Origin of the sequence: Pseudarthrobacter enclensis, assembly GCF_001457025.1 — a bacterium.
GTDB lineage: Bacteria > Actinomycetota > Actinomycetes > Actinomycetales > Micrococcaceae > Arthrobacter > Arthrobacter enclensis.
Genome location: NZ_KQ758600.1, coordinates 688,371 through 744,718 on the forward strand (window position 1 = coordinate 688,371; position 56,348 = coordinate 744,718).

The window sequence follows — 56,348 nt, forward strand, 5'->3', positions numbered from 1 at the left end:
ATCAAGGCCGGCGGAAACTCGCCGCGGCGCAGCCCGAAGACCGCCAGCGTGGCGAAGAATATGACGAATGCTTCCAGCAGGAGCACGGTGGAGGCGAACATCACCTTGGTGGAGCGTCGCTTTTTCGGCATGCCCGGGCGCCATTCGCGCTGGGCCTTGGTCAGCCGTGCCATTCTCAGGCCTCCGTCTTTCCCAGAAGGATGCGGGCTTCGGCAACGAGGGTGATGGAACCGGTGACCAGGACGCCGCCGGAGAGGTCGTCGTTGGCTTCTGCCCGTTCCACCGCCCATTCGAGGGCGTCGTCGAGTTTCTCTGCCACGTGGACGTTGTCCTCGCCGAAGCCCAGGTCGATGGCCAGTTCGGCCAGTTCGGCGGCGGGGACTGCCCGCGGGGAGTTGGACTGGGTGAAGCAGTACTCCTCCGCCACATCACCGAGTGATTCCTTCAGTTCCCGGAGGATCTCCTCGGCGTCCTTCTCCTTCAGGACGCCGACCACGGGAACGAGCCGGCTGAAGGTGAATGCTTCCTGCAGCGCCGCGGCCGACGCCTTGATGCCGTCGGGGTTGTGGGCGGCATCGACGATGATCGTGGGCGCTGTCCGGACCACTTCCAGCCGTCCCGGCGAGGTGACGGCGGCGAAGCCTTCCTGGAGGACGTCGAAGGGCAGTTCCTTGCCGCCGAAGAATGCCTCCAGCGCTGCCACGGCAACGGCGGCGTTCTGCGCCTGGTGGGCGCCGTGAAGGGGCACCAGGAGGTCGGGGTAGCGCCCGGCGGTTCCCTGGATGGTGACCATCTGGCCGCCTACGGCCACGGTGCGGGACTCGACGCCGAACTCCACGCCTTCAAAGCGGAACGGCACGCCGACGTCCTTGGCCTTGTCCAGCAGGACCTGCGCGGCGTCAAGCGGCTGCGCCGCGCTGACCAGGAAACCGCCGGGCTTGATGATGCCGGCCTTTTCAAACGCGATGTCGGCGGTGGTGTCGCCGAGCAGGTCGGTGTGGTCCAGCGATATCGGGGTGACCACGGAGACCTGCCCGTCGCCGACGTTGGTGGCGTCGGTGATGCCGCCCAGTCCCACTTCGATGATGGCGACGTTGACGGGCTGGTCCGCGAAGATGGCGAAGCCCAGGATGGTCACGCACTCGAAGTACGTCAGCCGCGGCTGGCCGTCGGCTTCGAGCTCGGCGTCGACGATCTGCAGGTAGGGGCGGATCTCGTCCCAGATGCGGACGAACGTCTCATCGGACACGGGGTGCCCGTCGATGCTGATCCGCTCCGTGACCTTGGACAGGTGCGGGCTGGTGTAGCGGCCCGTGCTCAGCCCGTGGGCCCGGAGGACGGATTCGATCATCCGCGACGTCGAGGTCTTGCCGTTGGTTCCGGTTACGTGGATGATCGGGTACGCCTTGTTGGGCTCCCCGAGGACATCCATGGCGCGGAACAGCGGAGCAAGCCGCGGTTCCATCTTGTTTTCCGGCGCCCGGCCCAGCAGCTCGGCGTAGACGCTTTCCACGGAAAATTCGTCGGTCACGGCTCAGGCCTCCACTTTTTCGACGACGACGGCGGGTTCGGCGACATCCGCCGGTGCAGCCACGAGGTCCACGGTGAGCGTCTCCCCCTTGACCAGTTCGGCGTTGGCCAGCAGGGCGTCCACCACGTTCTGGGCGGCGGACACGGAGGTTCGGATCCGGTCGCTGACATTGAGCCCGGCGTCCTTGCGGGCCTGCTGGATGGCGCGGACCATGTCCCGGGCCAGGCCTTCGGCCTCCAGCTCCGGGGTGACCTCGGTGTTCAGGACCACGAAGCCGCCGCTCGGCAGGACTGCGACAGCAGACGACGCAGAGGAGGCGGCAGCACCGCCGTCGGCCTCTGCCACCACCGTCTCGAGGGTGTATTCCTGCGGTTCAAGCTGCAGGCCCCCGGCAGTGACCACACCGTTGCCATCCACGGACCAGTCACCGGACTTGGATCCCTTGATGGCCACCTGCACGTTCTTGCCCAGGCGCGGACCGGCCGCGCGGGCGTTGACCACCAGCTTCTGCTGGATGCCGAATTCCTCCGGGGATGCCGTGGCGGCGTCGAGCAGCCGGACGGACCTGATGTTCAGTTCGTCGGCGATGACTGCGGCGAAGCCGTCCAGCGCGTCGGCGCCGGGAGCCACCACGCTGAGTTCCTGCAGGGGCAGGCGGACCCGGAGGTTGGCGGCCTTGCGGAGTGAGGAGCCGGTGGAGCAGATCTGCTGCACCCGGTCCATGGCCTCAACGAGCCCGGGATCGGCGGGGAACAGGTCAGCGTCAGGCCAGTCGGCAAGGTGCACGGAGCGCCCGCCGGTCAGGCCGCGCCAGATTTCCTCGGTGACCAGCGGCAGCAGGGAGGCTGCCGCGCGGGACACCGTCTCCAGTGCCGTGTACAGCGCGTCGAACGCGTCCCGGTCCTCATCGAAGAAGCGCTGGCGGCTGCGGCGCACATACCAGTTGGTCAGCATGTCCAGGTAGCTGCGCAGGGCATCGCAGGCACCTGAAATGTCATACGCGTCCAGCCGCTCCGTCATGGTGCGCACCAGTTCGCCGGTGTTGGCCAGCAGGTACTGGTCCAGGGTGTCCTCGTAGCCGTCGTAGCGGAGCGTCGCCTCGTAGCCGTCCCCGCCGTTTGCCGCGTTGGTGTACAGCGCGAAGAAGCTGTAGACGTTCCACAGGGGCAGGATGACTTGGCGTACGCCGTCACGGATGCCCTGCTCGGTGACGATCAGGTTTCCGCCACGCAGGATCGGGCTGGACATCAGGAACCAGCGCATGGCGTCGGAGCCGTCGCGGTCCAGGACCTCGGAGACGTCCGGGTAGTTGCGCAGGCTCTTGGACATCTTCTGCCCGTCGGAGCCCAGCACGATGCCGTGGCTGATGACGTTGCGGAACGCCGGCCGGTCGAACAGGGCCGTGGAGAGTATGTGCAGCATGTAGAACCAGCCGCGGGTTTGGCCGATGTATTCGACGATGAAGTCGGCCGGGTTGTGGGTGTCGAACCAGGCTTCGTTCTCGAACGGATAATGGACCTGTCCGTAGGGCATGGAGCCGGAGTCGAACCAGACGTCCAGGACGTCCTCGACGCGCCGCATCACGGACTGGCCCTCTTCAGGGGTGCGGGGATCGTCCGGGTTGGGCCGGGTGAGCTCGTCGATGAACGGGCGGTGCAGGTCCACCTGGCCGTCCTTGTTCAGGGGCAGCCGGCCGAAGTCCGCTTCGATCTCGGCGAGGGAGCCGTAGACGTCGGTGCGCGGGTATTCGGGGTCGCTGGACTGCCACACGGGAATGGGGCTTCCCCAGAACCGGTTGCGGCTGATGGACCAGTCGCGGGCGTTCTCCAGCCACTTGCCGAACTGGCCGTCCTTGACGTTGCCGGGGATCCAGTTGATGTCCTGGTTCAGTTCCGACATGCGGTCCTTGAACTTAGTGACCTCCACGTACCAGGAGGACACCGCGCGGTAGATCAGCGGGTTGCGGCAGCGCCAGCAGTGCGGGTAGCTGTGCTCGTAGCTGGCCTGCTTGACCAGCCGGCCCTGGGCGCGGAGCACCTGGGTGATGGGCTTGTTGGCTTCAAAGACCTGCAGGCCGGCGATGTCATGGAGGTCGCCGTGCTTGAACAGCGGGAGGAATTTTGCCCCCTCGTCCACCGACAGCACCACGGGGATGCCCGCTTCCTCGCAGACCTTCTGGTCGTCCTCGCCGTAGGCGGGAGCCTGGTGGACGATGCCGGTGCCGTCAGTGGTGGTGACGTAGTCGGCCACCAGGAAACGCCAGGCGTTGTCCATGCCGTACTTCTCGTTGTCGCTGAAGTCGTCCCACAGGCGCTGGTACTGCAGGCCCTCCAGCTCGGCGCCGGTGTGGGTGGACACCACGGCGGCTTCGGCGGCTTCGAAACCGTCGTAGCCCAGGTCCTTGGCGTAGCTGCCCAGCAGGTCTGCTGCCAGCAGGAAGCTGCCGGAGACCGGCGCATCCGCCGAGGCTGCCTTGATGCCGTTGGGGCCGGCGGGGACCACGGCGTAGGTGATGTCGGGTCCGACGGCGAGCGCGGCGTTGGTGGGCAGCGTCCAGGGCGTCGTGGTCCAGGCCAGGGCCTGCACGCCGGCCAGCTGCCGGGACAGCTCCGACTCGCCGGCAAGGATGGGGAAGGTCACCGTGACGGTCTGGTCCTGGCGGTTCTTGTAGACGTCGTCGTCCATGCGCAGCTCATGGTTGGACAGCGGCGTCTCGTCCTTCCAGCAGTACGGCAGCACGCGGTAACCGTTGTAGGTCAGGCCCTTTTCGTGCAGCTGCTTGAAGGCCCAGAGGACCGACTCCATGTATTCGACGTTGAGCGTCTTGTAGTCGTTGTCGAAGTCCACCCAGCGGGCCTGGCGGGTGACGTAGGCGCGCCATTCGTCGGCGTACTTCATGACGGAGGCCCGGCAGGCGTCGTTGAACTTGTCGATGCCCATGGCTTCGATCTGGGTCTTGTCGGTCATGCCGAGCTGCTTCATGGCCTCGAGTTCGGCGGGGAGGCCGTGGGTGTCCCAGCCGAAGCGCCGTTCCACGCGCTTGCCGCGCTGGGTCTGGTAGCGGCCCACCAGGTCCTTGGCGTAGCCGGTCAGGAGGTGGCCGTAGTGCGGCAGGCCGTTGGCGAAGGGCGGTCCGTCGTAGAAGACGAATTCGTTGCTGCCGGGCTCGCCGCCAGGCAGGTCGGCGCTGCGCTGGTCGATGCTGGCCTGGAAGGTGCCGTCCTGGTCCCAGTACTTCAGGATGCGCTCTTCGATCTCCGGAAACCGGACGGAGGCGGAAACGCCTGCGCGGCCGTCGGACGGGGCGCCGCTGGTGGAGGCTGAGGCCTTGGGGTAATACGTCATTCTCGACATCCTGGGTTGAGCTTGGCGAACTGCCGGCAGCTGCCGGACACTTTCCGGGATGCGAGGACGGCCGGCGATGCTGTCCAAGGACTGCACGCTTACCGCGGTACCACCTCACTTACCGGCGCTGAGCGTTCCGGATGGAACGGCACTGCACCGGCCTCTCATTACTGCTGTGACGGGCTTACCCGTCCGGTTCTACTGGCGCTGCCCGCCGGGTGCGGCAGGTTGCGTGTTCTTCCGGAAGCTCGCCGGTGATTGCCGGGTCGTAGCCGTTTACGAGTCTACTATCGCGTGCGCCTGCATTTCCATTCCCGGGACCGGTTCCGGCCGGAGGCGCGGCAGCCGTTCGGGACTGCGCCCGCATTGCCTAGACTCACTTCCATGACTGCTTCCGGCCGTCGGGCCCCCGTGCGCCTTCGGATGGCGTGCACGTGGTTGTCGCTCCTGGCCGCCGCGCCGGTGCTGGTGCTGTCCTTTTTCCGCGCCGTCGGGCTGGAATGGCCGGTCCTGGTGGTCCAGCTGCTGGCCTTTACACCGTGGCTGGCGGTCCCGGCGGCGCTGGCACTGTTCCTGTCGTTTCCCGCCGGCCGGGGATGGCTGCGGCTGCTGGCCGCGGCGTTGCTGGCGTGCCAGCTGTTCTGGCTGTTTCCCTTGGACGCCGCCCGCCCGTCCCCGCCTGCCGCGGCAGCGCCGGCGGTTTCCGCAGCCGGGCAGCAGCAGGCCACGGTGGACCTGAACGTGATGAGCGTCAATTCGCAGTTTGGCCGCGCCGACGCTGCCGCGATCGTCGACCTGGTGAAGGACCGGAGGATCGCCGTCCTGGCCATCCAGGAACACACCCAGGCCCTTCAGGACCGCCTGGCGGACGAGGGCCTGGCAGCGGCCCTTCCCTACCGGATCAGCCGGCCCGCGGATGACGGCGCCGGCAGCGCAGTGTATTCAAGCCGGCCGATCGAACCGGTGGGCGTACTGCCGGACACCCCGTTCCTGATGCCGACGGTCAGGCTCGTGGCCGGCGGCGGGGCAGGCGGACCGCGCGCCGTGCTCGAGGTGACCAGCGTGCACACGCTGCCTCCGGTTGATACCAGGGTGGGCCAATGGCGCAGCGACCTTGAGGCGGTGGCCCGGTTGGCGGACCGGCCCGGCCACCGGCTGCTGATGGGTGATTTCAATGCCACCTACGACCATATGGAATTCCGCCGGCTGCTGTGCGCCGGAGAAGGAGGACTGGTGGATGTGGGCGCCGCGTCCGGTTCCCGGCTGCTCCCCACCTGGCCCATGGACGGCCAGCCCTTGCCGGGGATAGCCATCGACCACCTGGTGACCAGCCCCGGGGTGGGCAGCACCGGCTATGGCGTGGAGCGGATTCCCGGGACGGACCATGCGGCTGTCGTGGCCACCCTCGCTGTCCCGGCCGCCTGACTGCCGCGCGGGGCCGCGGCCCCGGGCTGCGAAGGCCTGCTGCGGCGTCAGCCTTTCCTGATGAGCTTGTGGTTGGCTGCCTGGGCAACGGGCCGGATGACGATCTCGTCCAGGTTGACGTGGTGCGGCACGCTCACGGCGTAACGTACGACGTCGGCCACGTCGCCCGCCGTGAGCGGCTTTTCCACGCCTTCGTAGACCTTGTCCGCTGCCTGCGCGTCACCGAGCCGGTTGAGGGCGAATTCCTCCGTCTGCACCAGGCCCGGCGCCACCTCGATCACGCGGAGGTTGTTTTCCACTTCCTCAAGGCGCAGCGCGTTGGTCATGGCATGCTGGGCGAACTTCGCGGCGTTGTAGCCGGCGCCGCCCTCATATGCGGCGATGGCGGCCGTTGAGGTCAGGTTGAGCACCGTTCCTTCGCCGTTGGCGCGCAGCATGGGGAGGAAGGCGCGGGTCAGCTTCATGGTGCCCAGGACGTTGACCCGGTACATCCATTCCCAGTCGTCGGTGTCGGCGTCGCCCAGCCTGTCCGCTCCGCGGGCGCCGCCGGCGATGTTGACCAGCGTTCCGATGCCGCCGGCAGCGGTGACCGTGTCCAGGAGCCGGGACACGTCGTCGTCCTCCGTGATGTCCGCGGGGATGGCGGTGGCGCCCGTCTCCGCGGCCAGCGCCTCGAGCCGGTCTGCACGGCGGGCCACGGCAAACACCGTCCATCCCTCCGCCCGCAGGGCACGGACGGTCGCTTCGCCAATCCCGCTGCTCGCGCCGGTCACCAGGGCTGCCTTGTTGTACTGCGAATCCTCAGTCATGGCACCACCCTAACGTCAGCGCTCCGCACCGTGCCGGGCGGCCGTCCCTTAGTGTCATGCGGCCGGCCACGGGGCCCAGGTTCCGCGGGACCGAACAGAGCATGAAAGAATTGCCTAATGGCTGAAGACACGCAGGGTACAGACACGCCCACCACCACCCCCATCAACGTTCCGGACAAGCCGGCCCTCGAAGGCCTCGAAGCAGCGCTCACGCAGCGGTGGCTGTCCGAAGGAACCTACCGGTTCAACCCGGACACCACCCGGGAGCAGGTCTACTCGATCGACACTCCCCCGCCGACGGCGTCCGGCTCGCTGCACGTGGGCCACATGTTCTCGTTCACCCAGACCGACGTGCAGGCGCGCTACATGCGCATGACCGGCAAGAACGTCTTCTACCCGATGGGCTGGGACGACAACGGCCTGCCCACCGAACGCCGGGTGCAGAACTACTACGGTGTCCGTTGCGATCCGGCCATCCCCTACAACGCGGATTACCGGCCCCCGGCGCAGCCGGCCAAGAACCAGCGCGACTTCGACGTGGTGTCCCGGCAGAACTTCATTGAACTCTGCGAGGAACTGCCCGTCGAGGACGAACAGGTCTTCGAGAACCTGTTCCAGACGTTGGGCCTGTCCGTCGACTGGAACCTGACCTACCGGACCATCGACGACACCTCCCGCGCAGTGTCCCAGCGTGCCTTCCTGGCCAACCTCGCCGCGGGCGACGCGTACATGGCCGAGGCACCGACGTTGTGGGATGTGACGTTCCGCACCGCCGTGGCCCAGGCCGAACTGGAGGACCGCGAGGTTCCCGGCGCCTACTACCGGTACCCGTTCTTCACGGAGGACGGCGGGAAGGTCTTCATCGAGACCACCCGTCCGGAGCTCCTGGCCGCCTGCGCGGCGCTGGTGGCAAACCCCGACGACGAACGGTACCAGCCGCTGTTCGGCAAGACGGTGCGTTCGCCCCTGTTCGACGTCGAGCTTGAGGTCAAGGCCCACCCCCTGGCCAAGGCCGACAAGGGCTCCGGCATTGCGATGGTGTGCACCTTCGGTGACCTGACCGACGTGACCTGGTGGCGGGAACTGCAGCTGCCCACCCGGGCCATCATGGGCCGTGACGGCAGGATCATTGCCGACACCCCCGAATGGATCACTACCGGGGCGGGCAAGGAAGCCTACGCCGCCATCGCCGGGAAGACCGCCTTCTCGGCCAAGGAAGCCGTGGTGGAACTCCTGGACGCCGCAGGCCTGCTGGACGGCGAGCCGAAGAAGATCACCCACCCGGTGAACTTCTTTGAAAAGGGCGACAAGCCCCTCGAAGTGGTCACCTCACGCCAGTGGTACATCCGCAACGGCGGCCGGGACGAGGACCGCCGCGAACGGCTGATCAGCCGCGGACAGGAGATCGACTTCCACCCGTCCTTCATGCGGTCACGCTACGAAAACTGGATCGCCGGCCTCAACGGCGACTGGCTGGTCTCCCGGCAGCGCTTCTTCGGCGTGCCGATCCCCGTCTGGTACCCGCTCGACGCCCAGGGCAACCCGGACTACGACAACCCAATCCTGCCGTCCGACGACATGCTCCCGGTTGACCCCGCAGCGGACGCCGCCCCCGGGTACGGGGAATCCCAGCGTGACCAGCCCAACGGTTTCACCGGCGACGCCGATGTGCTGGACACGTGGGCAACGTCGTCGCTGACCCCGCAGATCGTCGGTGGCTGGAGCCGGGATGAGGACCTGTTCGGCAAGGTCTTCCCGTTCGACCTGCGCCCGCAGGGCCACGACATCATCCGCACCTGGCTGTTTTCCTCGGCGGTCCGCGCGGACGCGCTGCAGGGCACGGCTCCGTGGAAGCATGCGGCGATCTCCGGCTGGATCCTCGACCCGGACCGGAAGAAGATGTCCAAGTCCAAGGGCAACGTGGTGGTTCCCACCGATGTCCTGAACGAGTACGGCTCGGACGCTGTCCGTTACTGGGCCGCTTCTGCGCGCCTGGGCGCAGACACTGCCTACGAAATCGCGCAGATGAAGATCGGCCGCCGGCTGGCCATCAAGCTCCTGAACGCCTCGAAGTTTGTGCTCAACCTAGGTGCCACCGAGAATTCGGTGGTGTCCGGCGACCTGTCGGTGCTGACCAACCAGCTTGACCGTGCCCTGCTGGCCCAGCTGGCCGAGGTTGTGGCGCAGTCCACCAAGGCGTTCGACAACTACGACTACGCCCGTGCCCTGCAGCTGACCGAGACGTTCTTCTGGCAGTTCACGGACGATTACGTCGAGCTGATCAAGGACCGCGCCTATGGTGCGGCGGGCGAGGCGGAGCAGGCGTCTGTCCTGGCTGCCCTGGCCACCACGCTGGATACGCTGCTGCGCCTGTTCGCGCCGTTCCTGCCGTTCGCCACGGAGGAGGTGTGGAGCTGGTGGCGTGCCGGTTCCGTGCACCGGGCCGAGTGGCCGGCCGGGGTGGCCGTGGACGGTGACACCACCATGCTGGCCACCGTGGGCACCGCCCTGAGCGGGGTTCGCAAGGCAAAGTCCGAGGCCAAGGTCAAGCAGCGCACCGAGGTCCTGTCCGCGACCATCACCGCTCCCGAGTCCCTGACGGTGCAGTTGAAGGCCGGCCTGTCCGACCTCAAGGCCGCGTCCAATGCCCGGGAGATCACCTTGGTGGTGGGGGACGGTGAGCTCAGCGTCACCGATGTTGCCTTGGCAGCTCCTGAGGAGCCCGCGGCAGTCTAAAGCCGGTTGCCCCGGTTTCCGGGCAAAGGGGAAGCCCCATCAGCGTTTTGCCGTTGGTGGGGCTTCGACTTTTTCGGCCATCCGGTGACGTCTTGATGGTCTGGCAGGATCCGTGGACTTGCAGGTCTTCCTACCGCGTCACCGGTAGCTTGTTTTCGGCTTTGCCAAAGGCTGCGTCGAATACATTTCACTGAATCTTTGGTTCCTGCGTCCCTCTTCTTTCGAAGTGGGTAAGAACTATTGTTGTCCTGCCCGCAGTGCAGCACAAGGGCCCCGGAAGAACTACATGGCAGTAGTTTCTCCGGGGCCCCGGGGCCGTGCGGCGGGATGTGGTCAGTCGAATTCCGGCTGTTCCGTCCGGCTGCGCTTCAGCTCGAAGAAGTGCGGGTAGGCGGCGATCGCCGTGGTGGCGTCCCAGAGCCGGCCGGCTTCCTCCCCGCGCGGGATGCGGGTCAGGACCGGGCCGAAGAAGGCCGTACCGTTGAATGCGACCACCGGGGTTCCCACGTCCTGGCCGACCAGCGAAATGCCTTCTTCATGGCTGGCCCGGAGGCGTTCGTCGTAGGCGTCGGTGTCGGCGGCGGCTGCCAGGGTTGCCGGGAGCCCGCAGTCGGCGAGGGCCTTGGTGATCACGACCGAGCGGTCCTTTTCGCCGCCCTCGTGGATCAGGGTGCCCATGGCATCGTACAGTTCCTTGACCACGGCGTCGCCGTGCTCCTGCTGGGCGGCGATGATGACGCGGACCATTCCCCACGCGTTGTCCATGGACTTGCGGTAATCGGGGTCGAGTTCGCGGCCCTCGTTCAGGACGGCGAGGCTCATGACGTGCCAGACGGTGTCAATGTCCCGGACGCCCTCGACCTCGCCGATCCAGCGTGAGGTGATCCAGGCGAACGGGCAGAGCGGATCAAACCAGAAGTCGGCCCGGTTCTTGGCGGTTTCAGTCATGGTTCATCCTTCAGCTGGGGCGTCGGTGCGCGCTGCGGCAACGGGTACCGCGGCGGCGGTGGGGCGTGGTGGTGTTCAGGCAGACTTACGCCGCTTGGTGACGTGCGGGATCATGGTGGGTTCGGCGCCACGGAGGACCACGGCATCGGTGATCACCACGCTGGCCACGTCCTCGCGGCTGGGGAGGTCGAACATGACCGGCAGCAGCACTTCCTCGAGGATGGCGCGCAGGCCGCGGGCGCCGGTGCCGCGTTCCAGGGCCTGGTCCGCGATGGCTTCCAGGGCTCCGTCGTCGAAGACGAGTTCCACGCCGTCGATCTGGAACATCTTCTGGTACTGCTTCACCAGCGCGTTCTTGGGTGTGGAGAGGATCTGGATCAGGGCGTCCCGGTCCAGGTTGGACACGGTGGTGATAACCGGGAGGCGTCCGATGAACTCCGGGATCAGGCCGAACTTCAGCAGGTCCTCCGGCATGACTTCGCCGTAGGAATCGACTTTCTTGCTGGCCTCGTTAAGCGGCGCACCGAAGCCGATGCCCTTCCGGCCGGACCGGGAACCGATGATTTCCTCGAGGCCGGCGAACGCCCCCGCAACGATGAACAGCACGTTGGTGGTGTCGATCTGGATGAATTCCTGGTGCGGGTGCTTGCGTCCGCCCTGCGGCGGCACGGACGCGACCGTCCCCTCGAGGATCTTCAGCAGCGCCTGCTGGACGCCTTCGCCGGAAACATCGCGGGTGATGGAGGGGTTTTCGCTCTTCCGCGAGATCTTGTCGATCTCGTCGATGTAGATGATGCCCTGCTCGGCCTTCTTGACGTCGTAGTCCGCGGCCTGGATGAGCTTGAGCAGGATGTTCTCCACGTCCTCGCCCACGTATCCGGCCTCGGTGAGGGCGGTGGCGTCCGCTACCGCGAAAGGAACGTTGAGGCGGCGTGCGAGGGTCTGCGCCAGGTAGGTCTTTCCGCAGCCGGTGGGCCCGATGAGCAAGATGTTCGACTTGGCGATTTCCACGTCGTCGTGGTGGCCGCCGTCGCCGAGGTTGCCCGATTTGGGTGCGTGCCCGGCCTGGATGCGCTTGTAGTGGTTGTAGACGGCGACGGCGAGGGACCGTTTGGCAGGTTCCTGGCCGATGACATATTCCTGCAGGAAGTCGAAGATCTCCCGAGGCTTGGGCAGTTCGAAGCTTCCGAGGTCGGCGACTTCCGCGAGTTCCTCTTCGATGATCTCGTTGCACAGTTCGATGCATTCATCGCAGATGTAGACACCGGGCCCGGCTATGAGCTTGCGCACCTGCTTCTGGCTCTTTCCGCAGAAAGAGCACTTCAGCAGATCCGTGCTCTCGCCAATCCGAGCCATATGTGAACCCCTTAGTATCCTGCTGCCTGGCAGCTTGCACCGTTGCTGGAATCTTCACCGGACCGTTCGGGCCGGTTTGTGACAACTTCCACTCTAGGTCACATTGGCTCCCAAGGGTGGAAGGAAAAGGCCGGCAGGGCCAAAATGAACTGGCCCTGCCGGCCTCGAGGTACTGCTACCTGGTGATGGCCTGCGGCTTGATCTTCCGGGAATCCAGGACCTGGTCGATGAGCCCGTAGGCGTGGGCCTCTTCCGCGGTGAGGATCTTGTCCCGCTCGATGTCGTTGTTGACCTGCTCGGACGTCCGTCCGGAGTGGTGGGCCAGGGTGTCCTCAAGCCACGACCGCATCCGCATGACCTCGGCGGCCTGGATCTCCAGGTCGGAGGCCTGGCCGCCCTGGCCGCCGGAGAGGGCCGGCTGGTGGATCAGGACGCGTGCGTTGGGCAGTGCCAGCCGCTTGCCGGGGGTACCGGCAGCCAGCAGGACGGCCGCCGCGCTGGCCGCCTGGCCCAGGCACACGGTCTGGATCTCCGGGCGGATGTACTGCATGGTGTCGTAGATGGCGGTCATCGCGGTGAACGAGCCGCCGGGCGAGTTGATGTAGAGCGTGATGTCACGGTCCGGGTCGGTGGACTCGAGCACCAGCAGCTGGGCCATGATGTCGTCAGCGGAGGCGTCATCAACCTGGACGCCCAGGAAGATGATGCGGTCCTCGAACAGCTTGGTGTACGGATCCTGGCGCTTGAAGCCGTAGGGTGTGCGTTCCTCGAACTGCGGCAGGACGTAGCGGCTGGACGGAAGATTACCGGCGGACCACCCGAAGTTGTAGTTCATTGTCATTGCTCCTGATCGAAAAGGGTTCTGGTTGCCGGGGATATTAGTTCTCGGAAGCCGACGGGCCGGAGCCGTTGGACGTTCCGCCGCCGCCGGAGACGGAGCCCGCGTGGGCGGCGATCTTGTCGAAGAAGCCGTACTCCAGGGCTTCGGTGGCCGTGAACCACTTGTCGCGGTCGTTGTCCTTGAGGATGGTTTCCACGGTCTGGCCGGTCTGTTCGGCGGTCAACTCCGCCATGACCTTCTTCATGTGCAGGATCAGCTCGGCCTGGATCTTGATGTCCGAGGCGGTGCCGCCGATGCCGCCGGAAGGCTGGTGCATCAGGACGCGGGCGTTCGGGGTGGCATAGCGCTTGCCCTTGGTGCCGGAGGAGAGCAGGAACTGCCCCATGGACGCAGCGAGGCCGGTTGCCACGGTGACCACGTCGTTGGGGATGAACTGCATGGTGTCGTAGATGGCCATGCCTGCCGTCACGGACCCGCCGGGCGAGTTGATGTAGAGGTAGATGTCCTTTTCAGGGTTCTCAGCGGAGAGGAGGAGCAGCTGCGAGCAGATGGCGTTCGCATTGTCGTCACGCACCTCCGAGCCGAGCCAGATGATGCGCTCCTTCAGGAGTCGGTTGTAAATGTAGTTGTCCTGGGCTGCAGGATCGACGGTCGCCATCCGGGGGGCCTCTTGGTGCTGTGACATGGTTACTTACCTCTCGCTGGTGACGGTGACATCACTGAAAATCACTACTTGGACACTAACCGGTTTCACCGACATTTTGTTCGCGTCCCAGCGGCTGTTCGCTGACGGCGCACGATGGCCGGGCCGCGGCCCCACGGGGGTGTTTCAACGCGAACGGCCCCCGGATCGGTGGATCCGGGGGCCGTGTGCGCATTTGGCTGCAGGCTAGGCCTTGGCCTCTGCCTTCTCGTCGCCGGCGGCGGCCTCAGCGTCGGCTTCGACTGCCTCGGCGTCGGCGGCCTCTGCCTCAGCGGCGGGGGCTTCCTCTTCGCCGCCGGGGCGCACGAAGTCGCTCAGGTCGACAGCGTTGCCTTCGGTGTCGGTCACGGTGGCCTGGCCCAGGACGACGGCCAGTGCCTTGCGGCGGCGGACCTCGGAGACCATCATGGGCACCTGGCCGCTCTGGTCGATGATTTGGGCGAACTGGTTGGGGTCCATGCCGTACTGGCTGGCGGTGGAGACGATGTAGTCGATCAGCTCGTTCTGGCTGACGTTGACTTCTTCCTTCTCGGCGATGGCGTCGAGGATGATCTCGTTCTGGAAGGCGCGGGCCGTGTTGGCGCGGACTTCCTCACGGTGCTCCTCGGTGTCGTGCTCGCCGTCGCCGTGGCCGTTGCCCTCCTTGAAGTGGGCTTCGAGCTGCTCTTCGACGACGCTGTCCGGAACCGGAACCTCGACGAGCTCAACGAGCTTGTCCAGCACCTTGTCGCGTGCTTCAACGCCCTGCTCCACGATCTTGGAGTCGGCGGCCTGCTTGGCGAGGTCCTCGCGGAGCTCGGCCAGGGTGTCGAACTCGGAGGCCAGCTGGGCGAAGTCGTCGTTGGCCTCAGGCAGCTCGCGCTCCTTGACGGCCTTGACCACAACCTTCACCTGTGCTTCTTCACCGGCGTGGTCGCCGCCCACCAGGGTGGTGTTGAAGATGGCGTCCTCGTCGGCGCTGAGGCCGGTGACAGCCTCGTCCATGCCTTCGAGCATGGTGCCGGCGCCCACCTGGTAGGACAGGCCGGCAGCGGAGTCAACCTCTTCGCCGTCGATGGTGGCGGTGATGTCGATGGTCAGGAAATCGCCGTCGGCAGCCGGGCGGTCAACGGACTTGAGCGTGCCGAAGCGGCCGCGCAGTTCGTCCAGGGCCTTGTCCACGTCTGCTTCGGAGGACTCTGCCGCTGCAACCTCGACCTTGATGCCGGCGTAGTCGGGCAGCTCGATCTCGGGGCGGACGTCAACCTCGGCAGCGAACTTCAGGCCGCCGTCGGTGGCGGAGGGGTCCGGAACCTCGGTGATCTCGACCTCGGGACGGCTCAGCGGGCGGATGCCGGATTCGACGACGGCAGCCTGGTACCAGCCGTTGAGGCCGTCGTTGATGGCGGTCTCCAGGACATAGCCACGGCCGACGCGCTGGTCGATGATCCGGGACGGCACCTTGCCCTTGCGGAACCCAGGAACCTGGATCTGAGAGGCAACAGTCTTGTATGCCGAGTCGATGCTGGGCTTCAGTTCCTCAAAGGGAACCTCAACATTGAGCTTGACCCGCGTGGGGGTGAGGTTCTCGACAGCGCTCTTCACGGTCTAAGTACTCCTGGGTTTGTGGGATGGGTTTCTGCACAACGCAACGTTCCTGCCCGATCCGACCGGCCGGGCCGCAGAGTCGGGGTGACAGGATTTGAACCTGCGACTTCCTGCTCCCAAAGCAGGCGCTCTAGCCAAGCTGAGCTACACCCCGTAAGTGCACAGGCAAGTCTACGGTGATACGCGTCGCGATTGCACATTTGACACGTAGGCCATGGATTAGGTTTAGTTATATCCGGCTTGGACAGCCAGCCCGAAGAAAGCGCTCCGGAACATCGGTGCAGGATCTTCTCTCGGGGACGTAGCTTAATGGTAAAGCCTCAGTCTTCCAAACTGATTACGCGGGTTCGATTCCCGTCGTCCCCTCCACCGCAAAGGGACCCCGTCACGGGGGTCCCTTTGCTTGTTAAGCCCTCAACGTCCACCGGCGTGCGGTTCCGCCCCTACTCCCGCTGGCAGAAGGGGCACCAGTACAGGTTCCGGCCGGCCAGCTCCGCGGTCAGCACCAGGGTGCGGCAGACCCGGCACGGCAATCCTTGCCGCTTGTACACATAGTGGGCGTCCTCCCCTGCCGGGAAGCTGCCGCTCCTGGCCGGAACCTCCAGGCCGGCCTTGGCCGCTTTGGCGGCCGTGCTGCCGCCGAACTTCCAGTACTTGGGCGGGGTGGTGATGATCCTTCCGTCGGCAACGCCGTCGCCCATGACGCTGACGACGTCGCGCCACAGGTTCCTTGCCGCGGGTTCCGGCACATCCGTCCCCGGCAGCCAGGGGTCGAGGCGGCGGCGGAACAGGACCTCGGCCCGGTAGACGTTCCCGACGCCGGCAATCACCTTCTGGTCCATGAGCAGCGCGGCCACGGGGGTCTTGCGGCTGCGCAGGTTCCGGGCGAAGCGGCCCGCGTCGCCGCGCAGGTTGCGCAGCGGGTCGGGACCCAGCCGGGCCAGCACGGCGTCGGCTTCCGCCGCGGTGATGGTTTCGCAGGTGGTGGCCCCGCGGAGGTCCGCCCACCCGTGGCGGCCGGTCAGGCGCACCCTGACCGCGCCCACGGGCGGAGGGGGCCCGGCATAGGAGGTATCGGCGTCGCCCTCCGCGAAAGCTTCCTTCTCCCCCACCCGGCGCGGCGCTCCGATGCTGGAGGAACCGGTGAAGGTGCTGTCACCGCCGAAGCTCCAGGCGCCGTACAGGCCAAGATGCACGTGCAGCACCAGGGCATTGTCGAAGTGGAGGAACAGGTGCTTGCCGTGGGCCTCGGCTGACGCCATGGTGTGCCCGTCCAGCAGCGCCGCCCCCGCAGCGAACCTGCCCTGCGGACTGGAGACCGCAAGCTGCTCACCGGTGAATACGTCGCCGAACTGGCGGGCCAGGCGGCGGACGGAATGGCCTTCAGGCACTACTCGATGACCTCACCGGTGGTTTCGTAGGCGGCGATCTTGCCGATCCGGCGGACGTGCCGTTCATCATTGCTGAACGGTTCGGCCAGGAACGCCTCGATGAGCCCGGTGGCTTCCTCCACCGAGTGCTGGCGTCCGCCCACCGCCACGACGTTGGCGTCGTTGTGCTCACGCGCCAGGGTGGCGGTGGAAAGGTTCCAGGCGAGGGCGGCCCGGACTCCCTTGACCTTGTTGGCGGCAATCTGTTCGCCGTTGCCCGATCCGCCCAGGACAATGCCCAGGGCGTGGACGCCCGCCTGCTGGTCGGCCACGACAGCGAGGGCGGCGTTGATGCAGAAGGACGGGTAGTCGTCCTGGGCGTCGTAGACCTTGGGACCGTGGTCCACTACCTCGTAGCCCTTGGCGGTGAGGTGGGATACCAGGTGGGCGCTGAGCTCCATTCCGGCGTGGTCGGTGGCGATGTGGACCCGCGGGAAGGAAGGGGAAGAAGTCACGTGCAGATTCCGTTCGTCGTGGCGGCGTTGGCGGCCGGCAAGGTGGGCGCCGGCGCGGGGAAACAACACGGACAAGGATACTAGGACCCGGGCGGCTGGCCGCCTGATGACGGGCCGCCGCCCTTGCGTGCCCGGGCGGCCACGCGGGTGAGGACCTCGGCGAGGCGCACGGCGGTCGCCTGGCTGCCGCCGCTGACGGCCAGGCTCCTGCCGTCGGTTTTGCTGACGACGACGGCGGGCCCGCTCCCCACCAGCATCGCCTCGGTGCCGCCGTGGTGCCGGTAGCCCCAGCCGCCATAGTCCGCGGCCCTTACCTCCGCGGCGCTGGCGGCCCTGATGGTGCCGGCGGGTACATCCATCACCGGCACGACGCCTGCCAGCAGCACCTTCAATCCCTGCCGGTCGGCTGTGACCCTGGCTATCAGGAAGGCTGCCCCCACCATGGCCAGCAGGACCAGGAGGCCGCCCAGCCACGGCAGGGCGATGGCCAGCAGGGCGGCGGGAAGGAGCGAGGCGATGCCGATCATGACAAAGACCGAGCTGCGGGCGTGCACCCACAGCCGGATGGTGTCGCCGGGCAGATCGGGGTCGGTTTCGCTGGTGACGGCGTGCTGCAGTGCCTTGTCGTCCTCCACGGACCAGTGCTGGTCGGCCTTGTAGACGAACGCCAGGGTGACGCCCAGGGAGACCGCCGCACCGCTGCCCAGGGCGAGGACCGTCAGGTCGACGTGCGAGTCACGGGCATCCGCCACGCCCGCCTGGCCCACCAGCCCGGCGGCCAGGACTGCGGTCACGAACAGGCTCACGAACAGTCCCAGGCCCATCATGATGCGTCGCATCAGCGTCGGCCGGCTCAAAGGCAACGCCTGGGAGAGGACCAGCCAGCCCGCGGCGAGGATCATGGCCGAGCCGCCGCCCACGTAGGCGCCGAACGGGGCGAAGGCCGCTCCGCCGTCGTGCGTCCAGAAAACGGCGAGCGGCTCGGGAAGGTCGCGCCGGAGCAGGAAGGCGCAGAACGCGAAGGCGCCGGCGAGGACCACCGGGAAGCCGACGGCGAACCGCAGCGCCCTGGCGTCCACCGAGTCCAGAAACTTTGCCATGGATTAACGCTACCCCTGCCGGGCGGCGCCCGGCCGGGGGAAGCCGTGCCGGTGTGAGCCGTGCAACATGCCACCGTCCCGGCAGTGCAAGAATGGTCAGGAGCCGGGCTGGGCACCGCCAGCCACGGCAGCAGTCCCTTTCTCTGGAGGTAATCCTTGCCAGGCATGAACCTGACGCGCGCCGAAGCGCGTGACCGCGCTGAACTGATCACCGTTGACTCCTATGAGGTCAGCCTGGACCTGACCCGCGGAAGCGAGGTGTTCGGCAGCACCACCACCGTGCGCTTCAGCGCAGTGCCCGGCGCGGACACCTTCATTGACGCGGTGACCCGCACCGTGCACAGCGTGACGCTCAACGGCCGCAGCCTGGACCCCGCAACGGTTTCCGACGGAGTGCGGATCCAGCTGCCGGACCTGGCTGGGCAGAATGAGCTGACGGTCGTTGCCGATGCCCCCTACATGAACACCGGCGAAGGCCTGCACCGCTTCGTCGACCCCGTGGACAACGAGGTGTACCTGTACACGCAGTTCGAGGTCCCCGATTCCCGCCGGATGTTCGCCGTCTTCGAGCAACCGGACCTGAAGGCCACGTTCGCGTTCACCATCACGGCGCCGTCGCATTGGGACGTCATTTCCAACTCCCCCACTCCCGTGCCCGGGGAGGCCGCGCCCGGTGACGACGGCGGCGCACGCTCCGTGTGGACCTTCGCCCCGACCCCGAGGCTGTCCTCCTACGTGACCGCCCTGATCGCCGGCCCGTACCAGTCCGTCCGCAGCGAGGTGGCCAGCTCCGACGGCCGCGTCATCCCCCTGGGCGTCTTTGCCCGCAAGTCCCTCATGCAATACCTCGACGCGGACAACATCTTCGAGCTGACGCGGCAGGGCTTCGGGTTCTTCGAGGCCCAGTTCGGCTGCCCCTACCCGTTCGAGAAGTACGACCAGCTGTTCGTGCCGGAGTTCAACGCCGGCGCCATGGAGAACGCCGGTGCCGTCACCATCCTCGAAGGCTATGTGTTCCGCAGCAAGGTCACCGGGGCGCAGATCGAACGCCGCGCCATCACAGTGCTCCACGAGCTGGCGCACATGTGGTTCGGCGACCTGGTGACCATGCGCTGGTGGAACGACCTGTGGCTCAACGAGTCGTTCGCCGAATACATGTCCCACCTGGCCGCCGTCGAGGCCACCTCCTTCACCAGCGCCTGGACCACGTTCGCGTCGGTGGAGAAATCGTGGGCGTACCGGCAGGACCAGCTGCCCACCACGCACCCGATCTTCGCCGAGATCAATGACCTTCAGGATGTCGAGGTGAACTTCGACGGCATCACCTATGCCAAGGGCGCCTCCGTCCTGCGCCAACTGGTGGCCTGGGTGGGCCCGGAACAGTTCATGGCCGGCGTGCGTGAGTACTTTGCCAAGCACTCCTGGGCCAACACCGAGCTGCGTGACCTGATGGTGGAGCTCGAAAAGGCCAGCGGCAGGGACCTGGACAGCTGGGGCCGCCAGTGGCTGGAAACCGCCGGCGTCAACACGCTCACGCCGGAACTGGAGGCGGACGCCGACGGCACGCTGCGCTCCTTCTCGATCGTCCAGACCGCGGTCGATGACTGGCCAACCATCCGGCCGCACCGGCTCGCGGTGGGCTTCTACAACCTCGACGCCGACGGCAAGCTGGTGCGCGTCCACCGCGAGGAACTGGACGTCGACGGCGAACGGACGGACGTACCCTCCCTCGTTGGGCTCAAGCAGCCGGACCTCATCCTGGTCAACGACGACGACCTTGCCTATGCCAAGGTACGCCTCGACCCGGCGTCGCTGGCCACTGCAACCGCCCACCTGAAGGACTTCAAGGAGAGCCTGCCGCGCACGCTCGTCTGGAACTCGGCCTGGGACGCAGCCCGCGACGGCGAAACCCCCGCCCGGCAGTACGTGGAGCTGGTCCTGTCCAACGTCGCAGCGGAAACGGACTCATCGGTGATCCTGGTCCAGCTCCGCCAGCTGGCTACCACGCTCAACTTCTACGTTGCCGAAGAACACCGGGAAGCGACAACCCGGGCCGCGGTGGACCGTCTCTGGGACCTCGCACAGGAGGTAGCTGGCGGCTCCGACGCGCAGCTGCAGTTCGTGAAGTCCTTTGCACTGCTGGCCGGCAGTGACTCCCAGCTGGACCGGGTGGCGGGGCTGCTGGACGGGTCCCTCACCCTGGATGGCCTCACCGTGGACCAGGACCTCCGCTGGGAACTCGTGGCCTCACTCGTGGCCGGCGGACGGCTGGGCCAGCGCGACATCGACGCCGAACTGGAGCGGGACAACACGGCCAGCGGCCAGAACGCGGCAGCGCTGGCCAAGGCCGCCATCCCCACCGCGGACGCCAAGGCCGCGGCCTGGGAGTCGATTGTGGTGAAGGGCGAACTGTCCAACGCCCTGCAGGGCTCGGCCGTGACCGGGTTCATGCGGGTTCTGGACAGGACGCTGCTGGAACCGTACTCCGAAAAATACTTCGCCGCTGTCCCGGGCATCGTCGCAACGCGTACGCACGCACTCGCCCAGCAGATCGTCGTCGGACTGTACCCCGCCCTGCTCACCACGCAGGCCACCGTGGACCGGACGGACGGCTTCCTGGCGTCCCTGCCGCCGGAGAGCGCGGCTTTGCGGCGCATGATGCTCGAGAACCGCGACGGCGTGGCCCGGGCGCTCCGGGCCCGCACGGCGGACCGCTGACAGGTGGAGGGACGGACATGGGGCTTCACGACCATAACTACGCGCTGACCATCCGTTGGACGGGAAACCGCGGTGAGGGCACCTCGTCCTACCGCGCCTACTCCCGGGACCACGACGTAGCCATTCCGGGACTCCCGGTGCTGAAGGGGTCCGCCGACCCCACCTTCCACGGAGACCGGGAACGCTACAACCCGGAGCAGCTGCTGCTGGCTGCCCTGGCGCAGTGCCACATGCTGTCCTACCTGCATGTGGCGGTGAAGCACGGTGTGGTGGTCACGGATTACACGGACGAAGCCACCGGGACGATGGTGGTGAACCGTGACGGCAGCGGGCAGTTCCAGAGCGTCACCCTTCACCCCCGCGTTACGGTGGCGGACCCCGGCCAGGTGGCCCTCGCCGAGTCCCTCCACCATGAGGCGAACCAGGTGTGCTTCATCGGGCGGAGCGTCAACTTCCCTGTGGGCCACGAGCCTCTAACGGTGGTGGCTTAGGGAATTATTCCGTGGCCGGCCTGGCCCGTTCCCTGGAGCAGGCCGGCCAGCGCAGCCTCCCTGTCCGGTGCCAGCCCGGCGTTGCGGGGCCGCCGCAGTCCGCGGGTTCGCTCGTCCTGGAGCACGTCGGACACGGTTTCCCGCCAGGGCCGCAGCGACAGCCCGGCCGCTTTGGCAGCCTGGTTGCTGCGTGCCATGAACCCGTCATGGCCCGGCGGGAGCCACAGGGGCAGCGAGTCAGGACCTGCCCAATAATTGACGCCCTGCGCGGCGAGCCAGTCCGGTGCGGCCGCCAGGACCAGGCCCCGGTAGTCCGCCGCCGCGCACCCGGCTGCTGCCACTTCGCCAAAGGGCACCTGGTCCCCCAGCGCGTTGAGGGCACCGGTTACCCCCTGCGCCGCGGCCCGGACAACCCAAGCGGCAAGGTCCCGGACGTCGATGACCTGCGTCGGGGAGGTGCCCATGTCCGGGACGATGACGGGCCGATCGTCCCTGGCGAACCGGGCAGGCCAGTAGCCGTAGCGGTCCGATCCGTCCCCGGGCCCGGCAATGAGTCCCGCGCGGACAAGGTGCGCCCTGCGGCCCGCGGCTTCCAGGGTGGCGGCTTCGATGGCCGACTTCGATTCCCCATAGTTCTCCGGCGTGGACGCTTCGCCGGCCGGCAGCGGCGGCAGGAGTTCCGCGTCCTCCCCCGCTCCCGGCACGGAATGGTCGGCGTACACCGAACAACTGGACACGAACGTCCAATGGCCTGCCCGGTCGGCGAGGCTGTCCAGCGCGCCCTGGGCCAGGACCGGATCCCGGGCCACATCGATCACCGCATCCCACTCCCCCGTGGCCTCGTCGTAGGCGTTCGCGCCCAGTGAACGGTCCGCCTGAAGCCACACCGCTCCCTGGGGTGGCGGACCCGACGATCCCCTGGCCAGGCACGTCACACGGTGCCCCTCGGCCACGGCCCGGCGGGTGATCCCTGCGGACAGGAAGGCGGTGCCGCCCAGGACGAGGATGCGCATTGCTCCACGCTACGGCGCTAGGGTTGATGGTGAACAGAGCCGATTTCCAAGGAGTACCTCCCACATATGGTCGATATGTTGTCAGTCCTTCCCTCCGCCACCACCGACCCGGGCGGCATCAGCGTTACCGGGATCGTGATCAGCCTCGGCGTGGGCGTCACGGTGTGGCTGGCTGCGACGTTCATCATTTCCCGCATCACCTCGCGGGTGGCATCGGGAAGCAACTTCTTCAAGAAGCGCACCTTCAAGTGGGTGGCGCCGGCCCTGCGCGCCCTGGACCATGAGCGCCGCGTCCAGCGGGCTGCCACCATCGGTTCCCTGCTGAAGAGCATCGTCGGCGTGCTGGTGGTGGTGATCACCGGGATGTACGTACTGCAGAACCTGGACATCGATATCACCCCGCTGCTGACCAGCGTCGGCATCCTGGGTGTCGCCATCGGTTTCGGCGCCCAGCAGCTGATCCGCGACTTCCTGGCCGGGATCTTCATCACCATCGAGGACCAGTTCGGCATCGGCGACGTGATTGAAACCAGCGAGGTGGTGGGCGTCGTGGAGTCCATGGGCCTGCGGATTACCCGGGTCCGCTCTGACGACGGGGCCATCTGGTACCTGCGCAACGGCGAGATCCTGCGCGTGGGCAACCGCTCGCAGGGCAATTACGTTCCGCTGCACGAAGGCCCGGACGGCACCACAGACCAGAGCTCGGACCACGGGGTCGAGAACACCAAGACAGAGCAGAAAGCCGGAGAGTAGCCATGAGCCTCCCCATCGAACCGAAGCGGCCGCAGCTGATGCAGAACGACCCCTTCAGCCAGCCGGGCTACACGGACAGTTTCTACGACGCCGTGGGCGGCCACGTCACCTTCGTGAAGCTGATCGACGTTTTCTATGACGGCGTCGCCACCGATCCGCTGCTCCGGCCGATGTACCCGGAAGAGGACCTGGAGCCCGCCAAGCGGCGCTTCCTCATGTTCCTCGAGCAGTACTGGGGCGGGCCCACCACCTACGGGGAGGAACGCGGACATCCCCGCCTGCGTATGCGCCACATGCCATTCAGGGTGACTCCGGAGGCCAAGGACCGCTGGCTTTTCCACATGCGCGCCGCCGTTGACGCCCTGGAGCTGCCGGAACTGTACGAGGGGACGCTTTGGGACTACATGGAACGCGCGGCGCTCTCCATGGTCAACAGCCCCTCGGACGTCCAGCCGGGCTAGAGAAGGCCGCTGCCGGTCCGGGCCAGCACGTGCCCCCGGCTGCCCGAAAGGCGGAACCAGCGGCCCGCCCGGTAAAGCTTCTGGTCGCCGTCAGCCAGAAAACCCAGGGCCAGGGCGGCAAAGGCGGCGCCGGCCGGAAGGCCGGTGCCGTCGAACGGCCTTCCCCAGACGGCGGCGCGGGCGTTGTTGACCATGTGCGCCCCGGGGCTGTCCGGCACCAGGCGCGCCACCTCGGCGATGCCTGCTTCGGCGGCGTCCTTCAAGGCAGCGTCGGGGACTGATCCCAGCAGCTCCCAGCCACTCCGCGGAGCACCCACTCCTGTCCATGATTCGGTGACGGTGGTGGGCGGAACCGGCAGCTCGGCGTCGTCCGTGCGGGCCCGCGCCAGCCGGTCAAGCACGGCGGACAGCGGGACAGTAACGTCGGTTTCGGACGGCGCCGCCAGTGCCATGGTGCGCAGGCCGAGGATGGTGGGGGTTGACTCGCCCAGGATCCTGGGACGGAGCACGCAGACGTACGCGGCAATGACCGAGCCGGCGGCCTGGAGCCGGATGGCGCCGTCGTCAATGGCCTTGGCGCGGGTGGCAAAGGTCCTCAGGTCGGCGAGATCCCGCGGGTCGGCGAAGCGGAAGGACGAGGTGAGTAGTTCTGACACACCAGAAACACTACCGGCTCCGCGTTGTTGGAGCGGTGCCGGGGCTCCGTCTAGAGTCAGACCATGACTGAAGCCGAAGCCGGAATCCTGGCCCTTCCCGGCGATGACCCCACGTCGTCGCTCATCAAGCTCCTGGACCTGGGGGAACTGGAAGGCGCGCGGACGGACGAGGACATCTTTTTGGGTCCGTCGCAGCAGCAGCCCCACCACCGGGTGTTCGGCGGGCAGGTACTGGCGCAATCACTCGTGGCCGCCACGAGGACCGTGGCCGGGGACCGGTACGTCCACTCCATGCACGGCTACTTCCTCCGGCCCGGTGACGCCAACAAACCGATCACGTTCGGCGTCCAGAGGCTGCGGGACGGCCGTTCCTTCTCCGCCCGCCGCGTGCATGCCTACCAGGAGGGCATGCCCATCCTGTCCATGATCGCCTCCTTCCAGACCGAGGATGAGGGGATTGAGCACGAGTCTGCCATGCCCGCCGGAATTCCGGACCCGGAGTCGCTGCCCACCACGGCAGACCTGCTGGGGAAGTTCGACCACCCCGTGGCCAGGCACTGGGCATATGAACGGCCGTTCGACATCCGCCATGTGGATCCGCCGCTCTACGTCTCGGCGACCGGCGCCAAGGAGGCCCGCAACGCCGTCTGGATGAAGACGTTCGGTCCCATGCCGGACAACCCGAACCTTCACCGCGCTGCCCTTGCGTATGCCAGCGACTACACCCTGCTGGAATCCATCCTGCGGCGGCACGGGCTCAGCTGGATCACCCCGGGAATGAACGTGGCCAGCCTGGACCATGCCATGTGGTGGCACCGGCCCGCCCGCGTGGACGAGTGGCTGCTGTATGTCCAGGAGTCCCCCAGCGCCCAGTCCGCCCGCGGCCTGGCCACAGGAAAGATCTTCAACCGGGCCGGCCAGCACGTGGCCTCGGTGGCGCAGGAGGGCATGGTCCGGGTTCCCACAGACTTCAAGAGCAAGGTGGCCGGCGCCGTGCAGTCCAAGGTCATGGAGCACCAGCTCCGCAAGGCCGGGCGTAACTGAGCTCCCGGGTAAAGCGGCCGGGCGGGGGCCCGGCCGGGCAGCGCTGAGTCCCGGCGGCGAAGACGCGGACACGCCGGAAGGCCGGCACCCACGGACCCATGGTCCGCAGGTGCCGGCCTTCCTGTTGCGTTGCCCGGAGCGTGCTCCGCGGTCCGCGGCTAGTCGCGGGTGAGGCGGCGGTGGGTCACGCGGTGCGGCTTGGCAGCGTCAGGGCCGAGGCGTTCCACCTTGTTTTCCTCGTAGGATTCGAAGTTGCCCTCGAACCAGTACCACTTGGAGGGGTTCTCCTCGTCGCCTTCGTAGGCCAGGATGTGGGTGGCTACGCGGTCCAGGAACCAGCGGTCGTGCGAGACCACCACGGCACAACCCGGGAATTCGAGCAGGGCGTTCTCCAGGCTGCTCAGGGTTTCGACGTCGAGGTCGTTGGTGGGCTCGTCGAGGAGCAGCAGGTTGCCGCCCTGCTTGAGGGTCAGCGCCAGGTTCAGGCGGTTGCGCTCACCGCCGGAGAGGACGCCGGCCTTCTTCTGCTGGTCCGGGCCCTTGAAGCCGAAAGCGGCCACGTAGGCACGGGAGGGCATTTCGACGTTGCCCACCTGGATGAAGTCGAGCCCGTCGGAAACAACTTCCCACAGCGTCTTGTTGGGATCGATGCCGCCGCGGCTCTGGTCGGCGTAGGAGATCTTGACCGAATCACCGATCTTCAGGTCGCCGCCGTCGAGCGGTTCCAGGCCGACGATGGTCTTGAAGAGCGTGGTCTTTCCGACGCCGTTGGGGCCGATGACTCCCACGATGCCGTTGCGGGGCAGGCTGAAGGACAGCCCGTCGATCAGCACGCGGTCCTCGAAGCCCTTCTGGAGGTTGTTGGCCTCCAGGACCAGTCCACCCAGCCGCGGTCCCGGCGGAATCTGGATTTCTTCGAAGTCGAGCTTGCGGGTGCGGTCGGCCTCGGCGGCCATCTCCTCGTAGCGGGCCAGGCGAGCCTTTGACTTGGTCTGGCGGCCCTTGGCGTTGGAGCGGACCCACTCAAGTTCCTCGGCGAGGCGCTTGGCCTGCTTGGCGTCCTTCTTGCCCTGGATTTCGAGGCGGGCGCGCTTCTTCTCCAGGTAGGTGGAGTAGTTGCCTTCGTACGGGTACAGGTGTCCGCGGTCCACTTCCGCGATCCACTCGGCCACGTGGTCCAGGAAGTACCGGTCGTGGGTGACGGCCAGGACGGCTCCGGGGTAGGTGGCAAGGTGCTGTTCCAGCCAGAGGACGCTTTCGGCGTCAAGGTGGTTGGTGGGCTCGTCGAGGAGCAGCAGGTCCGGCTTCTGCAGCAGGAGTTTGCACAGGGCAACGCGGCGCCGCTCACCGCCGGAGAGGTTGGTGACGTCGGCATCGGCGGGCGGGCAGCGGAGGGCGTCCATGGCCTGCTCCAGCTGGGAATCGAGGTCCCAGGCATCCGCGGCGTCGATGGCTTCCTGCAGCTTGCCCATCTCTTCGAGGAGGACGTCGTAGTCGGCGTCGGGGCTGGCCATCTCCTCGGAGATTTCGTTGAAGCGCTGGATCTTTCCGTAGATCTCGCCCACGCCTTCCTGGACGTTGCCCAGGACGGTCTTCTCCTCGTTCAGCGGCGGCTCCTGCATGAGGATCCCCACGGTGTAGCCGGGGCTCAGCCGGGCTTCGCCGTTGGAGGGCGTATCCAGGCCTGCCATGATCTTCAGGATGGTGGACTTACCGGCACCGTTCGGGCCCACGACGCCGATCTTCGCGCCGGGGAAGAATGACATGCTTACGTCATCAAGAATGAGTTTTTCGCCAACGGCTTTGCGGGCCTTGGTCATTGTGTAGATAAATTCCGCCATGGTTCCAAATCTAGTGGGTTGGCGGGCATATCTCACATTCGCGGTGCCTGCTCCTGCTCAGGTTCCAACGAAGCACTTGCCGCTGGCGAGCACCGGCAGCACCGTAACGGTGACCGTGCCCTCGCGGACCTGGCCGATGACGCAGTCCTTGCCCTGCAGCACGGCAGCTTCGATGGCGTCTGCCTCAAGGCCGGTTGGCGTGCGGCTTTGCGAGACCTGAAGGACGGACGGGCCGACGCCTGCGGCTGTGAGGACCTCGGTGACTTGGTCGGTTGCCGGTTTGGGGGTTCCCGAGGCCAGCCGTGTCAGCGCTTCCGTCACGGTGCTCTTCATGGCGTCGGTGGCCTTGGCGTCGGCGGCTGTTCCGGACGTGTCGGCCAGCGCTTCGCCACCGCTGCTGTCCGCAGCAGCCTGCCCTGAAGGACGGGCTTCCGGCGTGGCGGACGGGGCGGCGTTTCCGGACGGCTGTGCCGTTGTGCTGTCCCTTGAGGGGCTTCCGGCGCATCCGGACAGCAGGAGCATCAGCGCTGCTCCCGCCATGACAGTGTGACGGGAGGTCGCAGAGTGCCGCATGGTGCCATTCTGCCATGCAGCCGGCCGGCTGCCGGCACGGACGCTGGCCGCGCAGGCAGCCCGGCCGCCCGTAACCGCCGGAACGCGCAGGGGCGGCTGGGCGGTTTGGCAGGGACGGCGTTGGTATCGGGCGGACGGGGCAAGGCCGGGGGGTGCCGTTGCCCCGTCCGCCCGGGCCTGGGAGACGGTGAACCGTGAAGGGATCAGACGTCCGCGAGTTCCCCCGTTTCGAGATCAAGTGAGGCAAGGTCCCCGTTGCCGTCTTCGATGAGCACGGCGGCCTGGCCGTCATCATCACGGGCGTCCTCGTCATGGTCCTCGGGATCGTCATGGAACGGGCCGAGGGCAGCCTGTGGGTCTTCGGCTTCGCGGGGAGGCTCCACGAGGGACAGTGCAGGCCTGGATGATGTCCGCGTGAAATTGGCCGAGCCCAGGGAAAGATCGTGCCCCACGGCGTCGGCGTAGATGACTGTGGAGTGGTAGACGCGGCCGTCCTTCTCCCAGGTACTGAGCCGCAGCTTGCCAACGACGATTACCGGCTGCCCTTTCCTGATGCTGCATCCGATGGTTCCCGCCAACTGGCGGTAGCCGTGCACGGTGAACCAGTTGGTGTGGCCGTCCACCCACGCTTTGCTGGACTCGTCGAACCGGCGCGAGGTGACGCCCACCCGGAAGGATGCCTTCGCGGCCCCGGACGACGTCGTGGAGGTTGTTACATCGGTGGCCACAAAGCCACGGATGGTCATCAAATCTTTCATGTTCACGTCCTGTCTCAGTGGTGTTGCCCTTGCAGGCATCACCAGCTTCGCGCCGGACGGCGCGCGGCGGGAGGCGCGGCTGCACGTATGTGCATAACAGGGCCACCATCCCGGGTGTGGAGGAGCAGTGCGCCCATGACGGCAGGGGCCCTGCCGGCAGGGTAAACTTTTGGGTGCGCCGGCCGAGAGGCCGGAGACCGGAAGCCTCAGTAGCTCAGGGGATAGAGCAGCGGCCTTCTAATCCGCCGGTCGGGGGTTCGATTCCCTCCTGGGGCACCGAGAAGCGGTCCTGGCCTGCATGCGCAGGGCAGGACCGCTTTTGCGTCACGGACGGCGGGAAGCGCGACCACCCCTGCTGCAGCCCGATCAGCACGGGCACGGCGCGGGCTTCCCGGGCAATCAGCCCCGCCGGCTCCCCATCCTGAGCGAGACCACGCCGGCCTGCGGAGCGGGGGCAGGGTCAACCGACCAGTCGCCGTCAGAGAGGATCTGGACGTACCCGGGGGTTGTGAGTTTTACCGTGCCGGAAAACTTGCCGGTGGAGTCGACCGGGACTTCCGTGAGCCCGGCGCCGAATCCCCTGACCACGAAGCGGCCTCCACCGCTGTTGGTCAGGCCGGCTTCGGTTCCCTCGGTGTCGAAATACAAGACGGCGTCGCCACGGCCTTCCACGCGGCCATCCCACGCCGGGATGTCCGAGAGGTCCCGCACGGTCAGGGACCAGTTGCCCGCCGCGGTGACTTCGAACTCGTCAGTGATTGATCCGTCGAAAATATCGATCAGGTGTTCGCCGAGGTACGGCCCTGTGGTGTCCACCAGGGTCCCGTCCAGGCCGTTGGCCCGCAGTGCCGTGCTGCCCGTGCAGTCGTCGCACCGGAACGTCACCACCGCGGGGAGTCCATCAAGCTCCAGGGTGTCAATGCGGTCGGATCCGGACCCCGTCACGGTCTGGGTTGCGACAGTGGTGAACTGGCCCATCGGCCCCGTGGTTGGAACAGGCTGCGGGGCCAGCGTGGACTGCACGGCCTGGCCGCCCGGAACAGGCAGGGCAGAAGCATGCAGGCCGGCCAGGTACAGGACCATCCCGGCAACTGCAGCGGCCACCGCGTTAAGGACCACGACGACGCCGGTAACCACAAACGCAAGCGCTTTGTGGCGGTCATAGCCCCGGAGGGGAAGGCCGAGCGCGTCAGTTTGCCTGTTGGCCAGGACCAGCACGATGTCCACCAGCGTCCAGATCCCCAGGCCGCCCAATGTCAGCAGTTTGGCAATTCCGGTGCCCGTCCTGCCGAGGTAGAACCGGTCCACGCCCAGGCCGCCCAGGAACAGCGCCAAGAGCCAGGTGGCAATAAAAGACCTGCTGCTGAGCGCCTGTGCGGGCCCAGGCCCCTGAACCGGGTACGCAGCGACGTACCCGGGCTGGTATTCATGCATCAAGTGATGTTCGTTCCGGCGCCACCGCCCGCCCCAAACGTTGACGTGGAATTCCACACCAAGTGGATAATACCTGTCCGGAGCCTCCGGAAGCCCTGGTGCCGCCGGAGCCTACTCCTGCAGCAGGTACGGCGCATCAACGAGGGAACGCAGGGCGCTCCCCGCAGCACCCAGCACTGCACCCCATTCGCCGGCCGCAGCGACCGTGACATCCCCGTCCGCCACCCGCCCGGGCGCATATCTGGCAAGGCCGGCCAGCAGAGGACCCTTCAGCCATTCGTCGAGGACAGCGAAGTGTCCGCCCAGCACCACGGCGCCAATGTCCATCACCCTGGCCGTTGAGGCGACGGCAATGCCCAGGTGCGTACCAGCGCGTTCGACGGCGGCCCGCGCCTGGGCGTTTCCTCCGGCGAGCGCGTCAAGCAGCGAACGCATGGCCGCCGAGCGTCCGGTTCCGGGCGGGAGGCCGGCTGCGGCAAAGATCGCGTCCTGTCCCGCGACAGTTTCCAGGCAGCCAGTCCCGCCGCACGAGCACCTGTTTCCGCCCGGGTCCACCACCACATGGCCTACTTCGCCGGCGTTGCCGGCAGGCCCGGTGAAGAGTTCACCGCCTACGACAAGGCCACCACCAACGCCAACCTCTCCGGAGACGAACAGGAAGTCGGCGTCGTCGCCGGGCCGGTGCCGAAGTTCTGCCAAGGCAGCAGCGTTGGCCTCGTTAAACAGCGAAACAACCAGCGGAGCTTCCGGAAGCAGGGCACCCAGGTCGAGGTCGACGTCGGTCCAGCCCAGGTTGGGGGCGGCCAGAATCCGGGCCCTTCCGGGGCCTGTCAGCCCGGGGACGGCGAGGCCGCCGCCCACGACCTCGACACCCTGCTCCCCCACGGTGCTGCGTGCCCGGGCCGCGAGCAGGGCGAGTTCCGCCAGCACGGAGTCGGGCTGGGCGCCGCGGTTGTCGCATTCCCGGACTTCCTTGAACAGGATCGTTCCGGACAGGTCCAGGACGCCCGCGGCGATGTAGTCGACGTTGATCTCCATGCCCATGACGGCCCGAAGGGTGTTCAGCGCAAGGCCGACGCCCGGCCGGCCCCGCTCGCCCCGGGCGGTGAGTCCGAGTTCCCGCAGCAGGCCGGCCTCCAGCAGGTCGAGGACCAGGCTGGAGACGGAGGCTTTGGTCAGGCCGGTGGCGGCCGACACTTGGGCGCGGGTGGGGTGCAGGCCGGGGTCCGATCCGGCGATGGCGCCAAGGACCAGGGCCAGGTTGCTCCGGCGAACATCCACCATGCTGCCCGGGGCCACGGACTCGCGGAACGCCGGCGCCGGCAACCTCATGGGAACTCCTCGCTGTAGCGCCGCCAGAAAATGGGCCGGCTGTGGCGGGCCCTTGACCAAGCCTACGGGCCCCCATATAGTTCAGGCAATAAACTAACTGCCTGCCGCAGGGCACGACGCAAGGACGCATCATGACTCTCTCCCCCACTCCTGCCGACAAGTTCACCTTCGGGCTTTGGACCGTGGGATGGACCGGCGCCGACCCCTTCGGCGTGGCCACCCGGCCAGCGCTGGACCCGGTCGAGGCGGTACACAAGCTCAGCGGGCTGGGCGCCTACGGCATCACCTTCCACGACAACGACCTGGTTCCGTTCGACGCGACCGTCTCCGAGCGGGACCTGATCCTGAAGAACTTCCGCGCAGCCCTCGCCGAGACCGGACTCAAGGTCCCGATGGTCACCACCAACCTCTTCAGCCACCCCGTGTTCAAGGATGGCGGATTCACGTCCAACGACCGCTCCATCCGCCGGTTCGCGCTGTCCAAGGTCCTGCGTAACATCGACCTCGCAGCAGAACTCGGCGCCGAAACGTTCGTCATGTGGGGCGGCCGCGAAGGCAGCGAATACGACGGCTCCAAGGACCTCGCCGCCGCCCTGGACCGCATGAAGGAAGGCGTGGACACCGCCGCCGGCTACATCAAGGAGAAGGGCTACAGCCTCCGCATCGCCCTCGAACCCAAGCCCAACGAACCCCGCGGCGACATCTTCCTGCCCACCGTCGGCCACGGTCTGGCCTTCATCGCCCAGCTGGAACACGGCGACATCGTGGGCCTGAACCCGGAAACCGGCCACGAGCAAATGGCAGGCCTGAACTTCACCCACGGCATCGCCCAGGCACTGTGGGCCGGCAAGCTCTTCCACGTCGACCTCAACGGCCAGCGCGGCATCAAGTACGACCAGGACCTCGTCTTCGGCCACGGCGACCTCACCAGCGCCTTCTTCACCGTCGACCTGCTCGAAAACGGCTTCCCGGGCGGCGGCCCCACCTACGACGGCCCCCGCCACTTCGACTACAAGCCCTCCCGCACCGACGGCTACGACGGCGTCTGGGAATCCGCCAAGGCCAACATGGCCATGTACCTGCTGCTCAAGGAACGCGCCCTGGCCTTCCGCGCCGACGCCGAAGTCCAGGAAGCACTCAAGGCATCCGGCGTCTTCGAACTCGGCGAAACGACTCTCGCCGCCGGCGAAACCACTGCCGACCTGCTTGCCGACGCCGCCGCCTTCGAAAACTTCGACGCCGACAAGGCCGCCGAACGCTCCTTCGCCTTCGTCCGGCTCAACCAGCTCGCCATCGAACACCTCCTCGGCGCACGCTAGGCCATGGTGTTCGTCGCAGGGATCGACAGTTCCACCCAGTCCTGCAAGATCGTCATCCGCGACGCGGAGACCGGCGCGCTGGTCCGGCAAGGCCGTGCCACCCACCCGGACGGCACGGAAGTGCACCCGGACCATTGGTGGACGGCGCTGCAGAAGGCCGTCGCGGACGCCGGTGGCCTTGACGACGTCGCCGCCGTATCCGTCGCCGGCCAGCAGCACGGCATGGTCTGCCTTGACGCCGATGGGGCGGTGATCCGGCCGGCGCTGCTGTGGAACGACACCCGCAGCGCCGGCGCTGCCGCGGACCTCATCAAAACCGCGGGCGACGGCGATGCTGCCGCCGGCGCCCGCTTTTGGGCACGGGCTGCCGGGACGGTCCCGGTGGCGTCCCTGACGGTGACGAAACTGCGCTGGCTGGCCGAACACGAGCCGGAAAACGCCGCCGGGGCGGCTGCCGTGTGCCTGCCGCACGACTGGCTGACCTGGCGGCTCGCCGGCTACGGCCCGGGCAGCGGCGCGGAGGGTCTGGCCGCCCTGGCGACAGACCGCTCGGACGCGTCAGGCACCGGGTATTACTCGACGGCGGAGGACAGGTACCTTCCCGAGGTCCTGTCCGCCGCACTCGGCCACGTTCCAGTCCTTCCGCGGGTCCTGGGTCCGCTGGAGGCGGCGGGAAGGACGCCGGCAGGTGCCCTGCTCGCAGCTGGCGCCGGCGACAACGCGGCGGCCGCCCTGGGCGCAGGCGCGGGGCTGGGCGACGTCGTCATGTCGCTGGGCACCTCGGGCACCGTTTTTGCGGTGTCTGACACCCCAGCCGCAGATGCTTCGGGACTGGTGGCGGGATTCGCCGACGCTGCCGGACACTACCTGCCGCTGGTCTGCACGTTGAACTCCACCCGCGTCTTCGACGCCACCGCCGGCCTGCTGGGCGTGGACCTGGTGGAGTTCAACCATCTGGCATTGTCCGCGGAACAGGGAGCGGGCGGCCTCACCCTGGTCCCCTACTTCGACGGCGAGCGGACACCCAACCTGCCCGATGCCACCGGATCCCTGCATGGCATCACCCGGGCCAACTACACCCCTGCCAACCTGGCGCGAGCCGCCGTCGAAGGCGTGGTGTGCTCCCTGGCGGACGGCCTTGCTGCCCTGCAGGAGCAGGGGGTGGAGGCCCGGCGCATCCTGCTGGTAGGCGGCGGCGCCCAGTCAGCAGCCGTCCAGGAGGTCGCGGCAAGCCTGCTGGGAACAGCCGTCGCGGTTCCGCACCCAGGTGAGTATGTGGCCGACGGCGCTGCCCGCCAGGCCGCCGCGGCACTCACCGGACATTTCCCGGCGTGGGCGGCAGCCGCCGTCGACCTTCCGGAGGGAAAGGACTACGCCGGCGTGCTGGCCCGGTACCGCAGGTTCGCCTCGCTCTACGCGTAGGGCAGCCGCAGGCAGCGCCCAGGACAAAGGGACCCGGACCACCGATGGAAATACCACCAGCGGCCCGGGTCCCTTTCATGTGGGGCGCAGGCTCCTGCCGTGACGTAGCAGGAGCCCGCGGTCTTGGATCAGGTCAGGCGTACGGCTGGACGAGGTCCGCGTAGCGCTCCTTGACCGTGGCCAGAACGGCGCTGCCGTCCGTGTCCCAGATCTCCTGATTGAAAATTTCCACCTCAATGTCGCCCGTGTACCCGGCGTCGCGCACCCAGGTGCCGATCGTGGCGAAGTCCACCACGCCGTCACCCATGTAGCCGCGGGAGAGCAGCGGATCGGCGGCGATGGGCATGTTGAAGTCGCACACCTGGTAGGAGGCAATGCGGTTTTCCCGGCCTGCACGCTCGATCTGCGCCTTCAGTTCCGGATCCCACCACACATGGAAGGTATCGACGGCGACCCCCACGGTGGCGGCGTCGAAGGGCGCCGCGAGGTCAAGGGCCTGGCCCAGGGTGGAGATGAGCGCACGGTCCGCGGCGTACATCGGGTGCAGCGGTTCCAGGACCAGGCGGACTCCGTTCTCCTGCGCAAAGGGAACCAGGTCCGCGAGCCGGTCGGCAACCCGCTGCCGGGCAGCCACCACGTCCTTCTCCCCCGGGGCCAGGCCACCGACCACCAGGAACAGCTCCCGGGTATCAAGGGCCACAGCCTCAAGGATGGCGGCGCGGTTGTCCGCCAGGGCAGCGGCCTGCCCCTCGGCATCGGCCGCAGTAAGGAAACCGCCCCGGCACAGCGAGGAGACACGCAGTCCGGCATCCTTGATCAGGCGTGCCGCCTTGTCCAGGCCGGCTTCCTCGACGCGGTCGCGCCAGGGGCCAATGGCCGGGATGCCCGCGTTGACGCAGCCCTCGACAACCTGGGCGAGTGTCCATTTCTTGGTGGTGGCGCTGTTGATGGCCAGACGGGAGAAGTCGCTCATGCTCCCACCCCGTTGATCCGCAGGTAGTCCGACATGCGGAAGGCAGCCAAGGCGGGATCCTTCAGCAGGCCGGCCTGGTCAGCCAGTTCAAAGGTCCGGGCCAGGTGCAGGACGGAGCGGCCGGAGTGCAGGCCGCCCACCATCTGGAAACCGGGCTGCTTGCCGTTGAGCCAGGAAAGGAACGCGATGCCGGTCTTGTAGTAGAACGTCGGCGCGCTGAAGATGTGCTTCCCCAACTCCCGGGTGGAGTCGAGGATCTCGCGTGCCTTGGCGCTGTTGCCGGCGTCGTAGTTCTGCAGGGCCACCGAGGCTGCGGGGTAGATCGCGGCGAAGATGCCCAGCAGCGCGTCGGAGTGGTGCGTGCCGTCGCCATCGATCAGTTCGGGGTAGTTGAAGTCGTCACCGGTGTACAGGCGGACGCCCGCGGGCAGGGCGGCCCGGAGGGCAACTTCATGGCTTGCATCCAACAGCGATACCTTGACGCCGTCCACCTTGTCCGCGTTGTCCCGGATGAGGCCCAGGAAGGTTTCCGTGGCGGTGGCGATGTCATCGGAGCCCCAGTAGCCGGCGAGCGCGGGATCGAACATGGTGCCGAGCCAGTGCAGGATGACCGGCTGGTCCGCTTCCTGCAGCAGGGTGGAGTAGACGTTGAGGTAGTCCTCCGGTCCGCGGGCGGCCCTCGCCAGGGCGCGGGATGCCATCAGGATGACTTTGGGTCCGGCCTCGCTGACCACCGCCATCTGTTCGCGGTAGGCCTCCAGGACCGCTTTGATGCCGGCGTCCCCCGCGGGCAGTGCGTCGAGGTCCAGCTGGTCAGTGCCGGCACCGCAGGACACCAGGTCACGGACGGACTTGCCGGCCGTTGCTGCATTGCCTGCCGACACCACGGATGCCGCTTCAACGCCGGTGCGCTTGATGAGCTGCTGCGTGGCAGCCCAGTCAAGGCCCATGCCGCGCTGGGCGGTATCCATGGCATCGGCAACGCCCAGCCCGTAGGACCAGAGCTCGTGCCGGTAGGCCATGGTGGCTTCCCAGTCCAGCCGCGCGGGCGCACCGGGGGTGTTGTCGGCCAGGACCTCGGGGATGACGTGGGCTGCGGCGTAGGCGCGGCGGGCAGTCAGCGGCGCGGACGGCCGCGACCAGGACGTGGAGCCCTGCAGGCGGTATTCCCTGGTGCCGCCGTCGGAAGAAGGAAGGATCAGGGAAGTCATCAGAGGGTGATCTCCGGGATGTCGAGGGTGCGGCGCTCGGCCGAGGACTGCAGGCCCAGTTCTGCCAGCTGAACGCCGCGGGCTGCGGACAGCAGGCCGAAGCGGTGCTCGCGGCCGGCGACGACGTCGCGAAGAAATTCTTCCCACTGCAGCTTGAAGCCGTTGTCCAGTTCGGCGTTGGCGGGGACTTCCTGCCACTGGTCGCGGAAGGACTCGGTGACGGGGAGGTCCGGGTTCCAGACGGGCTTGGGGGTGTGCGCGCGCTGCTGCGCGACGCACTTGTTCAGGCCGGCAACGGCCGAGCCGTGCGTGCCGTCCACCTGGAACTCAACGAGTTCGTCGCGGTAGACGCGGACGGCCCAGGAGGAGTTGATCTGGCCGATGACGTCGTCACCGCCGGGGGTCTCAAGCTCGAAAATGCCGTAGGAAGCGTCGTCAGCCGTGGCCTTGTACTCCTTGCCGGCCTCGTCCCAGCGGGCGGGGATGTGGGTGGCGGTCTTGGCGTTGACGCTCTTGACCTTGCCGATGATGCCTTCCAGGACGTAGTTCCAATGGCAGAACATGTCCGTGGTCATGCCGCCGCCGTCTTCCTTGCGGTAATTCCACGACGGACGCTGGGCGGCCTGGATATCGCCTTCGAAGACCCAGTAGCCGAACTCGCCCCGGATGGAAAGGATCCGCCCGAAGAACCCTTCGTCCACCAGGCGGCGGAGCTTGACCAGGCCCGGGAGGTACAGCTTGTCGTGGACGACGCCCGCGGTCACGCCTGCCTGCTTGCCGATGCGGGCCAGCTCAATGGCCTCCTCGAGGCTTTCGGCCGTGGGCTTCTCGGTGAAGATGTGCTTGCCGGCCTGCATAGCCTTCTTGAGCGTGGCAGCACGGAGGCTGGTCATGGAGGCATCGAAGACGACGTCGACGGTGGGGTCGTTGATGACGGCGTCGAGGTCCGTGGTCCATTCGGAGACTTTGTGCTTTTCTGCAAGCTCGCGGATCTTCGCCTCGCTGCGGCCGACGAGTATGGGCTCCACCTGGACGCGGGTGCCGTCTTCCAGGGTGAAGCCGCCGGCGTCGCGGATCGGCAGGATGGACCGAAGCAGGTGCTGGCGGTAGCCCATGCGGCCGGTGATGCCGTTCATGGCGATACGGATGGTTTTGGTTTCGAAGCCCATGTGTCCTCCACGGTGAGTGAGCAGTTGTAGTAAAGCTGGCTGGGAAAGCGCATTCCCACTGCTTCCATGATGCATGCCGCTCCGTCGATTGGCAAGCGCTTTCCGAAAGGATCTCCCAACTGCCATAATGTGGTGACCGTTTCAATGGCCCCTACGACGCCCAGGAGATGCTGTGGCTGCAAGTACCCTTACCGAGGTGGCCCGGCTGGCCGGAGTCTCCCCCGCCACGGCCTCCCGCGTCCTCAATGGCTCTGCCCGCAAGCCCGGCAAGGACATCGCCGAACGCGTCCGCCAGGCAGCGGACTCACTGGGCTACATTCCCAATGCCCAGGCACAGGGGCTGGCCAAGTCCAGTTCCGGCCTCATCGGCCTGATCGTCCACGACATCGCGGACCCCTACTTCGCCGCCATTGCCCGTGGTGTGCAGGAAGCCGCACGGGAGCAGCGTCGGATGGTCCTGCTCGCCACCACCGGAGGGGCGCCCGGTGAGGAAAAGGAAGCCGTGGCCGCGTTCGCCGCGCGGCGCGCCGACTCGATCGTGATCGCAGGCTCCCGCTCATCCCGTGCTGAGGACCGGGAGGACAATGCCGAACTGGCCGCCGAACTGGACCGCTACTGCCGCAATGGCGGGCAGGTTGCCGTGGTGGGGCACCCGGTGGTGGGCGCTGCCGCACCGGAGGGTTACCACGTGGTGGCCGTACCCAACCAGGAGCTTGCAGCCGACCTGGCGGTGGAACTTGCTGCGCGGTGGGACGGCGACTTTGTCATCATCGCCGGCCCGGAGGGGCTCTTCACCTCCGATGACCGCGTCCGGGGCTTCCAGGAAGGCCTCACCCGCGCAGGCCGCGGCCCCGCAGAGGTCCTGCGCAGCTCCTTCAACAGGGACGGCGGATACCAGGCCGGGCTCCAGCTTGCCGCACGCATCACAGCGGGCGGGCCTGACGGAGGGGGTCTGGGAATCTTTGCCGTCAACGACGTCATGGCCATCGGGGCGGCAGCAGCACTGCGCGCCGAAGGACTCCGGATACCCCGGGACGCCCGGATCGCCGGATTCGACGATATAGAAACACTGCGTGACTTCCGGCCGGCCCTGTCCACCGTCAGCCTTCCGCTGGAGGACATCGGCAGGCTCGCCACCCGGGCCACCGCACCCCGCCACGCCGACGACGACGGACAGCCTGCGCCTCCCGTGACCGGCAGGGTCACCCTGCGCCGGAGCACCGAGGCGGCTGCCGGGTGATGGGGCCCCAGGGCCTCACCGTTATTCCAGCCGCGGCCGACGGGCCCCGGCCGGCCGTCCTGGTGCTGCCCGGCGGGGGGTACGGCCATCAGGCCGACCACGAAGCGGAGCCGGTGGCGGAATGGCTTGCCGCGCTGGGCATCCACGCATTCGTGCTGCGGTACCGGGTGGCGCCCCAGCGGCATCCTGCACCGTTGATTGATGCCAAGGAAGCCATGCTGCATATCCGCAGCGGCGCCCACGGCCTGGAGGTCGATTCCCGGCGCGTTGGCGTGCTGGGCTTCTCGGCCGGCGGACACCTGGCCGCTACCTTGTCCACGGCCGCTGCCACCGGCACCGCACACCTGGACGTCGCCGGTGCCGTTCCGGACCTGGCGGTGCTGTGCTACCCGGTCATCTCGTTCACCCGCGCCGTGCACCAGGGATCGATCGACAACCTGCTGGGCAGCGCGCCGCCGTCGGCCCTCCTGGAGCTGCTCTCAGCCGAGCGGCAAGTCACCGCGGCGGCTCCGCCGACGTTCCTGTGGCACACGGCCGAAGACACCGCGGTTCCGGCCAGCCACAGCCTCTCCTACGCGGACGCCCTGGTCCGGGCGGGCGTGCCCGCCGAGCTGCACCTGTTTCCGCTGGGCCGGCACGGCATCGGCCTTGCCGGCGGGACGGCGGGCACCGAACAGTGGCCTGCCCTCTGCGCCGCGTGGCTGGTCCGCCTGGGATGGGCCCGGCCGCCTGCCGACGACTCCGCGCCCTTGGCCGTCGGAGCCGGCTGACGCGGAGCCCCGGGGCCGGGCACCCGAATGCCTGCGCCGCCGACGGCGCCGATGGCTAAGGTTGGGCCATGGAACGCTTCGGACCACCCCGCCAGGATGTGCTGGATGCCATCAGAACCCAATTGCGGGAGCTTGCCGATCCGGGCCGTGCCGCCGGCGCGCAGGCCTACATGAAGTCGGCCCTGCCCTCCCTGGGGGTGCGGGTGCCGGACGTGCGGCGCGTTGCAAGGTCCGCCGCCGCTGCTGCGCCGTTCCGGTCCGGGGATGAACTGCGGGCCACCGTCCTGGATCTGTGGCGCAACTCCACCGTCCGCGAGGAACGCTATGCCGCCATCGACCTGACTGCCGGAAGGTCCGTGGCCAAGGACCTGCACATGCTGCCGGTCTACGAGGAGATCATCCGGACCGGGGCCTGGTGGGACTACGTCGACGGCATCTCCGGGCGTATCTTCGCCCTGCTGCAGGCCCACCGCGAAGAGCTGACGGCGGTGCTGCTGGCCTGGAGCAGGGACGGGGACTTCTGGTTCCGGCGCGCCGCCATCACCTCGCAGCTGAAGGCAAAGGCGGCCACGGACACGACCCTGCTCTCCCAGGTGCTGGAACCAAACCTGGGGGATTCCGAATTCTTCATCCGCAAGGCCATCGGGTGGGCGCTGCGCGAATACGCCAAAACGGCACCGGCTTGGGTGGCCGGCTTCGTGGCCACCCACGCCGCGGAGATCAGTCCGCTGTCCCGCCGCGAAGCGCTCCGCGGGCAGGGCGGCAAACCCGGCAGCGCGTAGGCACCCCGGCGCAGCCGCGCCGGGCTCCCCGCCCTCGCCTAGATGACCGGCCGCTCCACGGGCAGCTCACCGGATTTGCGGAACAGCCGCTTGGTGGAAGGGTCCCAGAAAATCAGGTACAGGCCGAACAACAGCCCCGTCACGGCGGCGGCCACCCGTGCCAGGAAAAGGGCGAACCCCACTTCCCCGGCCTGCAGGTAGGGGAAGACTTCAAGCTGGTCCGAAATGGCGTAGATCATGAAGAAGGAAACCACGAAGTACAGCGCCTTGACCTGCCAGTCGTTACGGATCCCCGTCACCGCGAAGAGCGGAATAAGCCAGACAACATACCAGGACTGGATGATCGGGGCGAGGACCACCACGGCCGCGAAGCCCAGCGTGAGCCGGCGCATCAGGCGGTCATAGTCACCCCGCAGGATCTGCCACGCCACGACACCGACCGCCAGGAGCTTGCCGGCGCTGTACACCCAGTCGGCGGGGATGCTGCCGTCCAGCCCGAACGAATTGGCCAGCGACGCGACCACCATACCGATCAGGCCCACCGGCGCATACCAGATGGCAATGCTGCCCGGGGCGGACAGCCCGTTGATCCACCCGAACCCGAACCCGTTCACCATGCTCATGAGGATCAGCAGGCCCAGGCTGATTCCGCCCGTCAGCGCCCAGAAGGAGAACTTCCGCACCCAGCCGGCGTCCCTGCCGGCCCAGAGCAGCCCAATGAAGGGCAGGAAAACGATGGTGATCGGTTTGACGGCGATGGACAGCGTCACCAGGAAGATGCCGCGCACCACCCGGTGCGTCGCAGAATAGTACAGCCCGGCCAGGGCCAGACCGATCATCAGGGCATCGTTATGGACACTGGCGATGAAGTTGGTCAGGAAAAGCGGGTTGGCGGCGGTCAGCCAGAGGGCCCGGTGCGGGTTGACGCCGTGAAGTTCGGCCAGCCGCGGAACGTAGACCACGCAGAGGACCACGCCCACCACTGCCACGAGCCGGAACAGCAGGACGCTCGCTTCCGGCTGGACGTTGGTGGACCACACCACGAACTGTTCAATCCAGAGGAACAGCTGCCCGTAGGGAACGGGCGCCTCGGTCCACATCTTGTCTGCGCCCAGCTGGAAGTAGTTGGACAGGGCGGAGATGCCGTTCCTGTAGGGGTTGAAGCCTTCCACCATCAGGCGCCCCTGGCCTATGTAGGCGTAGACGTCGCGGCTGAACAGGGGCACGCATACCGTCATGGGCAGGCTCCAGGCCACGATGGCTTTCAGCGTCGCCGCGCGGGCCTGTTTGCCCCAGACGTGGACTTTCTGCCCGAGCCTCAGCCAGGCCCGCACCAGGAGCATGCCGCCGACAGCCAACAGGATGATGGAGAGGGCAACTCCGAGAGCCTCTGTCCGCATCCAGATGAAGAGCGGCATCCGGCGGAGCTCGGACACCGGCGCCAGCCAGCCCACGCCGAGCGATCCGATAAACATGAACATGGACCCGGTAAAGCCGGCAAGGATCGGGGACCGGGGATCGTCCATCTCTGCGCCGTAACCGGCGGGGTCGGCAGCAGCCACTCCCCCCGCCGCGGGCAAAGGCGCCGTCATGTCAGGATTGTCCAATCTTCGTGCTTTCCGCAGGCGGCTCCCGCCGGCCGCCAGGCCTGCTTCGGGGCGCACTCCCGGGCGGCAGCTTGCCCGCCACGTATTCGAAATCCTAGCACCGGCAGGTTCCCGGGACCTGTAACGGTAGGCTGGTCCGGTGCCTATAACAAACGAAAGAATCGTCTGGATCGACTGCGAAATGACCGGCCTGGACATCAAGAATGATGCCCTGATTGAAGTGGCGGCGCTTGTCACCGACTCCGAGCTGAACATCCTGGGCGACGGCGTCGACGTCGTGATCAAGCCCGAGGACGCCGCGGTGGCACAGATGAACGACTTCGTCCGCGACATGCACACCAAGTCGGGCCTGCTGAAGGAACTCCCGGCCGGCAAGACCATGGCCGAGGCCGAAGCGGCCGTCATGGAGTACATCGCCGAATGGGTACCGGAACCCCGCAAGGCGCCGCTGGGGGGAAACTCGGTCGGAACCGACCGCGTCTTCCTGTCCAGGGACATGCCCTCCGTGGTGGAACACCTGCACTACCGCGTCATCGACGTCAGCACCATCAAGGAGCTCTCGCGCCGCTGGTTCGCCCGTGCCTACTTCCAGTCTCCGGCCAAGAAGGGCGGCCACCGCGCCCTTGGGGACATCAAGGATTCCATCGACGAACTCCGCTACTACCGGGAGGCGGTCTTCGTCCCGGCCCCCGGACCGGACAGCGCTACGGCCCAGAAGATTGCCAGGCGAATCACCGGAGGCGAAACGGTCCTGCCGGAGACGTAATCTGCGCCACGTTTTCAGGATTTTTTGCTGAAATCGCCCAAAGTGGACAAAGCATCCCCGAAGAGCAGGTAAGCTATTTGAGTTGCCTTCCCGGGAGGCCGGAAAAACGGCTAAACTGCGGGGCACATGGTGGGCGTAGCTCAGTTGGCAGAGCGCCTGGTTGTGGTCCAGGAGGTCGCGGGTTCAACCCCCGTCGCTCACCCTCACAGGACGGTATTGCAGCCGTCCGGCAGGAGGCCGCACCGGAAATTTCCGGTGCGGCCTCCTTTCTTTTGCACCCCGCCCTGCAGCCCCGCGGGGCCGTCAGCCGAAGGACAGCGAAATGACCGTTCTGCCTATCACCATCTGGGGTGAACCTGTACTGCACCGACGGGCATCCGAAGTGGAAGTCTTCGACGACGACCTTCGGACCCTGATCGCTGACATGTTCGAAACCAACGACGCCGCTAACGGAGTGGGCCTGGCGGCGCCGCAGGTCGGCGTCGGGAAGCGGATCTTCGTCTACAAATACGCCAACGACGACGGCGCTCCCCCGTCCGGCGTGGTGGTCAATCCGGTCCTCACGCTGTCCAAGATCTCAGGCGCCGCGCCCGACCCCGATGAGGAAGAGGAGGGCTGCCTGTCCTTCCCGGGAGAGCAGTTCCCGCTCAAGCGGGCCGAATGGGCGCGGGTGGAAGGCTTTGACGGGCATGGGCAGCCGGTGAAGTTCGAGGCCACGGGCTGGTTCGCCAGGGTCATCCAGCACGAGTACGACCACCTTGACGGAAAGCTGTACGTGAACCGCCTGATGGACCGCTACGCCCGCAAGGCGATGAAACAGGCCAAGAAGAACGGCTGGGGCGTCCCCGGACTGACCTGGCTGCCGGGCGTGGACCCGGACCCGTTCGGCCACTGAAGGGCCGCACGCTGTCAGCCGGCCCTGATGGTCTGCTGCCCCGGGCAGGACCCGAGGACGCGCTTGATGGCATCCCTTTCCGCCTCTGTCACCCACAGCCCGTAGGCAACCTTGACTGAGACCTGCCGGGCTACGTAGTGGCATCGGATGGCCTTGTTCTTCGGCAGCCAGGTGGCCGCGTCCCCGGCACCTTTTTGCTGGTTTGCCGGCCCGTCCGAGGCAATCAGGTTCAGGGGATCGTTGGCCAGGTTCTCCCGCTGGCGCGGGGTCAGCCCCTGTGCACCCTTCTGCCACGCGTCGGCGAGGGCCACCACATGGTCGATCTGCACTTCCGCGCTGCTGCCCTGGCCACGCCGGAATTCGACAGCCTTTCCTGTATAGGGTTCACGGAAGTGCCCGGCGGCGACGCGGCAGGCTGATCCCTCAGCAAAGACCGGATCCTCCAGGTCCCGGCGCAGGATGTCGTTGCGGGTGTCGCAGCCGTTCCGGTCGGCGTCGAGCCAAGCCTGGCCGAAGGCCTCGCGGGTGTAGGTCTCCTTGCCGGCGCGCCCTTTGACGGGGAGGTAATCCAGCACGGCCAGTGCCGGCCCTTCGGGAACTCCGTGGATCGACGGTACGGGCTTCATCCAGGCCGGATCGAAGACTGGGGCGTCGGCGGGTCCGTCCGACGATGACGCAGTGAGGGCGAACTGCCCGGCGGCGAAGAACCAGCCGAGCATTGCCAGCAGGGCGGCGGCGCCCACGGCGAGCAGGGCCCAGGCCTGCAAGGAGCGGCGGCGTGCGCGCCGGTAAGCGGTCCATGTTGCGGTCACCGCTGTAGAGTTCGTGGTCCAGGAGGAGGCATGCCCCGAGCCTAGGCGGGTGGGCACCGGCCCCGGGCATTATCCACAATGTGGAGGACGGGTGCCTGGCACAGCCGCGGGATTACAGCTCCCGCGAAACCCTCCGGAGGTCCTCCTCGGCAATCGCCAGCAGGCCTTCCAGCTGCTGCACGCGTTCGCCGCTGACGTCGCCGGCGGCGTGCGCGGCCCGGGCATGCTCAAGCAGCCGGACGGCTTCCTTGTGGTTGGCTTTGGCGACGTCGAAAGCGTGTTCGAGGGTGGTCTCGTGCTCGAGTGTCTGATCTTTTTCCATGCCACCAGTGTGGTCCCGTTTCCCGGCTGATTCCAGAGAACCAGCCGGGAATTCACAGGACGGGCGGGAAACGTCAGACGGCGATCGCGGCCAGGGCCGCGGCGCTCTCCTTCGCCGGGTAGGACGGCGGGTTCACTCCGGCCATCTCCTCCATGACGCGCACCACCTGGCAGCTGTAGCCAAATTCGTTGTCGTACCAGACGTAGAGCACCAGGTTCTTGTCCGTGGACACTGTGGCGAGGCCATCGACGATGCCGGCGCGGCGTGAACCGACGAAGTCGGTGGACACGACCTCGGGAGAGTCGATGTAGTCGATCTGCTTGCGCAGGTCCGAGTGCAGCGACATCTCCCGCAGGTAGGTGTTGACCTCATCCTTGGTGGTGCCGTTCTCGAGGCTCAGGTTCAGGATGGCCAATGAAACGTCCGGGGTGGGGACGCGGATGGAGCTGCCGGTGAGCTTGCCGAGCAGCTCGGGCAAGGCCTTCGCCACGGCCTTGGCTGCGCCGGTCTCGGTGATCACCATGTTCAGGGCTGCGGACCGGCCCCGGCGGTCACCCTTGTGGAAGTTGTCGATCAGGTTCTGGTCATTGGTGAACGAGTGGACGGTTTCGACGTGGCCGTGCACCACACCGAACTTGTCGTTGATGGCCTTCAGTACCGGGGTGATGGCGTTGGTGGTGCAGGACGCCGCGGAGACGATGGTGTCCGAATCCGTGATGTCGCGGTGGTTGATGCCATGCACGATGTTCTTCAGCTCGCCCTTGCCGGGAGCGGTCAGCAGGACGCGGGCCACACCCTTGCTCTGCAGGTGCTGCGAAAGACCCTCGGCGTCGCGCCAGCGGCCGGTGTTGTCCACGACCAGGGCATCGTTGATGCCGTAGGCGGTGTAATCGATGGTGGCGGGGTCGTTCGAGTAGATGACCTGGACCTGGACGCCGTTGGCCGTAATGGTGTTGGCCTCTTCATCGATGCGGATGGTGCCTTCGAACGAGCCGTGGACGGAGTCGCGGCGCAGCAGGCTGGCACGCTTGGAGAGGTCGTTGTCCGACCCGCGCCGGACCACGATGGCGCGCAGGCGCAGGCCATGGCCGCCACCGGCCTTTTCGATCAGGAGGCGGGCCAGGAGGCGGCCGATCCGGCCGAAGCCGTAAAGGACGACGTCGGTGCTGGTGCGCTCATCGGCGCCGCGCTTGCCCACGATGTCCGCCAGTTCCGCGCGGAGGAACTCTTCAAGGGTGGCGCCATTGCCCTCTTCCTTGAATTTCTGGTTCAGGCGGGCGATGTCGATCGCGGCAGCGCCAAGCTCCAGTCCCGCGAGGGTGTTGAGCAGGGGTGCCGTCTCCTCGAGGGGCAGATCGTCCTTGCTGACACGGCGGGCGAACCGGTGTGCCTTGAGGATGTTCATGGTGGACTTGTTGATCAGGCTCCGGCCGTGGATGCTGGTGACCACGTTGTTTTCCCGGTACAGCCGGCCGATCACCGGAATCATGGCCTCGGCGAGAGCCTCCCGGCCCATCCACGTATCAAGACAAGAATCTGACGTCTGGCTCACAGAACTACCTTCCTTGGTTCAGCCGCATACGTCCTCGTATGCGGATGTCGGCCACCTGATGATGTCCAGGGGCATCCGCGCCTGCCGGGTTTGGCCCCCAGGCGCCTGGATCGTGTGCAAAGAAAAACCGCTGGATGCGAACGCAGTTCCAGCGGAAGAACCCCTACGTCCGGAATCCATTCTAAATTGGCGGGGCGCACGGAACAGGCCCGTCTGGAGTGAAATCACTCACACGGCGCTCAGTTGTGGAGCGCCGAGTAAAGGTTGAGGCTGCCGGAAAACAGCACCCAGGAGAAGTAGGGAAGCACCAGCACGCCGGCCGCGGTATCCACCGGACCAAACCGGACCACCAGAAAAACCAGGCAGGCGGCCAGCAGGGCCAGTACCGCCAGCGCCGCCCAGAGTGCGGCCGGGCCGAGCAGCGGGTACAGCCCGAAGTAGCTCAGCGGCCACGATGCGTTCAGCACCAGCTGGGCGAGGTAGCCCGCCATCGTGGCCCCGGTCAGCCCGCCCTTGCGCCACACCAGCCAGGCCGCGACTGCAATGCCGGCGTACAGCATCATCCACATGGAGCGGAACATCCACTGCGGCGGCATCCACGGCGCCTGGGTGGACGCCGCGAACCAGCCGTGCATGTTCAGCAGGATCGGGACGGTGGCCAGGGCCCAGGCCGTGACGGAAAGCGCAAGGAAGCCCGCCAGGCCCAGGATTTGGGTGGACAGGCCGTGCGGCTGCCGTCCGGCGGGGCGGCCGGCCTCTCGCGTATGGGTCTTTGCGGGCACGGTTCAGGATCCCCAACACATCGTTCCAGGTCAAACAGTTTGTGCGGACGGGACAGCCGATACGCCGGGTTCTGTTCCCCCGCGCCGTTGCCGGTGCGGGGGCGACGGCCATCCATCTACGGGTACCGTTGCCAGCACCCTCCAGCGGCCTACCCGGACACTCGGGCGGGCAGCCCTCAAACGTGCCCTGTCTGGCCTTGCTCCGGGTGGGGTTTACCTAGCCTTCCCGGTCACCCGGGAAGCTGGTGGTCTCTTACACCACCGTTTCACCCTTACCTGCCCTGCCTGTCCAAGGACCTGCAGATGCGGGCGGTCTGTTTTCTGTGGCACTTGCCTGCGGGTTACCCCGAGTGGGCGTTACCCACCACCCTGCCCTGTGGAGCCCGGACGTTCCTCGAGCCACTTTCGTGACGCGCGGCCGCCTGGCTGTCCCATCCGCTTCCATCCTACCGGCGCCGGCAGCTGCTGTTGCCGCCGGTAGGATCGGACGGTGCTGATTCTGCTTCCTCCCTCCGAAGGCAAGACTCCCGCTGTCCATGGTGCCGCCGTCGACTGGTCCTCCTTGGGCTTTCCGGACCTGAATCCCGCCCGGGCCAAGGTGCTGGAGGCGCTGGGAACCGCCAGCGCCCATGAGGACGCCCTCGCCCTGCTGGGCGTGGGAGCGTCGCTGCGGGACGACGTCGAACGCAACACCCGGCTGCATGCAGAACCGGCTGCCCCGGCGCACAGCATCTACTCCGGCGTCCTCTACGACGCCCTGGGCTACCGCAGCATGACCGCCGTCCAGCGGCGCAAGGCGGACGAATCCGTGCTGGTGGTCTCCGCACTGTGGGGCGCCATCCGCTTCAACGACGCCGTGCCCGCCTACCGGTTGTCCATGGGCACGGCATTGCCCGACGTCGGCCGCCTCGCCGCGTTCTGGAAACCGCTGCTGGCGGAGGCCCTCGCCTGCGCCGTGGGGAACCAGCTGCTGGTGGACTGCCGCTCCAGCACCTACGCTGCCGCCTGGGCTCCGCCGGCGGACCAGACCGTTACGGTGAACGTTTTCACCGAGGCCGCCGGGGTGCGGAAAGTGGTGAGCCATTTCGCCAAGCACACGCGCGGGGAACTGGCCCGGCATCTCCTGGTGCGCCGCGGCAATGCACCCTCAACGCCGGCCGGCCTGCTCAAGGCGGCGCGGGAAAAGTGGACCGCGGAGCTGCTGCCCGGGACGGCCCGGAAGCCGCACGCCCTGAACATCATCCTGCCGGGCTGAGCAGCCTCAGGCCCACTCGTCCGAGCGGACCAGGATGGCGCCCGAGTCGGGGCAGAAGACGATGTCGTCAGCGGGGGCGGCCGTAATTTCCGCGAGGTCGCCCGGGCTCAGTTTCATGCCGGACGCCTCCGATGTGCCGTGGAACAGGCGGGCGGCACCCACGCCCCGCCGGGCGAGGGTTTTCTCGTACACCGCCAGCATCCCCGCGTCGAGCCCGGCAGCGAACTCCGAACGCCGGGCGCCCACTTCGGCGGCCTCTGCGTCGACCGCAGCGAGTTCCTGGTCAAGTTCGGCGCGGATGCTCCCGAAAGACCCCTGGATGTCGTCCACGATCCGCTGCTGCGCGGCCTGCCGCTCCCGCAGGGTCTCCAGCCGTTCCAGGACTTCCAGCTCGACGTCCTCAAGGTCTGACTTGCGCTTGTTCAGGGAGGCGATGTCCTTCTGGAGCGCCACGAGGTCCTTCGACAGCCCGGTCCCGCTGTTGAGCCGCGCTTCGTCGCGTGCAATGCGCGCGGTGACCTGTTCGACGTCGTCCTCGGCCCTTTTGAGGCTGGCCTCGGCGTCATGGACGGCCACCTTGGCGGCGCCCAACTCACCGTTGGCGACGGAGAGCGCTGCTTCCAGGTCCTTGATCCGGGGGTCGTTCTCCAGGACGCGGCGGCGGTTGGCGAGTGCTTTCAGCCGGGCGTCAAGGCCCTGCAGATCGAGCAACTTCAACTGTTCCGCCGGTGCTGCCTTCGCCACTGTTACCTCCGCTTGGTACTTCCGGCCGGAGCCGGGCGCCGAACCGGCGCTTCCTCGACTCTAGCGCCTGGCGCCGTCTCCGGGACTGGCGGTACCGCCCGGCACGCCGGTCCTAGCCGGGAGTGAGGATGAAGTCCCAGGGATCGCTGTTGGTGGTACTGACCTGGATTTCGACGTCGTGCCCCTGATCCGCCAGGACGTTGCCCAGCGCTGCGGCAGCGGCCGGCAGCCACAGCCACTCACTGGCGAAGTGGGACACGTCCACCAGGTAGGGACGCCCGTCCAGCGCAGCCTCGCGTGCTTCAGACGCCGGATGGTGCCGCAGGTCGGCGGTGACGTAGACGTCGGCGTTGCTGGCACTCACCTCGTTAAACAGCGAGTCCCCGGCTCCGCCGCACACCGCGATCCGCCGCACCAGGCCGTCCTTGTCCCCGGAGACCCGCACGCCCCCGGCCACGGAGGGCAGGATGCCGAAGACCTTCGCGGCAAAGTCGCCCAGGCTCATTGCATCGGCCAGGTCCCCGACCCGCCCGATGCCTTCCTCGGGAAGGCCGTTGGCGGCGACCGTCAGCGGCGCGACGTCCTGCAGGCCCAGGGCGTCTGCGAGGACGTCGGAAACGCCCCCGACGGCGGAGTCCCCGTTCGTGTGGACGGTCAACAGCGCCGTGCCCGACTCGATCAGCCGGTGCACGGCACGCCCCTTGGGTGTGGTGGCCGCGACCGTGGTGACGCCCTTGAGCAGCAGCGGGTGGTGCGTGATCAGGAGCTCGGCGCCCCATTCAATGGCTTCCTCGATCACCTCGAGCGTAGGGTCGACGGCGAACATGACCTTGTTGACCGGAGCGGACGGATGGCCGGCCACCAGGCCCACTTCGTCCCAGTTTTCGGCGAGCGATTCGGGCCACAGCTCTTCCACCGCCAGCAGCAGGTCGCCGAGGGTGGGGGCCCCGTCCGCCGTGTCCGCGGGTCCGCCGGCGGAGGCGCCGCCGTCGTGTTCGTCCGGACCGGTAACGTCGGTGTCCACAGGTTCCATAGTCTTAGTTTTACCCCATCGTCCACCGGCCGCCGGCATGCCTGCCGGTTTGCAGGGAATCATCCCGGGCCGCCAACCATTGAAGAGGTCATGAAAACTTTTGTTCTGGGCGGGGGCTGCTTCTGGTGCCTCGACGCCGTCTACCAGAAAACCAAGGGCGTCACGTCGGTGGTGTCCGGCTACACCGGGGGCCACGATCCGCACCCTGACTACTACTCGGTCTGCAGCGGCACCACGGGTCATGCCGAGGTCGTGGCCGTGACTTTCGACGAGGACATCATCCCCGCCGAGGTCATCCTGGACATGTTTTTCGCCCTCCACGACCCCAGCACCCTCAACCGGCAGGGGTATGACGTGGGGACCCAGTACCGTTCATCGATGTTCTACGAAACGACCGAGGAGAAGATCCTGTTTGAGGAGGCCATCGACCGGAACCAGGCACTGTGGAGCAACCCGATCGTCACGGAGGTCAGCCGCCTCCCGCGCTTCCATGTTGCCGAGGAGTTCCACCAGAACTACTACGCCAAGCATCCGGAGCAGGGCTACTGCCAGGTCATCATCAACCCCAAGCTCGCCAAGGCCAGGAAATATTACTCTGCGTGGCTTAACGCTTAGCCAGCATTACGCGGCCTCGTTAGGCTGACCTCAGTATTCACCCCTCAGAGATAGGCGTATGTACATGGCACGGATTTATGACGACGTAACCCAGCTGGTGGGACGTACCCCGCTGGTCAGGCTGAACCGGCTCAGCGAGGGGCTGGGCGCCACCGTCGCCGTCAAGCTGGAGTTCTACAACCCGGCCAACAGCGTCAAGGACCGCATCGGCGTGGCCATCATCGACGCCGCGGAGAAGTCCGGCGCCCTGAAGCCCGGCGGCACCATCGTCGAAGGAACCTCCGGCAACACCGGCATCGCCCTGGCCATGGTGGGCGCCGCCCGCGGCTACAAGGTCATCCTCACCATGCCCGAAACCATGTCCACGGAACGCCGCGTCATGCTCCGCGCCTTTGGTGCCGAGATCGTGCTCACGCCCGGCTCTGAGGGAATGCGCGGCGCAGTGGAGAAGGCCCAGGAAATCGTGGCCAACACCGAGAACTCCATCTGGGCGCAGCAGTTCGCCAACGAGGCCAACCCGCAGATCCACCGCGACACCACCGCCGAGGAAGTCTGGGCCGACACCGACGGTGAAGTCGACATCTTCGTCGCAGGCGTAGGCACCGGCGGAACCATCACCGGCGTCGGCCAGGTCCTGAAGGAGCGCAAGCCCGGCGTCCAGATCGTCGCCGTGGAACCGAAGGACTCCCCCATCCTCAACGGCGGCGCTCCCGGCCCGCACAAGATCCAGGGCCTGGGCGCAAACTTCATCCCGGAACTGCTCGACACCAACGTCTATGACGAGGTCATCGACGCCCCGCTCGAGGAATCGGTCCGCGTGGCCCGCGAACTGGGCGTCAAGGAGGGCATCCTTGGCGGCATCTCCTCCGGCGCCATCGTCTGGGGTGCCCTGGAACTGGCGAAGCGTCCGGAAAACGCCGGCAAGCTGATCGTGGCTGTGGTCTGCGACTTCGGTGAGCGTTACATCTCCACCGTTCTCTATGACGACATCCGCGGCTGATCAGGCCGTACTTTCGCCCGTTTCCTGTAGAAAGAACTTTGTGGGCTTTTTCGCAAGACTAAAAGAGGACCTCGATGCCGCCAGGTCGCATGACCCGGCGGCACGGGGCTCCCTCGAGAACTTTTTCGCCTATTCCGGCCTGCACGCCATCTGGGTCCACCGGCTGACGCACCGGCTCTGGCAGAACCCTGCCCTGCGCTTCCCCGCCCGGATCATTTCGCAGCTGGCCCGGTTCGCCACCGGAATCGAAATCCATCCCGGCGCCACGATCGGCCGCCGGTTCTTCATCGACCACGGCATGGGAGTGGTCATCGGCGAAACGTCGGAAATCGGCGACGACGTCATGATCTATCACGGCGTCACCCTCGGCGGCCGGTCGCTGGCGCGGATCAAGCGGCACCCCACCATCGGCGACCGCGTCACCATCGGCGCGGGCGCCAAGATCCTGGGCCCCATCACCATCGGCCGCGACAGCGCCGTGGGTGCGAACGCCGTCGTGGTCAAGGACGCACCGCCGGAGTCCATCGTGACCGGCGTACCTGCCAAGTGGCGCCACCGTGACGCCCAGCGCGAGACCAAGCCTGCCGTGGATCCTGCCGAGTACGACATCGAATACCGGATCTAGGTCCAGCCACGCCTTTCAGGGCCGCCTGACCTGCGTGTCATACACCCTGCGGGGCAGGAGCCTGCGCGCCGCCGTGATGGCTCCTGCTCCCCGGGCCACAGGAAAGCACGCCATCCTGCCCCTCACTTTCGTGCGCCCGCATGATGCATGCCGGCGTTGCGGACCAGCACGTCCCGCTTGCCCTTTTCGCCAAAAAGCGGCCGACGGCGGCACTCATCCACGCCGCGTCCGTCACCTCGGGGCCTGCAACCATGCGCTAACCGAATGTCCGGCAGATGGCTGGGCCGCCCAAAGCCCGATTCCTGCGGATGCTCCGGTGGCAATTGCCGCTGGGAGGGGCCACTCTTCCCCCGCTGGCCGCAGGCTGGCGCCGGACACGGCAACGGCCGGCGGCTCCCGGAATATCCGGGAGCCGCCGGCCGTCGTTAGGCCCGTACCGGGAAGGCTAGTGGGTGTCCACCGCTTCGATCTCGGACTTGTCCTCGCCCCACAGGGTGTGGAAGGTGCCCTCGGCGTCGACGCGGCCGTAGGTGTGCGCACCGAACAGGTCGCGCTGGCCCTGGATCAGGGCTGCGGCAACCCGCTTGCGGCGCAGGCCGTCGTAGTAGGCCAGGGAAGAGGAGAACACCGGCACGGGGATACCCAGCTGGACAGCCGTGGCCACCACGCGGCGCCATGCGGGCAGCGCGTCGGCGATCGCCTTGGTGAAGGCCGGGGCGAACAGCAGGTTTGCCGGCTTTTCCTCGGCAGCGTAGGCCTTGGTGATGTCCTTGAGCAGTTCGGCCCGGATGATGCAGCCGGCCCGCCACAGAGAGGCGATCTCGTCCAGCTTCAGGTCCCAGCCGTATTCCTTGGCGGCTGAGGTGAGCATGTCCAGGCCTTGGGCGTAGGACACCAGCTTGGAGGCGTACAGCGCCTGGCGGACGTCCTCGACGAACGTTTCGGGAATCTCGACGGCGGCTTCGCCGCCTTCAAGCAGTTCCTGGCCGAGCTTGCGCTGGCCTGCCTGCGAGGAGAGGGCCCGGGCAAAGACGGACTCTGCGATGCCCGATACCGGGGAACCGAGTTCCAGGGCGGAGATGACGGTCCAGCGGCCGGTGCCCTTCTGGCCGGCAGCGTCCACCACGACGTCGACGAACGGCTTGCCGGTCTTGGCGTCAACGTGACCCAGGACCTCGGCAGAGATCTCGATCAGGAAGGAGGACAGCTCGCCCTTGTTCCACTCGGTGAAGATCTTGGACTGTTCGGCCGGTTCGATGCCCGCTCCGGAGCGGAGGAGGTCGAAAGCTTCGCCGATGACCTGCATGTCGGCGTATTCGATGCCGTTGTGGACCATCTTGACGAAGTGGCCGGCGCCGTCGGTTCCCACCCAGGCGCAGCAAGGCTCGCCGTCAACCTTGGCCGAGATCTTTTCCAGCAGCGGGCCCAGGGCCTTGTAGGACTCCTTGGAGCCGCCGGGCATGATGGACGGGCCGTTCAGCGCGCCTTCTTCGCCGCCGGAGACGCCAACACCCACGAAGTGCAGGTCCTTCTTGGCCAGCGCCGCTTCGCGGCGGCGGGTGTCCTCGTAGTGGGAGTTGCCGGCGTCGATGATGATGTCGCCCGGCTCAAGGAGGGGTTCGAGCTGTTCGATGACGGAGTCCACCGGCTTGCCGGCCTTGACCATGATCAGTACCCGGCGGGGCTTCTCCAGCGAGTCGACGAGTTCCTGGAGAGTCTCGGTGCGGATGAAGTCGCCCTCGGAGCCGTACTTCTCCAGCAGGGTGTCGGTTTTCTCCACGGACCTGTTGTGCAGGGCCACCGTGAAGCCGTTACGTGCGAGGTTGCGGGCCAGGTTGGCACCCATCACCGCGAGGCCGGTGACACCGATGTGTGCAGACATCAAAACTCCAATTCAATACGTTCGACGGGGACGCGCAGCCGCCCTTTCCCACCGCGGGGAAATCACCGGCTGATCAGACGGTCGGAATAAAGCATATATATTCTTTGGGTCACAGGAAAGTAACGCCCATCCAGTGGACCAGACCGTCCCGGCCGCGGTCTACCCTTTCGGCAGGACCAGGAAGAGCTTCGCACTAGGCTTAGCTGCATGACCAGCAGCCTGCACCACCGTGCCATCGAGAACCTTGGCACCCGCATCGTCTCCGGCGACCTGCCGGCAGGCCACCTCATGCTGGCCGAACAGCTCGAGGAAGAGCTGCAGGTGTCCCGGTCCGTGATCCGGGAAGCCGTCAGGGTCCTGCAGTCGCTGGGGCTGGTGGAGACCACCAAGCGCGTGGGCATCCGGGTCCTTCCGGCCAGCCGGTGGAATCCCTTCGACCCGCAGGTCATCCGCTGGCGGCTGGCCGGGAACGCCCGGGGCGCGCAACTTCGTTCCCTCGCCGAACTCCGGGCAGCCGTGGAGCCGGTGGCCGCGGAACTTGCGGCTCAGAACGCTCCGGCGCCGCTGCGGCTGGAGCTGGTGGACGTGGCCTATGCCATGCGCGAGGCGGGTAACAGCGGCGACGTTCCGCGCTTCCTCGAACTGGATATCCACTTCCATTCCCTGCTGTTGTCCGGCTCCGGCAACGAGATGTTCGCGAACCTGATGGGGCAGGTGGCGGAAACGCTGACAGGCCGCACCGTCCACGGGTTGATGCCCGACCACCCGCACGAGGCCCCGCTGCAGTGGCACGTGGACGTCGCCGAGGCGATCTCGCGGGGCGATTCGGCTGCGGCCCGCGAGGCTTCGGGCCGGATCATGCGGCGGACAATTTCCCAGATGTCCGACTCCTGGACGGAACAGCCCCGCGTGTTCATACCAGTCCGGCGCTGACGTTTCGCGGCCCCACGCTGGGGCCGCGGCAGTGCCGCCGACACACTGGCGGGCAACTTTTTTGTTTCCGGCTGTTCACGGTATATTCATTCCAGGCCCTCCACCGCGGCATCCCCCAATAGTCGCGGTGGAGGGTTTTCCAATGCCCGGCGCCGGCCCTGCCTGCCCGCAGCCTATGCAGCGTCCGCCATCGAGCCACGCAACCGCCAGCCTCCCCCAAGTCCGTCGCGTTCCAGCAGCATGGTGGTGAGCGCCGATGCCTGGTTGCTTCCAAGCCGAACCTGCACCTGCAGGACTTCCACATCCACGCGGCTGCTCCCCCGCGGCATCCGCCGGTTGGTTTCCCACCAGTTGACCCGCTCGAACCATCTGACCGGCTCGGCGCCCACCAGCCACTCCCTGCCGCGGTAAGCCACAGCCACCGGCGTTCCGTCCGCGCCCTGGCGGACCATCACGTGTTCCATCCCTGCACCGTATGGCAGGGGTATGACAATGCACCCCCGGCGCCAAGGGGAGCCAGGGCACGGGAGCGCCGGCACAAAAAATCCCGCCTGGAGCGCTTCGTTGAAGCGCTCCAGACGGGATCTGAAGGGTGGGTCCTACCGGGATCGAACCGATGACATCCACGGTGTAAACGTGGCGCTCTACCAGCTGAGCTAAAGACCCTTGCGTCGTTGCCGCGGGCGGTGAACCGCGAACCAACGAACATAGACTCTACCTGACGCAGGACGCCAAACGCGAATCGGGTATCCCGCCCCTCCCGGCAGCTGCCCCGGTCATAATGAGGGCAGATTCGTGGCCAGCCAGATGAGGGACTCGCTGACCCCCGCTTCGAGCTTGATGGTGGCTTTATCGTCGCCGCGGGTCTCGCCCCGGTTGATGATCACCACGGGTTTCCCGTCCTTGGCGGCGTGGCGGACAAAGCGCAGCCCGCTCATGACGGTCAACGAGGATCCGGCCACCAGCAAGGCCGCGGCATCGTCCACCATGGCATAGGACCGGTCGACCCGGTCCCTGGGCACGTTCTCGCCGAAGTAGACAAAGTCCGGCTTCAGGGTACCCCCGCAGGCAGGGCAGACAGCCACCACGAAACTGCCAATCAGTGCCAGGTCCTCCACGGTTGCGTCAGCGTCGGGGGCCATCTCCACCAGGCCGGACTGCTCCGCCTGGTCAAGGAATCCCGGATTCAGTTCGCCCAGCATTCCGGCCAGGAGGCCGCGGGAATAGGTCCGGCCGCAGTCAAGGCAGATGACCTGGTCATACCTGCCGTGCAGGTCCACGACATTGGTGCTTCCCGCA

At 67.0% G+C, this 56,348-nt stretch carries 51 protein-coding genes, 5 tRNA genes and 1 other RNA gene (2 of these 57 cut by a window edge); 22 read left to right on the plus strand and 35 right to left on the minus strand.

Translation table 11 applies throughout. The features are described 5' to 3' along the window. The 3 genes in view from AS031_RS07765 to ileS are tightly spaced (at most 3 nt apart) and all read right to left on the minus strand, a layout consistent with a single transcriptional unit that may run on beyond the window. On the minus strand, window positions 1–173 hold the beginning of the coding sequence (locus tag AS031_RS07765; RefSeq protein WP_058267531.1) for a DUF4233 domain-containing protein. It extends 283 nt beyond the left edge of the window; the window shows 173 of its 456 coding nt (coding positions 1–173); its start codon is at window positions 171–173; the stop codon falls past the left edge of the window. A gap of 2 nt (window positions 174–175) precedes the next feature. After that, window positions 176–1,531: a bifunctional folylpolyglutamate synthase/dihydrofolate synthase gene (locus AS031_RS07770; RefSeq protein ID WP_058267532.1), complete on the minus strand. Its 1,356-nt coding sequence runs from the start codon at window positions 1,529–1,531 to the stop codon at window positions 176–178. Between the two features lie 3 nt (window positions 1,532–1,534). Next, window positions 1,535–4,876, minus strand: coding sequence for an isoleucine--tRNA ligase (ileS, locus tag AS031_RS07775; RefSeq protein ID WP_058267533.1), 3,342 nt, complete (start codon window positions 4,874–4,876; stop codon window positions 1,535–1,537). 384 nt (window positions 4,877–5,260) lie between these two features. On the opposite strand from ileS, the gene AS031_RS07780 reads away from it, so the two are divergent. After that, the gene (locus tag AS031_RS07780; RefSeq protein ID WP_058267534.1) at window positions 5,261–6,301 is read left to right on the plus strand and encodes an endonuclease/exonuclease/phosphatase family protein; all 1,041 of its coding nucleotides are present in this window, start codon (window positions 5,261–5,263) and stop codon (window positions 6,299–6,301) included. 47 nt (window positions 6,302–6,348) lie between these two features. On the opposite strand, the gene AS031_RS07785 is transcribed toward AS031_RS07780, so the two are convergent. Beyond that, window positions 6,349–7,110 (minus strand): SDR family oxidoreductase, encoded by a 762-nt coding sequence (locus AS031_RS07785; RefSeq protein WP_058267535.1) that lies wholly within the window; start codon window positions 7,108–7,110, stop codon window positions 6,349–6,351. 117 nt (window positions 7,111–7,227) lie between these two features. Here AS031_RS07785 and valS point away from each other — a divergent pair, with 117 nt between their 5' ends. Beyond that, window positions 7,228–9,846, plus strand: coding sequence for a valine--tRNA ligase (valS, locus tag AS031_RS07790; protein ID WP_058267536.1), 2,619 nt, complete (start codon window positions 7,228–7,230; stop codon window positions 9,844–9,846). A 333-nt stretch (window positions 9,847–10,179) separates the two neighbouring features. Here valS and AS031_RS07795 read toward each other — a convergent pair whose 3' ends face one another. From AS031_RS07795 to AS031_RS07820, 6 genes are all read right to left on the minus strand, one after another. Next, window positions 10,180–10,794, minus strand: a complete 615-nt coding sequence (locus tag AS031_RS07795) for a mycothiol-dependent nitroreductase Rv2466c family protein (protein WP_058267537.1) — start codon at window positions 10,792–10,794, stop codon at window positions 10,180–10,182. Between the two features lie 75 nt (window positions 10,795–10,869). Then, window positions 10,870–12,150: an ATP-dependent Clp protease ATP-binding subunit ClpX gene (gene clpX, locus AS031_RS07800; RefSeq protein ID WP_058267538.1), complete on the minus strand. Its 1,281-nt coding sequence runs from the start codon at window positions 12,148–12,150 to the stop codon at window positions 10,870–10,872. Window positions 12,151–12,325: 175 nt separating this feature from the next. After that, on the minus strand, window positions 12,326–12,985 hold the full coding sequence (locus AS031_RS07805; protein WP_058267539.1) for an ATP-dependent Clp protease proteolytic subunit: 660 nt from the start codon (window positions 12,983–12,985) through the stop codon (window positions 12,326–12,328). 43 nt (window positions 12,986–13,028) lie between these two features. Then, window positions 13,029–13,649, minus strand: coding sequence for an ATP-dependent Clp protease proteolytic subunit (locus AS031_RS07810; protein ID WP_058267540.1), 621 nt, complete (start codon window positions 13,647–13,649; stop codon window positions 13,029–13,031). A gap of 231 nt (window positions 13,650–13,880) precedes the next feature. Beyond that, window positions 13,881–15,278, minus strand: coding sequence for a trigger factor (gene tig / locus AS031_RS07815; protein WP_058267541.1), 1,398 nt, complete (start codon window positions 15,276–15,278; stop codon window positions 13,881–13,883). 82 nt (window positions 15,279–15,360) lie between these two features. Beyond that, window positions 15,361–15,435 (minus strand) — tRNA-Pro (locus AS031_RS07820). Window positions 15,436–15,576: 141 nt separating this feature from the next. Here AS031_RS07820 and AS031_RS07825 point away from each other — a divergent pair. Continuing rightward, window positions 15,577–15,650: transfer RNA gene (locus tag AS031_RS07825), tRNA-Gly, on the plus strand. Window positions 15,651–15,724: 74 nt separating this feature from the next. Here AS031_RS07825 and AS031_RS07830 read toward each other — a convergent pair. The 3 genes from AS031_RS07830 to AS031_RS07840 form a co-directional block, all read right to left on the minus strand. After that, window positions 15,725–16,672 (minus strand): Fpg/Nei family DNA glycosylase, encoded by a 948-nt coding sequence (locus tag AS031_RS07830; RefSeq protein WP_058267542.1) that lies wholly within the window; start codon window positions 16,670–16,672, stop codon window positions 15,725–15,727. Next, complete coding sequence (locus tag AS031_RS07835) at window positions 16,672–17,166, minus strand: ribose-5-phosphate isomerase (RefSeq protein ID WP_058267543.1); 495 nt, start codon at window positions 17,164–17,166, stop codon at window positions 16,672–16,674. Before AS031_RS07835 ends, AS031_RS07830 begins: the two co-directional genes overlap by 1 nt. A gap of 80 nt (window positions 17,167–17,246) precedes the next feature. Beyond that, complete coding sequence (locus AS031_RS07840) at window positions 17,247–18,266, minus strand: hypothetical protein (RefSeq protein WP_058267544.1); 1,020 nt, start codon at window positions 18,264–18,266, stop codon at window positions 17,247–17,249. 165 nt (window positions 18,267–18,431) lie between these two features. On the opposite strand from AS031_RS07840, the gene pepN reads away from it, so the two are divergent. Together pepN and AS031_RS07850 are read left to right on the plus strand one after the other, a co-directional pair. Then, a complete protein-coding gene (gene pepN, locus AS031_RS07845; RefSeq protein ID WP_058267545.1) occupies window positions 18,432–20,984 on the plus strand; it encodes an aminopeptidase N in 2,553 nt (850 codons plus the stop codon). A gap of 17 nt (window positions 20,985–21,001) precedes the next feature. Beyond that, window positions 21,002–21,475, plus strand: a complete 474-nt coding sequence (locus AS031_RS07850; protein ID WP_058267546.1) for an OsmC family protein — start codon at window positions 21,002–21,004, stop codon at window positions 21,473–21,475. Here AS031_RS07850 and AS031_RS07855 read toward each other — a convergent pair. After that, complete coding sequence (locus AS031_RS07855; RefSeq protein ID WP_058267547.1) at window positions 21,472–22,488, minus strand: NAD-dependent epimerase/dehydratase family protein; 1,017 nt, start codon at window positions 22,486–22,488, stop codon at window positions 21,472–21,474. The two genes, AS031_RS07850 and AS031_RS07855, sit on opposite strands and share 4 nt — an antisense overlap. 66 nt (window positions 22,489–22,554) lie before the next feature. Here AS031_RS07855 and AS031_RS07860 point away from each other — a divergent pair, with 66 nt between their 5' ends. Then, window positions 22,555–23,241: a mechanosensitive ion channel family protein gene (locus tag AS031_RS07860; RefSeq protein ID WP_058267548.1), complete on the plus strand. Its 687-nt coding sequence runs from the start codon at window positions 22,555–22,557 to the stop codon at window positions 23,239–23,241. 2 nt (window positions 23,242–23,243) lie between these two features. Next, complete coding sequence (locus AS031_RS07865; protein WP_058267549.1) at window positions 23,244–23,702, plus strand: globin; 459 nt, start codon at window positions 23,244–23,246, stop codon at window positions 23,700–23,702. Here AS031_RS07865 and AS031_RS07870 read toward each other — a convergent pair. Continuing rightward, window positions 23,699–24,358 carry a DUF8185 domain-containing protein gene (locus AS031_RS07870; protein WP_058267550.1) on the minus strand — a complete coding sequence of 220 codons (660 nt, stop codon included), beginning with the start codon at window positions 24,356–24,358 and terminating at the stop codon, window positions 23,699–23,701. The two genes, AS031_RS07865 and AS031_RS07870, sit on opposite strands and share 4 nt — an antisense overlap. Before the next feature lie 63 nt (window positions 24,359–24,421). Here AS031_RS07870 and AS031_RS07875 point away from each other — a divergent pair, with 63 nt between their 5' ends. Next, the gene (locus AS031_RS07875) at window positions 24,422–25,402 is read left to right on the plus strand and encodes an acyl-CoA thioesterase (RefSeq protein WP_058267551.1); all 981 of its coding nucleotides are present in this window, start codon (window positions 24,422–24,424) and stop codon (window positions 25,400–25,402) included. Between the two features lie 158 nt (window positions 25,403–25,560). Here the strand turns inward: AS031_RS07875 and ettA are convergent, their stop codons facing one another. The 3 genes from ettA to AS031_RS07890 all read right to left on the minus strand — a co-directional run bounded on the left by ettA (window position 25,561) and on the right by AS031_RS07890 (window position 28,574). Continuing rightward, window positions 25,561–27,243, minus strand: coding sequence for an energy-dependent translational throttle protein EttA (gene ettA, locus AS031_RS07880; RefSeq protein ID WP_058267552.1), 1,683 nt, complete (start codon window positions 27,241–27,243; stop codon window positions 25,561–25,563). 57 nt (window positions 27,244–27,300) lie between these two features. Further along, window positions 27,301–27,816 carry a DUF6993 domain-containing protein gene (locus AS031_RS07885; protein ID WP_058267553.1) on the minus strand — a complete coding sequence of 172 codons (516 nt, stop codon included), beginning with the start codon at window positions 27,814–27,816 and terminating at the stop codon, window positions 27,301–27,303. 203 nt (window positions 27,817–28,019) lie between these two features. After that, complete coding sequence (locus AS031_RS07890) at window positions 28,020–28,574, minus strand: single-stranded DNA-binding protein (RefSeq protein ID WP_058267554.1); 555 nt, start codon at window positions 28,572–28,574, stop codon at window positions 28,020–28,022. A gap of 203 nt (window positions 28,575–28,777) precedes the next feature. Between AS031_RS07890 and AS031_RS07895 the strand changes: the two genes are divergently transcribed. Next, a tRNA-Arg gene (locus AS031_RS07895) sits at window positions 28,778–28,850 on the plus strand. A 123-nt stretch (window positions 28,851–28,973) separates the two neighbouring features. Here AS031_RS07895 and AS031_RS07900 read toward each other — a convergent pair. Then, window positions 28,974–30,008, minus strand: a complete 1,035-nt coding sequence (locus AS031_RS07900; protein WP_058267555.1) for a TM2 domain-containing protein — start codon at window positions 30,006–30,008, stop codon at window positions 28,974–28,976. Window positions 30,009–30,119: 111 nt separating this feature from the next. Further along, window positions 30,120–31,340 (minus strand): ROK family transcriptional regulator, encoded by a 1,221-nt coding sequence (locus AS031_RS07905; protein WP_058267556.1) that lies wholly within the window; start codon window positions 31,338–31,340, stop codon window positions 30,120–30,122. Between the two features lie 131 nt (window positions 31,341–31,471). Here AS031_RS07905 and xylA point away from each other — a divergent pair, with 131 nt between their 5' ends. After that, on the plus strand, window positions 31,472–32,659 hold the full coding sequence (xylA, locus tag AS031_RS07910) for a xylose isomerase (RefSeq protein WP_058267557.1): 1,188 nt from the start codon (window positions 31,472–31,474) through the stop codon (window positions 32,657–32,659). Window positions 32,660–32,662: 3 nt separating this feature from the next. Beyond that, complete coding sequence (xylB, locus tag AS031_RS07915; RefSeq protein ID WP_058267558.1) at window positions 32,663–34,081, plus strand: xylulokinase; 1,419 nt, start codon at window positions 32,663–32,665, stop codon at window positions 34,079–34,081. A 133-nt stretch (window positions 34,082–34,214) separates the two neighbouring features. Here xylB and AS031_RS07920 read toward each other — a convergent pair whose 3' ends face one another. The 3 genes from AS031_RS07920 to AS031_RS07930 are packed head-to-tail and all read right to left on the minus strand — an operon-like array spanning window position 34,215 to window position 37,434. Next, entirely contained in the window at window positions 34,215–35,054 is an 840-nt protein-coding gene (locus AS031_RS07920; RefSeq protein ID WP_058267559.1) for a sugar phosphate isomerase/epimerase family protein, read from the minus strand. Further along, on the minus strand, window positions 35,051–36,265 hold the full coding sequence (locus AS031_RS07925) for a dihydrodipicolinate synthase family protein (RefSeq protein ID WP_058267560.1): 1,215 nt from the start codon (window positions 36,263–36,265) through the stop codon (window positions 35,051–35,053). The genes AS031_RS07920 and AS031_RS07925 overlap by 4 nt, the downstream gene beginning before the upstream one ends. Beyond that, a complete protein-coding gene (locus tag AS031_RS07930; RefSeq protein WP_058267561.1) occupies window positions 36,265–37,434 on the minus strand; it encodes a Gfo/Idh/MocA family protein in 1,170 nt (389 codons plus the stop codon). Before AS031_RS07930 ends, AS031_RS07925 begins: the two co-directional genes overlap by 1 nt. 172 nt (window positions 37,435–37,606) lie before the next feature. Here AS031_RS07930 and AS031_RS07935 point away from each other — a divergent pair, with 172 nt between their 5' ends. The 3 genes from AS031_RS07935 (at window position 37,607) to AS031_RS07945 (ending at window position 40,226) form a co-directional block, all read left to right on the plus strand. Beyond that, entirely contained in the window at window positions 37,607–38,674 is a 1,068-nt protein-coding gene (locus AS031_RS07935; RefSeq protein WP_058267562.1) for a LacI family DNA-binding transcriptional regulator, read from the plus strand. Further along, window positions 38,674–39,444 (plus strand): alpha/beta hydrolase, encoded by a 771-nt coding sequence (locus tag AS031_RS07940; protein ID WP_058267563.1) that lies wholly within the window; start codon window positions 38,674–38,676, stop codon window positions 39,442–39,444. The genes AS031_RS07935 and AS031_RS07940 overlap by 1 nt, the downstream gene beginning before the upstream one ends. 68 nt (window positions 39,445–39,512) lie before the next feature. Then, window positions 39,513–40,226 carry a DNA alkylation repair protein gene (locus AS031_RS07945; RefSeq protein WP_058267564.1) on the plus strand — a complete coding sequence of 238 codons (714 nt, stop codon included), beginning with the start codon at window positions 39,513–39,515 and terminating at the stop codon, window positions 40,224–40,226. Between the two features lie 38 nt (window positions 40,227–40,264). On the opposite strand, the gene mptB is transcribed toward AS031_RS07945, so the two are convergent. Then, a complete protein-coding gene (mptB, locus tag AS031_RS07950) occupies window positions 40,265–41,818 on the minus strand; it encodes a polyprenol phosphomannose-dependent alpha 1,6 mannosyltransferase MptB (RefSeq protein ID WP_176716520.1) in 1,554 nt (517 codons plus the stop codon). Between the two features lie 154 nt (window positions 41,819–41,972). On the opposite strand from mptB, the gene orn reads away from it, so the two are divergent. From orn to def, 3 genes are all read left to right on the plus strand, one after another. Further along, window positions 41,973–42,599 carry an oligoribonuclease gene (gene orn, locus AS031_RS07955; RefSeq protein ID WP_074446935.1) on the plus strand — a complete coding sequence of 209 codons (627 nt, stop codon included), beginning with the start codon at window positions 41,973–41,975 and terminating at the stop codon, window positions 42,597–42,599. A 129-nt stretch (window positions 42,600–42,728) separates the two neighbouring features. Continuing rightward, a tRNA-His gene (locus AS031_RS07960) sits at window positions 42,729–42,801 on the plus strand. A 120-nt stretch (window positions 42,802–42,921) separates the two neighbouring features. After that, window positions 42,922–43,494, plus strand: coding sequence for a peptide deformylase (gene def, locus AS031_RS07965; RefSeq protein WP_058267567.1), 573 nt, complete (start codon window positions 42,922–42,924; stop codon window positions 43,492–43,494). Window positions 43,495–43,508: 14 nt separating this feature from the next. Here the strand turns inward: def and AS031_RS07970 are convergent, their stop codons facing one another. The 5 genes from AS031_RS07970 to rnpB all read right to left on the minus strand — a co-directional run bounded on the left by AS031_RS07970 (window position 43,509) and on the right by rnpB (window position 47,396). Next, window positions 43,509–44,306: an HNH endonuclease family protein gene (locus AS031_RS07970; protein WP_058267568.1), complete on the minus strand. Its 798-nt coding sequence runs from the start codon at window positions 44,304–44,306 to the stop codon at window positions 43,509–43,511. Window positions 44,307–44,418: 112 nt separating this feature from the next. Next, window positions 44,419–44,628, minus strand: coding sequence for a hypothetical protein (locus tag AS031_RS07975; RefSeq protein ID WP_058267569.1), 210 nt, complete (start codon window positions 44,626–44,628; stop codon window positions 44,419–44,421). Window positions 44,629–44,701: 73 nt separating this feature from the next. Beyond that, window positions 44,702–46,180 (minus strand): glyceraldehyde-3-phosphate dehydrogenase, encoded by a 1,479-nt coding sequence (locus AS031_RS07980; protein WP_074446936.1) that lies wholly within the window; start codon window positions 46,178–46,180, stop codon window positions 44,702–44,704. 239 nt (window positions 46,181–46,419) lie between these two features. Then, complete coding sequence (locus AS031_RS07985; RefSeq protein WP_058267571.1) at window positions 46,420–46,962, minus strand: TspO/MBR family protein; 543 nt, start codon at window positions 46,960–46,962, stop codon at window positions 46,420–46,422. Between the two features lie 44 nt (window positions 46,963–47,006). Beyond that, window positions 47,007–47,396, minus strand: an RNA gene (rnpB, locus tag AS031_RS08060) — RNase P RNA component class A. 56 nt (window positions 47,397–47,452) lie between these two features. Between rnpB and AS031_RS07990 the strand changes: the two genes are divergently transcribed. After that, window positions 47,453–48,217, plus strand: coding sequence for a YaaA family protein (locus AS031_RS07990; protein ID WP_058267572.1), 765 nt, complete (start codon window positions 47,453–47,455; stop codon window positions 48,215–48,217). Window positions 48,218–48,223: 6 nt separating this feature from the next. On the opposite strand, the gene AS031_RS07995 is transcribed toward AS031_RS07990, so the two are convergent. Then, window positions 48,224–48,961 (minus strand): zinc ribbon domain-containing protein, encoded by a 738-nt coding sequence (locus AS031_RS07995; RefSeq protein ID WP_058267573.1) that lies wholly within the window; start codon window positions 48,959–48,961, stop codon window positions 48,224–48,226. Window positions 48,962–49,073: 112 nt separating this feature from the next. Further along, the gene (locus AS031_RS08000) at window positions 49,074–49,994 is read right to left on the minus strand and encodes a Nif3-like dinuclear metal center hexameric protein (protein WP_176716521.1); all 921 of its coding nucleotides are present in this window, start codon (window positions 49,992–49,994) and stop codon (window positions 49,074–49,076) included. Between the two features lie 90 nt (window positions 49,995–50,084). On the opposite strand from AS031_RS08000, the gene msrA reads away from it, so the two are divergent. From msrA to epsC, 3 genes are all read left to right on the plus strand, one after another. Further along, a complete protein-coding gene (gene msrA / locus AS031_RS08005; RefSeq protein ID WP_058267575.1) occupies window positions 50,085–50,609 on the plus strand; it encodes a peptide-methionine (S)-S-oxide reductase MsrA in 525 nt (174 codons plus the stop codon). Between the two features lie 64 nt (window positions 50,610–50,673). Continuing rightward, window positions 50,674–51,609, plus strand: coding sequence for a cysteine synthase A (gene cysK / locus AS031_RS08010; RefSeq protein WP_058267638.1), 936 nt, complete (start codon window positions 50,674–50,676; stop codon window positions 51,607–51,609). Window positions 51,610–51,649: 40 nt separating this feature from the next. Continuing rightward, entirely contained in the window at window positions 51,650–52,234 is a 585-nt protein-coding gene (gene epsC / locus AS031_RS08015) for a serine O-acetyltransferase EpsC (RefSeq protein ID WP_058267576.1), read from the plus strand. A gap of 445 nt (window positions 52,235–52,679) precedes the next feature. On the opposite strand, the gene gndA is transcribed toward epsC, so the two are convergent. Next, window positions 52,680–54,116 (minus strand): NADP-dependent phosphogluconate dehydrogenase, encoded by a 1,437-nt coding sequence (gene gndA, locus AS031_RS08020; RefSeq protein ID WP_058267577.1) that lies wholly within the window; start codon window positions 54,114–54,116, stop codon window positions 52,680–52,682. A gap of 207 nt (window positions 54,117–54,323) precedes the next feature. Here gndA and AS031_RS08025 point away from each other — a divergent pair, with 207 nt between their 5' ends. After that, entirely contained in the window at window positions 54,324–55,049 is a 726-nt protein-coding gene (locus AS031_RS08025; RefSeq protein WP_058267578.1) for a FadR/GntR family transcriptional regulator, read from the plus strand. Between the two features lie 173 nt (window positions 55,050–55,222). Here the strand turns inward: AS031_RS08025 and AS031_RS08030 are convergent, their stop codons facing one another. The 3 genes from AS031_RS08030 to AS031_RS08040 form a co-directional block, all read right to left on the minus strand. Beyond that, window positions 55,223–55,513, minus strand: coding sequence for a hypothetical protein (locus AS031_RS08030; RefSeq protein ID WP_058267579.1), 291 nt, complete (start codon window positions 55,511–55,513; stop codon window positions 55,223–55,225). A 129-nt stretch (window positions 55,514–55,642) separates the two neighbouring features. Continuing rightward, window positions 55,643–55,715: transfer RNA gene (locus AS031_RS08035), tRNA-Val, on the minus strand. A gap of 110 nt (window positions 55,716–55,825) precedes the next feature. Then, a protein-coding gene (locus AS031_RS08040; RefSeq protein WP_058267580.1) for a Sir2 family NAD-dependent protein deacetylase crosses the window boundary here: on the minus strand, window positions 55,826–56,348 show its 3' portion. Its footprint extends 398 nt past the window's final position; 523 of the gene's 921 nt are visible here — the last part of the coding sequence; the start codon falls outside the window, past its right edge — the gene reads right to left on this strand; it ends in the stop codon at window positions 55,826–55,828.

Coding starts and splice junctions, on each gene's coding strand:
- AS031_RS07850 (WP_058267546.1), top strand. CDS start 21,002: ATGGGGCTTCACGACCATAACTACGCGCTGACCATCCGTTGGACGGGA.
- AS031_RS07840 (WP_058267544.1), bottom strand. CDS start 18,266: ATGGCAAAGTTTCTGGACTCGGTGGACGCCAGGGCGCTGCGGTTCGCC.
- AS031_RS07900 (WP_058267555.1), bottom strand. CDS start 30,008: ATGCATGAATACCAGCCCGGGTACGTCGCTGCGTACCCGGTTCAGGGG.
- AS031_RS07855 (WP_058267547.1), bottom strand. CDS start 22,488: ATGCGCATCCTCGTCCTGGGCGGCACCGCCTTCCTGTCCGCAGGGATC.
- AS031_RS07875 (WP_058267551.1), top strand. CDS start 24,422: ATGACTGAAGCCGAAGCCGGAATCCTGGCCCTTCCCGGCGATGACCCC.
- ettA (WP_058267552.1), bottom strand. CDS start 27,243: ATGGCGGAATTTATCTACACAATGACCAAGGCCCGCAAAGCCGTTGGC.
- pepN (WP_058267545.1), top strand. CDS start 18,432: ATGAACCTGACGCGCGCCGAAGCGCGTGACCGCGCTGAACTGATCACC.
- AS031_RS08030 (WP_058267579.1), bottom strand. CDS start 55,513: ATGGAACACGTGATGGTCCGCCAGGGCGCGGACGGAACGCCGGTGGCT.
- xylA (WP_058267557.1), top strand. CDS start 31,472: ATGACTCTCTCCCCCACTCCTGCCGACAAGTTCACCTTCGGGCTTTGG.
- AS031_RS07940 (WP_058267563.1), top strand. CDS start 38,674: ATGGGGCCCCAGGGCCTCACCGTTATTCCAGCCGCGGCCGACGGGCCC.
- AS031_RS07860 (WP_058267548.1), top strand. CDS start 22,555: ATGGTCGATATGTTGTCAGTCCTTCCCTCCGCCACCACCGACCCGGGC.
- msrA (WP_058267575.1), top strand. CDS start 50,085: ATGAAAACTTTTGTTCTGGGCGGGGGCTGCTTCTGGTGCCTCGACGCC.
- AS031_RS07905 (WP_058267556.1), bottom strand. CDS start 31,340: ATGAGGTTGCCGGCGCCGGCGTTCCGCGAGTCCGTGGCCCCGGGCAGC.
- AS031_RS08000 (WP_176716521.1), bottom strand. CDS start 49,994: ATGGAACCTGTGGACACCGACGTTACCGGTCCGGACGAACACGACGGC.
- def (WP_058267567.1), top strand. CDS start 42,922: ATGACCGTTCTGCCTATCACCATCTGGGGTGAACCTGTACTGCACCGA.
- AS031_RS07780 (WP_058267534.1), top strand. CDS start 5,261: ATGACTGCTTCCGGCCGTCGGGCCCCCGTGCGCCTTCGGATGGCGTGC.
- AS031_RS07890 (WP_058267554.1), bottom strand. CDS start 28,574: ATGAAAGATTTGATGACCATCCGTGGCTTTGTGGCCACCGATGTAACA.
- AS031_RS07805 (WP_058267539.1), bottom strand. CDS start 12,985: ATGAACTACAACTTCGGGTGGTCCGCCGGTAATCTTCCGTCCAGCCGC.
- AS031_RS07865 (WP_058267549.1), top strand. CDS start 23,244: ATGAGCCTCCCCATCGAACCGAAGCGGCCGCAGCTGATGCAGAACGAC.
- xylB (WP_058267558.1), top strand. CDS start 32,663: ATGGTGTTCGTCGCAGGGATCGACAGTTCCACCCAGTCCTGCAAGATC.
- AS031_RS07795 (WP_058267537.1), bottom strand. CDS start 10,794: ATGACTGAAACCGCCAAGAACCGGGCCGACTTCTGGTTTGATCCGCTC.
- AS031_RS07945 (WP_058267564.1), top strand. CDS start 39,513: ATGGAACGCTTCGGACCACCCCGCCAGGATGTGCTGGATGCCATCAGA.
- AS031_RS07975 (WP_058267569.1), bottom strand. CDS start 44,628: ATGGAAAAAGATCAGACACTCGAGCACGAGACCACCCTCGAACACGCT.
- AS031_RS07930 (WP_058267561.1), bottom strand. CDS start 37,434: ATGGGCTTCGAAACCAAAACCATCCGTATCGCCATGAACGGCATCACC.
- mptB (WP_176716520.1), bottom strand. CDS start 41,818: ATGACGGCGCCTTTGCCCGCGGCGGGGGGAGTGGCTGCTGCCGACCCC.
- AS031_RS07920 (WP_058267559.1), bottom strand. CDS start 35,054: ATGAGCGACTTCTCCCGTCTGGCCATCAACAGCGCCACCACCAAGAAA.
- gndA (WP_058267577.1), bottom strand. CDS start 54,116: ATGTCTGCACACATCGGTGTCACCGGCCTCGCGGTGATGGGTGCCAAC.
- clpX (WP_058267538.1), bottom strand. CDS start 12,150: ATGGCTCGGATTGGCGAGAGCACGGATCTGCTGAAGTGCTCTTTCTGC.
- ileS (WP_058267533.1), bottom strand. CDS start 4,876: ATGACGTATTACCCCAAGGCCTCAGCCTCCACCAGCGGCGCCCCGTCC.
- AS031_RS07810 (WP_058267540.1), bottom strand. CDS start 13,649: ATGGCGACCGTCGATCCTGCAGCCCAGGACAACTACATTTACAACCGA.
- AS031_RS08025 (WP_058267578.1), top strand. CDS start 54,324: ATGACCAGCAGCCTGCACCACCGTGCCATCGAGAACCTTGGCACCCGC.
- AS031_RS07885 (WP_058267553.1), bottom strand. CDS start 27,816: ATGCGGCACTCTGCGACCTCCCGTCACACTGTCATGGCGGGAGCAGCG.
- cysK (WP_058267638.1), top strand. CDS start 50,674: ATGGCACGGATTTATGACGACGTAACCCAGCTGGTGGGACGTACCCCG.
- AS031_RS07925 (WP_058267560.1), bottom strand. CDS start 36,265: ATGACTTCCCTGATCCTTCCTTCTTCCGACGGCGGCACCAGGGAATAC.
- valS (WP_058267536.1), top strand. CDS start 7,228: ATGGCTGAAGACACGCAGGGTACAGACACGCCCACCACCACCCCCATC.
- AS031_RS07785 (WP_058267535.1), bottom strand. CDS start 7,110: ATGACTGAGGATTCGCAGTACAACAAGGCAGCCCTGGTGACCGGCGCG.